Below are 57,671 nucleotides of genomic sequence, written 5' to 3'. Positions count from 1 at the left end.
GCTTTAGTAATAGAACCTGTATTAAGAATATTTTCAAGTAACTTATATTGTTTATGATTTAATAAAAAAGACTCATCCCCAATATTAATCTTATATTCAATACCTGCCTTTACTTCAGTCATTTTTTCACCCATCCATTAAGTAAAAATATATTTTTATCATTTAAATAAATTGTCTTATTCATTTCTAAATTGAATTTTTACAATAATATTCAATATCTTATTTAATATTTTACCTATAGGGCCAAATTTACCAGTGAATCCTCTTAAAGTAGCTATATCCTCTTCCTGGAAGAATTTACATAGAATTAATGCTCCCAAATAGATGAAAGGACAGGAAACAATACCAATAAATAAACCAATAATAGTTTTTGGAATAATAATTGCTATAATTCCCATTATGATTGAAGCTAAAAATATCTTAGCAACAGGCATTATTGGAGGTTTTGTTTTGGTAAGTTTGAATACGAAGTACAAAACCGGAATCATCATAGCGAAACAGGCAATGGTGGTTGCAAGAGCCCCACCTGCAATTCCGATTGCTGGAACCATATACCAATTAAGAATAGCAGTCAATATTGCCCCAAATACTAGAATATACATCGGAATTCTCGGATTTCCAATACCCTGAACAATACTGGTTGAAATTGAAAATATTGAATAAAATGTCATACCAATAGCTAAAATTGCCAATGCAGATGCACCAGTAACATAGGCAGGATTTGTAAAGTAGAACAGTCTTAATGTTGGAGCTGCAAATAAAGCAATTCCGATACACATTGGAACTACAAATAGTAAAGAATACTTATAAGACTCTGAAACGTACCTATTCAACTCTTTTTTATTTCCAGAACTGAAAGCCTCTGAAGAAGCCGGCAAGATGGTTGTTGCTACTGAAATGGAAATCATCAAAGGCAATCTTGAAATAGGATCCGCAGCTGCAAAAAACCCGATTGAATCTGCAGTTAAAAAACGGCCCATTACCAAGGTACAAATATTATAAATTCCCATTTCCGCAATACCAGTGACAATAACCGGAATAGCAAACTTAACTAACATAACAGCCAATTTCAATTCATCCTTACGTGAAAATACAAAATCAGGACTGGCAGGGGGAATATATTGACCCATTTGATATTTGAATAAATAAACTGCAATAACACATGAAACAGCGAAACCTAAAACAGTACCCCAAAGAGCCCCAACAGTTGAAAGACCTATTAAAACAAAGGCTGTAGCAAAAAGAATCATACCCAACTGTTCGGTTGCACGAGTATAAAGGATATACTCCATCTTATAAACCCCTTGGAATGCACCTCTAAATGCTCCAACAATTACACTAAATGGAGTTATAAGCCCAACAATCTGCAGAGGAACAAGTGCAATAGGTTTTTGAAGATAGACATAGGCAAGCCATGGAGCAGCAATAAAAATCATTATAAAACCAAAAAACACACCTAAAAAAATCATTATTTTTAAAGAGGTATAAATTGTCTGACGAGCTAAATCTTTTTGATCTGTGGCCTCATATTCGGCAACATACTTAGCAATAGCTGGAGGAAGTCCTCCTGCAGACAAGGTTTGAAAAATACCCTGAAAAGGAAGTGTAAGACCTAAAATACCATACATGGTGGGGCCTAAGAGAGTTGCCATTAAAAAACGATAAATGTATCCTCCTAAACGGAAAATAATATTTCCAAGAAATATAATGAAACTTCCACGAATCAATTTATTCGCCATAAATTAGTGCTCCATAAGTTTAGATTATAATAAATTAACTTAATTTTAATATATAAATATTATCAAATTCTGTCCAAAAAGGTGGAAAAAAGCTAATTAAAAAAAAAAGAAAAAAATAGAATTAGAAATTAGGCCTAATCTTATTTAGAAAATCTTTAAATTCCTTAACGGTCCTCTCAAGAGATTCAAAACCGTATTTATCATCTTTTACTTTATCCAAAGAATCCTGAGACCAGAAGGAGGCACCCAAATTAGCACCGTAACCACCACCACTGACTGGAATTATCCCATGAATCATATAATAAGTGATTATCTGCAGATGAGCTGAACTTTGGCCACCGTCACGGTCACCGCCAACAGCTATGCTCATACCTATTTTTCCACGAAGCAAATTGATGTCCACAGCTTCCAAAGCTCGAGTTCTCTCAAAAATTGATAAAGTTTCAGCACTAATTCCTCCTGAATGAAGAGGAGTTGCAAAAATAAGACCGTCAGCTTCCTTGAGACCTTCATAAACTTCAGTCATATCATCCTTGTTAACACATTCCTTATGAGTCATGCAATAATCGCAATGCATACAAGGAGCTATTGATTTTCCGGCGCAACTAAACAATTTGGTTTCAAAACCGTCATTTTTCAAATTTTCCAAAGCTTTTTCAAGAACATATTGTGTTGTATCATTTCTTGGACTTCCGCATATACCATAAATTTTCATAATCACACATCCTTTTTAAGAAGTTTAATATAACTATTGAAAAAGTACTATAAAAATATTATATAATATAACTGCCAAAAATTAAACATAGTATATTTAATTACATGGTGGTTATTAGATGAGAATTTTACTTATCCATTCCGATTATTTAAATTATAATGTGAAAAACAAGACCCCAGTAGCTGAGGAAATTGAAGAAGCTAAAAAATCTGGTGCTTTTGATGAATCCTTAGTTGTTTTTACTGCGGTTGAAAAAGAAGACGAGAAAAATCCAGAAGCAATTGTTAGAAACTTAGTTAAAGAAGTTAAAAAGGCTAATGAACAAGTTAAAGCTGAAAACATTGTTTTATATCCATACGCTCATTTATCTTCTTCTTTAAGTTCTCCAAAAGTGGCTGTTAAAATCTTAAAAGATGCTGAAGAAGCGCTTTTAGATGAAGACTTGGAAGTTAAAAGAGTACCATTTGGATGGTATAAAGCATTTGAAATATCCTGTAAGGGACACCCATTAAGTGAACTTTCAAGAACAATCACTGCAGAAGAAGATGTGGAAGGAGAAAAAGAAGAGAAAAAACCTTCCACCTGGTCTATTCTTGATGGAGACAAAGTATTGGATATTGAAGGCTTTGAATTTGACAATGATCAATTTGAAAAGCTTGTTCAATATGAGCTTGGTGAAGGTTCATCAGATGAAGGAGAACCACCACACGTTAAGTTAATGAGAGAAAAAGAGCTTTGTGACTATGAAATTGCATCTGATGTAGGTAACCTCAAATGGTTCCCTAAAGGTCGTCTTGTAAGAGATTTGCTTTCTGATTATGTTTACAATTTAGTAGTGGACCAAGGAGCTATGCCAATCGAAACTCCTATCTTCTATGATTTGGAAAATGAAGCGATTAACGTTCATGCTGCTAAATTTGGTGAAAGACAGTATAAAACCGATACCAAAAAGAACCTAATGCTTAGATTCGCATGTTGTTTCGGTGCATTTAGAGTGATGGCTGACTCTTTCCTGACCTGGAGAAACTTACCTGCAAAATTATATGAACTTTCAACCTACAGTTTCCGTTTTGAGAAAAAAGGAGAAGTTGTTGGACTTAAAAGATTAAGAGCATTTACCATGCCTGATTTCCATAGTTTCTGTGCAGATGTCCCTGCTTCCTTAGAAGAATTCTCAAAACAAACTGACATGTGTATCCAGACTGGAATTGACCTTGGAGTAAACTATGAAGTAATTTTCAGAGCTACCCAAGACTTCTTTGACGAAAATAAAGACTGGATGTACAGCATAGGTAAAAAAATTGGAAAACCAGTTTTGCTTGAAATCCTACCTGAAAGAAAACATTACTGGGTTTGTAAAGTAGACTTTGCAGCTATTGATTTCCTTGGAAGGCCAATTGAAAATCCTACTGTTCAGATTGATGTTGAAAGTGGTAAAAGATTTGATATCACATACCTTGGAGAAGATGGTAAGGAACACAACCCAACCATTCTTCACTGTTCCCCAACAGGAAGTATTGAAAGAGTTATCTGCAGCTTACTTGAAAAAACTGCTATTGAAATTGATGAAAAAGCACCAATGTTACCAACCTGGCTAAGTCCAATCCAAGTTAGAGTAATAACTGTCGGAGAGGCACATAAAGAGTTTGCAAACAAATTAGCTGATGAGATTTTTGCTGCAAATATTCGTGTGGATGTAGATGACAGAGACGAAAGCGTAGGTAAGAAAATAAGAAATGCCGCTACAGAATGGATTCCTTACACCTTTGTAGTAGGTGACAACGAAATGGAATCTGGAAATCTCACAGTTACCGTGCGTGAAACTGGAGAAAAAGTAGATATGACAGTAGACGAATTAATAGATGCAGTTAAGGAAGCAACTAAAGGAATGCCTTACAGAGGACTACCATTGCCTAAAGACATTTCCAAAAGAATTAACTTCCAATAATTTTTATATATCACGAAAAATAAAATAAAAAATGTATAATAAATGGAGGAAACTAAATGTACAATATAGGAGAAGCTCTCATCGGAGACGGTGACGAATTAGCTCACATCGATTTAATCATTGGTGACAAGGAAGGTCCAGCAGGACAAGCATTTGCTAATGGATTATCCAATTTATCTGTAGGACATACTCCTTTGACCACTGTAATTAGACCAAACTTAATGACAAAACCAGCTACTTTAATTATTCCTAAAGTAACTGTAGAAGATTTAGATGGTGCAAGTAAAGTATTTGGGCCAGCACAAACTGCTGTAGGTAGAGCAGTTGCAGACGCTGTTGAAGAAGGATATATTCCAAAAGAAATTGTAGAAGACATTGTAATTAACGTAAGTGTATTCATACACCCAGCAGCAAAAGATTACAGAAAAATATACCAATACAACTATGGAGCAACCAAATTAGCTATCAAAAGAGCTATGGAAGGTTACCCATCAATTGAAAAAGTACTTGAAGAAAAAGATCGTGGAACTCATCCAATTATGGGCTTCAAAGTACAAAAACTTTGGTCTCCACCATACTTACAAGTTGCTCTTGACTTAGACAACTTAGATGTAATGGAAAGAATCATTAATGATCTTCCAGACAAAGAAAGAGTTCTTCTTGAAGCAGGAACACCACTCGTTAAAAAATTCGGTGTTGGAGTTGTTTCAAAAATCAGAGAATTACGTCCAGACGCTTTCATCATTGCTGATTTGAAAACCTTAGACGTTGGACGTGTAGAAGTAAAAATGGCTGCTGACGAAACTGCAGATGCTGTAGCTATTTCTGGTCTTGGAACCACTGAATCAATCGCTAAAGCTATTCAAGAAACTCAAAAACAAGGTATTTACTCCATCTTAGATATGATGAATGTAGATAACTTTGAAGACAAATTAATCGCTCTTCCAGATGATTTAAAACCAGATATTGTATTATTACACAGAAATGTAGATTTAGAAACATACCTTGCTGAAAAAGGTGAAGACACTAGTGACTTATCTGCATGGGGTAATATTCCAGCAATCAAAGAAATTATTGACGGCGGATTAGTCGCTGTAGCTGGAGGAATCACTCCTGACAATGTTGAAGAAGCTCTCGATAAAGGTGCTGACATTATTATTGCAGGAAGATACATTATCGGTTCTAGAGATGTAAGAAGATCTGCACAAGACTTCCTTGCTCACTTCCCACCTGATCCTGATAATATGAGACTCGCATTAGATGAAGACGAGCAAGTGGAAATTGAAGAAGACAAAGATTAATTATAGGGTTTAAACCCCTACTATTTTTTATTTTTTATATAAGGTGTAATTATGGGATTTTGTAATTCTTGTGGTAAACCTATGGGAAAAAAAGATTATGGGACCAATGAGGATGGTAGCCCAAATATGGATTATTGTAATGATTGTTTTCAAAATGGAGAATTTACAGAACCGGACATCACTCTTAATGAAATGATTGTAAGAAAATCAAAAGAAATGATGGCAAAAAATCCTAATTTAAGAGAAACAGAAGCTACTGGAATCACTACAGGATTTTTACCAGGATTAAAACGTTGGTATCAAGAACCTGATTATGATGAACTTTAATCTGCTTTCTTCAATATAAATTTTTTATATTTATTAGCTAAGTAGACATCCCTTTTTTTATTTGATTTGTATTCTTCCAATTGGTTGTTTAAATCATCATATTCAAGTAAAAGATCATCATACTTTTCTTCTACTTTTTTAAGGTTATTGTACTTGTCGGATAACTTTTCATAATTTTCAAAAATATTGCTGATTCTTTTTTTATACTCATCATTCTCTTCGCTGAGTTTTTTATTTGCCGCATTTAAGTCTTCTATTTCTGAAACTGACTTATTATATAATTCACTATATTTGGAATTATCATCATTTAGCTTATCTAAATCTTTATTTTTCTCTGAAAGTACAAAATTTTGATTTTCAAGATATCTTATCTTATCAATAGCTTCCCTATATTTATCGTTTATGTTATCAAGTTCTTTGGAAAATTCTTCACTGCCCTTGTTCAATCTATTCTCAAAATCCATTAGCTTATTACGAAGAACATTATTCTCATTTTCTATAACTCTCAAATTATCAGTTAAACGTTGATTTTCTTCTTTGATAGCCCTATATTTTTTATTGGCTTTCTTTTTACTCTTTTTAATAGATTTTAAATCTCTACGAAGAGCTTCTGCTTCGTTTTCTTTAGATTGATTAATTAATTTGAACTCATTAAATTTCTCTAAAAGGGACTCGTGCTCCTTTAGAAGCTTGCCGTATTCCTCTTCCTGAGTGAGGTCATGCTGTATTGTGCTTGTCTTTAGGTTATTCAAACTAGCTACAAGTTGTTCATTTTTCTCAAGGAGCCTGTTGTAATCTTCTTTTAAAGCATTGTATTCTGATTTAGAAACTTCATAGTTTTGGGAAAGAGCATCATATTCCCCTTGAATATTATCGTTGCCGGATTTTAACTCTTCAATTTTCTGTTTAAGTGTTTCTAATTCTTCAACTATTCCATCATATTTCTCTTTTAAGATAATGTATTCTGTCACTAGCTTTTCATGTTCACTTGAAATATCGTCGTTGAATGATTTGAGCTCTGATATTTCCGCATTGCAAGACTCTAATTTTTTGCTAACTTCATCATATTTTCCAATAAGTTCTGTGTTTTCATAAATCACATCACCGTATTTCTTAGAAATATCATCATATTCTTCCTGAATGTCAGCATTGAATTTTTTTAATTTGTCTATCAATACATTAGAGGATTCAATTTCATTAACAAACCTTTCGTTTTCTTCTTTTAGGTTGTTGTTTTCGGCCAAAATAGATTTTTGTTGCTGATCAAGAGCCTGGTTTGAAGATTTGAGTTGGGTAATGATGTCGTCTGAGGATTTGTAATCTTCTTGAAGTTTCAATAGCATGTCGTTTAAATCTTCTTTAGAATTAAGTAGAATATCATATTCTGCTTTTAAATCCTGATATTGGATATTTAAGTCTACATATTCAGGATTAGATGAAATATCCTTTAACTGATTAATTTTCTGATCCTTTTGTTCCAATTCTTCCAATAAAGATCTAATCTCAACATTGTGAATATAGTCGGCAATTTCCAAGGCAGCCAATTGATCTTCATTATCCTGAATTAATTCCTGATCGTCTTCAGAAATTATCAATACATTTTCGCCGTTTTCAAAAATGTTTTCTTGTTTTGGAATATTTGCCTGAATTTGTTCTGTCTTGTATTTTTTCTTTTCACCGTTTTTCAATGTTCTACTATATTCCCTTGAATATTTCTTAATAGTACCCTTTGCAACACGCATATTAAATCCTCAATTATACTTTTATAGTTTATTTAATATTATTGTTTCTAAAATTTTAAAAAATGTGTAACTTATAATTGATGATGTAGATTTAATGGAAAGTTTTTATGGGAAAATAAGAATTATTAAATTTCATTAAAGAAATGATTAATTAAAATAATACTTTATTAAAATATACCAATAATAATGAAGTGAATAATTAAAATTATCGACTAAAAATTAAAAAAGATATGAGGATAATGAATTCCCCATTTAAGAAACCACTTTTACAACAGCAGTTGAACTTGCCCCATTCTCAGCAGTTACAGTGATTTTGTAATTGCCAGGAATCAAGTTAATAGGCAGACTTGCAATACCTTCACCATTAGTAACCATAGTATAGGAAATGGTATTGGATGGGAATTTAATGGAGAAAGTGAGTTTCTCGCCAGGAAGCGGCATGCCCTGACCATCAACAATACTAGCTGTGAAACTTGCAGGTTTGCCATATGCTTTAACTAAATTGTTAGCTACCAAAACAGGCAAAACAGTAATGCCGGTTGTAATAGAAGCTGAACCATACTTGGCACTAATGGTATACTCTCCAGCCAACAGATTAATTGTTAAGCTTGCAACACCATTTTCATCGGTTAACACATTGTAATTAACGTTTTTAAAGTTTTGACCATTGAGAGTTAATGTGATAACCTGATTTGCTAAAGGATTTCCATTTCCATCCAATAGCTTTACAGTATATTGAGTGCCATTCCTATAGTATTTTACAATATTGTCAGCCATCAAACTGTCCTTACGTTCCAATACTGTTACTGTGCTTGTGGACTGAACAGAACCGTAGACAGCAGTTATTTCATAGTTTCCAGGAGCCAAATTAATAGGTAAGCTAGCAACACCATCAGCATTAGTTATCCTGCTGTACTTAAGATTGTGGAAATATTGACCATTGAGAATCACAGATACTGCGGCATTGGCAACAGGGTTTCCATATGCGTCAACAAGAGTTACCATATATTGAGTGCCGTTTTTATAATACATTACAATGTCACTATTGTTTACTAAATCATAGCTCATAGGATTTACAGTTATGTTTGTTGTAATTGAATTATTATCATATACTGCAGTTATCTCATAGTTTCCAGGAGCCAGATTAATAGGCAAGCTAGCAACACCATTTTCATTTGCATTAATGGAATATGTAAGATTTTTGAAGTACTGGCCATTGAGAATTACGGTTACGGTTTCGCCAGCAATAACATTTCCCTGTTCATCTAAGACTGTGACATTATATCTTGTACCATCTTTATACATCATGTTAATGTCATTTGCAATGATTCTAGACAATATTTCAATATTTACAGTAATGTTTGCAGGTTCATAAATTCCACTGCCATAATAAGAGATTTCGCCTGTGTAATTTCCAGGACCCATATTAAGATCGAATTTTGCAGTACCATTGGAATTTGTAATATTTGAATAATCCATACCGTCAACAGTCAATACAATTGTTTGATTAGCTATTGGAACACCATTTTCATTAGTCAAATTAACGGCCAATTGAGTTCCGTTGTTATAATATTTGACAACATCTGATGATTCTAATTCCACAGGAACACCAGTTATTGTAAAACTGCTTTTTGCTTGAGAAGAGGTATAATTCCTATTCTCATCAAATTTAACAACAATACTATAGTTTCCAGCAGTGATTTGGCCTAAATTAACTGTAAATTGCCCATTATCAACAGTACCAACATCATTTATAATTTCACCTGTCTCCATGTTAGTAAGTTCAATAGTTAAATTACCAGTTGCAGTAGGACTTACAGTACCATTAACAATTATTTCATTGGCAGAATTTTCAGAAATGCCGTCAATAGCTGTCTTTGTTATAAAAGTCACGTTTTCTGTTACATTATTATAATTGTTGACTATGTTTTTAGCGTCTGCAGTTACATTATGCAAATTTAACTCAGAATTGGAGCCGTAGGAGAATATGCTTCCTTCAACACCAGCATTATTTCTTATGAATGTGGAATTGATAAGGGTTAGATTTCCTTCATTGAAAATAGCTCCTCCATAAGCTCCAGCGTTATTGAATCTAAATGTAGAATCGGCAACTGTCACATTATTATCTTCACCTAAACAGATCGCACCACCCAATAAAGAATCCCCTCCATTGTTAGCGGAATTGCTTAAGAATGAATTTTTAGAAATGTTGACATTATTATTGCTGCCTGCAAATATGGCCCCACCATTGTTAGCGGAATTTACAAGGAAAGAACAATCATTTATATTGGCCACAACATTAGAATCCAAACATATTGCACCACCAAATGCCTCATTAACATTTTCATTTCCAGAATTGCTATCAAATCCAGTTGCGGAAATATTAATGTTTCCATTTGTTGCATATATAGCACCTCCTTTTACAGCCTCATTGCCCATAAAAAGAGAGTTATCAATGTCCACTGATCCTTCACTACAAATTGCCCCTCCTTTATTAATATCTGAATTTATAGCGCTATTGTCTTGAAAATGAGTATCGTTTACAGTTAAAACTGAATTTGGAGCAACGTAAATTGCACCACCATCAACTGCAACATTCCCATTGAAATTTGAATTCTTTAGAGATAATTTTGCTCCATCATACAACATAATAGCTCCACCTTTTGAGTTATTGTTGTTTGCATATGCAAAATTATCATTGAAATTGGAATTATCTATATCTAAAATGGAATTTGAGCCTTTAGCAAAAATTGCACCACCAAAACCAAAACCTGAATTATAATCCGGATTGGTTCCATTGTAGTTTACAACGTTGTTGGTGAATTGTGAATTGGAAATTGTAACTTTGGCATTAGTAATACTGATGGCACCACCCATTGCATTAGTAGCTACCCTACCATTGTTGGTAAAAATACAATTATTGATTTCCAAAGTACTTCCAGCATAACAGTTAACGGCACCATTATTGTCATTGAAAGTACAATCATTCAATATAACGGTTCCTGCATTGTCAATAGGCCTTAAGCTGTTAATAAATTTAATGTTATTAAAAATTACAACTGTATTCTTTGGAATGTCAAATACATAATACCCATTTCCATCAATTGTATGGTCATTACCATTGATTGTAATGTTCTTATTGATGGTAACCCATTTTTCACCTTCAGCCCTTGTGTAATCTGATGTTAAATCTATAGAATCACCAGATTGATCAATTGAGGATTGAAGGTCTGAATAATTCAAATCATTATTATCTTCTGCTGAAATAGCAGAGACAGAAAATACAAAAATTAAGATAGTTAATAAAACCATTACCTTTTTTATCATCATTCTCCTCCATGTAAAATATCTTTTTTTATATTATGCATTAAGATATATAAATATTTGATACGAAAATGAGGAAATTGATAATTTATTTTAAAAAAAGAAAAAAGAAGATAAGAGAATAGAATTCTCAAATCTCAACTAAATTTATTGTTTAATTACTTTTACAGTACCAGTAGCTTTTGCACCATTTTCAAGACTTACGTTAACAGTGTAAGTACCTTTAGCTAAATTAATAGGTAATTTAGCTACACCATTTTCATCAGTGACTTTATAATAAGTAACTGTTTTGGATGGGAATTTAATAGTGAATGCTACTTTTTGATTAGCTGCAGGACTACCTTGTTCGTCTACAACGTTTGCAACGAAATCAGCAGGTTCACCTACTAATATTATAATACTTTCAGTAGATAATACAGGTAAAACAGTAACTGTGTTAGTAGTACTTACAGCACCATATTTAGCAGTTATACTATATTGACCTGGTGCTAAATTAATAGTTAAAGTTGCAACACCATTTTCATCAGTAACTACATTATAAGTAACTGTTTTAAAGTTTTTACCGGTGATAGTAAGAGCTACAGTTTCACCAGCTGCAGGATTACCTTGTTCATCTAAAAGTTTTACAGTGTATTGAGTACCGTTTTTGAAGTATTTTACAAGATCGTTTCCAATTAAATTGTATTGTTTTGCTAAAACAGTAATGGAGTTAGTTACAGCTTCTGAACCATATTTAGCAGTGATGGTGTATTGACCAACAGCTAAATTGATTGGTAAGTAAACCATACCTTCTTCATCAGTTATCCTATCATATTTAAGGTCTTTGAAGTATTTACCATTAAGGATTAAAGATACTGTTTCGCCAGCAACAGGAGTTCCTTTAGCATTTACAAGAGCTACACTGTATTTAGTACCGTTTTTGTAGTACATTACAATATCGCTGTTGTTTACTAAACTATTTGTTGCAGGAAGTACATTGATACTGGTTGTAACTGATTCATTACCACGAGTAGCAGTGATGTTGTATTCACCAGCTATTAAGTTAATAGGTAAGTATGCTACACCGTTTTCATCAGTTGTAATGGTGTATGTAAGGTTTTTGAAGTATTTACCATCAAGACTTACAGTTACGTTTTCACCAGCAGCAGGATTACCATCCTTATCTAAAACGGTTACATTATATTTAGTACCGTCTTTGTAAATCATTTCAATATCGCTAGCAATCATACTTGGTAAAACTTCAATATCTGCAGAAGCTTCAGAAGCAAGATATTCATCATTTTCCTTGAATTCTGCTTTTACTGTGTAATTTCCTGGTTTAATTGAACCGAAGTCTACAGAGTATTCTCCATCAGTTACAGTACCGTCTTGGGTTGCAACAACAGTACCATCTTCATCAATAATGGTTACAGTAATATCACCGTTTGCAGTAGGACTTACAGTACCGGAAATAACTACATTGTTAGCAATGATAGCTGAATCGTTGTCAATGGTAGTTTCAGTAATGTAAGTAACGTTTTCTACATTGTAAGTACCATTGTCATAAATTCCTTTATCATCAGCAACAACATTATCCAATACTAATACTGCAGGATCAGGATAACTGTAAATTACACTACCATTATCTGCTTGATTTCCTATAAATTCAGAATTGGAAACTTTAGTGTATTTACCTGTGTAGATTGCACCACCATAATTAGTAGCAGAGTTGTCTTTAAATGTAGAGTCATCGACATTTAAAGTTTCATTATTGTAAATAGCACCACCACTTACACCTGCAGCGTTATTTTCAAATGCAGTACCATCAACAGCTAAATTAGTAGCCTGATTGTTAATGGCTCCACCATAATATTTTGCTGTGTTGTCTTCAAAGGTACATCCGGATACGGAAGCGTCAATTGAACCTATTAATAAGATAGCTCCACCTTCTCCACCTTTTGCATCGTCAGTATGAGTTGCGGTGTTTTTACTAAATTCAGAATCTTTGACAGTTACAGTTTTATTTGAAGTAGCAGCTGCATAAATAGCTCCACCGTTAGTTGCGTTATTACCTACAAAAGTAGAATTATCAACATTAAGATTGCCTTCAGAGAATATTGCTCCACCGGAACCTACAACGGTATCATCAATAGCAGAGTTACCAGTAAAGTTTGAACCTTTTACAGTAAGCTCAGTATTATTGTCGGTGTAGATAGCTCCACCGTTTACAGCAGAGTTACCGGTGAATGTACAATTTTCAACAGAAACAGATTCAACATTGTTCCATGCGAAAATAGCTCCACCTTGAGCATTATTGTTTTTACTGTTTGCTTTGTTAGTAGTGAATTCAGTATTAACAACAGTTAAATTTCCTCCACCTTGAACAAATACAGCACCACCAAATGCAAATCCATTGTCATCTGCACTGTTTACAGCAGAGTTGTTAATAAATTTAGAACCATTAACTTTAACTGCTGCATTGGTAGCATATATTGCACCACCCATTGCATAGCTTGAAGCTCTAGTGTTATTAATGAAGTTACAGTCATTTACTTCTAAGGTACTTCCAGATAAACTAGAAATAGCTCCTTTATTATTGGTAAAAGTACTGTTATTTAAAGTTGCAGTTCCCATGTTGTAGACAGGTCTTGCACTATTGGTAAAAGTAGAATTATCAACAATCACAGTAGTATTAGTGAAAATAGCTCCACCTTTACTAGCAACACCATTAGCAAATGAAGAATCAGTAACAGCTAAATTAGTAGCTTGATTGTTAATATCTGCACCATTAAACTTAGCCTTATTGTCTTCAAAGGTACAACCGGATACAGAAGCGTCAATAGAACCAATTAATAAAATAGCTCCACCTTCTCCACCTTTTGCATCGTCAGTATGAGTTGCGGTGTTTTTACTAAATTCAGAATCTTTGACAGTTACAGTTTTATTTGAAGTAGCAGCTGCATAAATAGCTCCACCGTTAGTTGCGTTATTACCTACAAAAGTAGAATTATCAACATTAAGATTGCCTTCAGAGAATATTGCTCCACCGGAACCTACAACGGTATCATCAATAGCAGAGTTACCAGTAAAGTTTGAACCTTTTACAGTAAGCTCAGTATTATTGTCGGTGTAGATAGCTCCACCGTTTACAGCAGAGTTACCGGTGAATGTACAATTTTCAACAGAAACAGATTCAACATTGTTCCATGCGAAAATAGCTCCACCTTGAGCATTATTGTTTTTACTGTTTGCTTTGTTAGTAGTGAATTCAGTATTAACAACAGTTAAATTTCCTCCACCTTGAACAAATACAGCACCACCAAATGCAAATCCATTGTCATCTGCACTGTTTACAGCAGAGTTGTTAATAAATTTAGAACCATTAACTTTAACTGCTGCATTGGTAGCATATATTGCACCACCCATTGCATAGCTTGAAGCTCTAGTGTTATTAATGAAGTTACAGTCATTTACTTCTAAGGTACTTCCAGATAAACTAGAAATAGCTCCTTTATTATTGGTAAAAGTACTGTTATTTAAAGTTGCAGTTCCCATGTTGTAGACAGGTCTTGCACTATTGGTAAAAGTAGAATTATCAACAATCACAGTAGTATTAGTGAAAATAGCTCCACCTTTACTAGCAACACCATTAGCAAATGAAGAATCAGTAACAGCTAAATTAGTAGCTTGATTGTTAATATCTGCACCATTAAACTTAGCCTTATTGTCTTCAAAGGTACAACCGGATACAGAAGCGTCAATAGAACCAATTAATAAAATAGCTCCACCTTCTCCACCTTTTGCATCGTCAGTATGAGTTGCGGTGTTTTTACTAAATTCAGAATCTTTGACAGTTACAGTTTTATTTGAAGTAGCAGCTGCATAAATAGCTCCACCGTTAGTTGCGTTATTACCTACAAAAGTAGAATTATCAACATTAAGATTGCCTTCAGAGAATATTGCTCCACCGGAACCTACAACGGTATCATCAATAGCAGAGTTACCAGTAAAGTTTGAACCTTTTACAGTAAGCTCAGTATTATTGTCGGTGTAGATAGCTCCACCGTTTACAGCAGAGTTACCGGTGAATGTACAATTTTCAACAGAAACAGATTCAACATTGTTCCATGCGAAAATAGCTCCACCTTGAGCATTATTGTTTTTACTGTTTGCTTTGTTAGTAGTGAATTCAGTATTAACAACAGTTAAATTTCCTCCACCTTGAACAAATACAGCACCACCAAATGCAAATCCATTGTCATCTGCACTGTTTACAGCAGAGTTGTTAATAAATTTAGAACCATTAATTTTGACTACTGCATTGGTAGCGGATATTGCTCCACCCATTGCAGTTTTTGAAGTTCTTGTATTATTAATAAAGTTACAGTCATTTACTTCCAAAGTACTTCCAGCATAACAGTTGACAGCACCATTATTCTTAATGAAAGTACAATTGTTTAAAATAACGTTACCTGAGTTATCAATAGGCCTTATACTATTAATAAAAGTAACATTATTAATAGTTACTACTACATTTTTTGAAATATCAAATACATAACCCTCTTTTCCATCAATTACATGATTGTTACCATTAATAGTTATATTTTTAGTAATGTTAACCCATGTATCTTTTAATGTGACGTTTCTATTATAATCTGATGATAGATCAATAGAACCACCAGTAGAAGCATCATCGATTGTGGTTTGAAGGTCTGTATAATTAGCTACAGTAGTAGCAGCTCCGTCGTCTGCAGAAACAGCGGAGATAGATAAAGCGCATTTAATATCATTAATAATACAATTATCTTTTTGTTCATTATTTTCCTCCATGAATGAAATAAACCAAGATATAGAAAAACTATACCTCAAGAAATAGATATGTTAACTCACCAATATAAACATTTCTAAAACTACTAAAACATAAGTTATACACAAGAACAATTATTGAAATTCAATGCAATATACTACTGAAACTACAATGAAAAATCCTAATAAAAATAGCTGTTTTTTAAAAAATGAATAAGATTAGGGAATTGAATCCCAATCTTGAAAAAATTTTATTGCTTGATTACGCTTACTATACCTGTAGCTTTTGCACCGTTGTCAAGGCTTAAGTTAACAGTGTAGGTTCCTTGAGCTAACTTGATAGGCAATTTGGCTACCCCGTTTGAATCGGTGATTTTATAGTAAGTAACTGATTTTGATGGGAACTTGATGGTGAATGCTACTTTTACACCTGATACAGGATTACCTTGCTCATCTACAACCTTAGCGATGAAATCAGCAGATTGACCTACAGAAACAACAAGATTTTCAGTAGTCAATACCGGCAAAACAGTGATTTTATTTGTAACACTTACAGACTCATATTTTGCAGTGATGGTGTATTGACCGGCAACTAAATTGATAGGTAAGGTAGCAATACCGTTTGAATCAGTACGGATATTATAAGTAACTGATTTCATGTTTTGACCCACAAGAGTAACAGATACTGTTTTACCAACTGCAGGATTGCCATCTTCATCTAAAAGTTTTACGGTGTATTGAGTGCCATTCTTGAAGTACTTAACCAGATCATTTCCAACCAAGTTGCATTGTTTTTGTAAAACATTTACAGTGGTTGTAACTTCTTCTGAACCGTATTTTGCAGTAATGGTGTATTGACCAATAGCCAAGTTAATAGGCAAGCTAGCTACACCATTGGAATCGGTCACCCTATCATACTTAAGGTTTTTAAAAGATTTACCATTGAGAATTAATGATACGGTTTCACCAGCTGCAGGATTTCCTTTAGCATCCACAAGAGTCACTTCATACTTGGTACCATCCTTATAGAACATGTCAATGTCATTGGATGACAGTTTATAAGTCATAGGATCAATTTTAACAGTACTTTCTACGGAATCATCACCATACTTCGCAGTGATGGTATATTCACCTGGACTTAAATTAATAGGCAAGCTAGCTACACCATTGGAATCAGTAGTTCTGTCATATGACACAGGATTTTTGAATCTCGGACTGTTGATAGTCACAGTAACGATTTTATTTGCAATAGGATTACCCTGTTCATCTAAAAGAGTAACTTCATACTTAGTGCCATCCTTATAGAACATGTCAATGTCCGGTGCAACGATAGTAGGTAAAATTTGAACATTGACAGAAGTTTCAGCTGCATTGTAAGCTTCCTTACCGGCATAAGCTATTTCTGCAACGTAATCTCCAGGAACCATATCAAGATCAATAGTAGCGATACCATTGGAATCAGTAGAAACAGTGAATTCCTGACCGTCAATAGTGACAGTGATTTCCTGATTAGCTAAAACATTTCCTTCATCATCTGTTAAACTGACTGATAATTGAGTGCCATTCTTATAGTATTTCACTACATCATCAGCTTTTAAGTTAACAGGTATTTTGTTAATTGTAATATTGGTTGAATCTTTAGAATTGAAATATCTTTCATTTTGTTCAAATTCTGCTTTAACTTCATAATCTCCTTCAGCGATTTCACCAACATCAACAGAGAATTTACCGTCTTCAACTTTTCCTTTTTTATTAATTACGGAAGAATCAGCCTTATTAGTAAGAATTATAGTAACATTACCATTTGCTGTAGGGCTAACAGTACCTGTGATGAATATTTTACCGTCAACAATGCTTACTTCATCATTGACCTTAGTTTCAGTAATGTAGGTAACATTATCCATTTCAGCACCGTCAACTTCAATACCTTTATCATTTGCTAAATTATTTTTTAAAATTAATTTTTCTCCACCTTCAACTGCAATGTCTGAGAATTTTGGAGCTTCATTATCAATAAATGTACATCCATCGAAAGTTACATTAGAGTTAGGTCCATTTGGAAGAGGTTTCAATAAGGCAGCTCCCCCCCCTTGAACGTCAGCAGTATTGTTAACAAATACACAGTTTGAAACTATTTTATCTCCAGCCTGAAGTATAAGAGCCCCTCCACTTCCTTTAGCAACATTGTTGTAGAAAAGATCTCCCATGAGTCTAGCTGTAGTATTTTTATAGTGTGCTGCAATTGCACCACCACCGCTATTGATCGAAGTATCCCCAACACCAGTAGCGACATTGTCAACAAAGTAACAGCCCATAACATTTAAATTGGTAATCATTGCATCGATTGCTCCACCATTATAAGCTGTATTGTTTAAAAATACTGTACCAGTAATAGTTACGTCAATCGGCTTGGTTGTATCGTAGTTAGGTGCAAATGAAGTGATTGCTCCACCATAACAACCTTTGTTATTTTCAAACCTGGAATTTTCGATGATAGTGGTACCTGTGGTAAGAACAGCACCAACTATTAAATCTCCTTTGTAAGCAGCAGTACTATCACGTTCAACATAATCTCCAATATGATTGAGAACTTTGGTGTTTTTCATTGTTAATACTCCTCCCATATTGGCAATAGCTGCTCCACCATAATCATTGTTAACATTACGTGTTGTAATATTGTTGTTATCAAAAATTGAATCACTTACGATTAAAACGCCTTCACTGTAAACTGCTCCACCCCTATAAGTTGCAGTATTATTCTCAAATTTACAATTGTTTAATATTAAAGTCCCATAATTTGAAATTGCACCACCATAATCACCATTACCGTTAATGAAAGTAAGATCATTGATAGTTACAGTTACGCCAGTGCCGACTTTAAATATAGGTCCCTTATTATTACCATCAATTGTTTTTCCATTACCATTAATTACAATATTTTTTGTAATATCAATTGCAGAGTTTAAATCAGTGCTTTCCCTAACATAATCCACATCCAAATCTACAGTATTTTCAGCTTCTGAAATAGTAGAATTAAGATTAGTGAATGAGCCACCATCTTCTGCTGAAACGGCAGATATGGAAAAAGCACAAACTAAGACAATAAATAATGCCAATAACTTTTTATTCATTATTATCCTCCAATAAGATAAAAGATAAAGTAAAAACAAACACTTCATCTTAAAAATATTTTGTCGTGAAAAGTATATAAAAATATCCATTATTTAAAAAAATATTATATAAATCAACAAATGTTTAAAAAAAAATTTAAAATATTCTAAATTGTCAAAAAATTTTATTTAAAATCAAGTAAATGGATAACAAAACATTCATAAAATAAAAAACATTGAGGAGAAACGGATTTTGAAATAAATATTGGCTTTATAAAATAATATATATTATTATTGAAATATGAAATAATATGCGAGTTATATTAGCAGGAACCGGAAGTGCTGTTGGAAAAACTACAATTTCAACAGGAATTATGAAAGCACTTAGCGAAAAATACAACGTTCAACCTTTTAAAGTAGGTCCAGACTACATTGATCCATCCTATCATACATTAGCTACTGGAAATACTTCCAGAAATCTTGATTCTTTTTTTATGAGCCCTTCACAAATTAGAGATTCCTATAATAAAGCTATGGAAGATAAGGATTTGGCAGTTATTGAAGGAGTTCGCGGACTTTACGAAGGAATTGATTCTATTAATGATATTGGAAGTACAGCATCTGTTGCAAAAGCACTCAATGCTCCAGTAATTCTAATCATAAACAGCAGAAGTCTTGTTAAAAGTGCCGCCGCGCTTGTAATCGGATTTAGAGAATTGGATAAAGAAGTTAACATTGCAGGAGTTATTTTAAACAAGGTGAAAAATAAGAATCATTATCTCAAAACCAAGCGTTCCATTGAGGAAATAACTGGAGTCGAGGTAATTGGTGGAATAAAACGTGACGAGAAAATAACTATTGATCAGCGCCATTTAGGTCTTGTTCCTGCAGTTGAGAGGAAAAACTCCCTCAACCATATTGACAACTGGTCTGAAATGATAAAACAGTATATCGATTTAGACAGGCTTGTTGAAATTATGAAAAGCGCTCCAAAAATCAATTCCAATCTAGAACCGATTTGGAACAAGCTTAACAAACAGCCGGTTAAAATTGGAGTTGCATTTGATGAGGTTTTTAATTTTTATTACAAGGAAAATATAGAAGCCATAGAGGCAAATAATGCAAAAATCGAATATTTCTCACCACTAAAAGATGAGCATCTTCCAGATGTCGATGGAATATATATTGGTGGGGGATATCCAGAATTATTCTCAAAAGAATTATCTGCCAATAAAACTATGCTTAAAGACATTAAACAATTCCATTTAGATGACCGGCCAATATTTGCAGAATGTGGTGGCTTGATGTATCTTATGAAATCAATCCATGGTGATGATATGGTTGGAGTATATCCCTACAAATCAATTTTAACTGACCGCGTTCAAGCTTTAAAATATACAATTACAGAAGTTCAGCAAGACAATATCATCTCTAAAAAAGGAGAAGTTATAAATGGTCATGAATTCCATTATTCAAAAGTTCTAGTTGATAAAAACAATCTTCAAAATCGGCTAGCTTTTAAAATTCTTCGTGGAAAAGGCTCTTACAACAACCAAGATGGTTTTATGGAAAGAAATACACTTGCAAGCTATGTCCATACCCATGTCGCTGCAATGCCCAATTTTGGAGGAAATTTAACAATTTCTGCTAAAGAATTATAGATGTGATATGATGGAATTAAAAAGAGTAGATTTTTTCTCCCCTTGGATTGTAGCACTAGTAATAATTTTATTCCTGATAATGGGATATATAGGGTCATTCAATTATCGTTTTGAAGATCCTTTGAACTCCTCTGTTATCGCGATTGTATTATATTCCGTTGCAATATTTTTAATAGCTTCGTTGATTGTAAAATATAAGATTAAAGTTGAAGAAATCCCAATGAAACAAGTATTGACTGAAAAAATAATATTGACAGTGGTAATAGTTGCAATATTGCTTCAATGCTTAAATTTGGTTTTGCTTGGAGGAATTCCATTATTCAATAGTGTACTAAAGAGCAATGCAACCACCATGCTTTGGAGAGTTTCTTATTTGCTATTTTTACCCTTTATGAACTTATTGCTTGCTCGCAACTATAAAAAAAGATACTTGATTCTTGTTTTAATAGGGGCTTTAATTTACGGCCTTAACGGGTATAGAACCTCAGTATTGGGAGTTCTTGGAAGTTCTTTCATTACCCTTTACTATATTAAAAAAATAAACAGGAAAATTGGAATCATATTCTTAGCTTTGATATTTATTGGAGCAATAGCAATTGGCTATATTGCATCACAATCCATTGCAAATCAACATTGGATGCTTAATCCGTTAGAATTGGTATTTTACAGATTTGGATTCACGTTAGAAGTGTTTGAAAAAATAATTCCTCTTGCAGGCACAACACATGGCCACATTCTATCAATGATTTTCTCATCAGGAAGTCCCAGAACATTTATCGGCAATTATGTGCTTCACTATAATGTGTGTTTAACATCAACATTATTTGGTCCTGTAATGCTTGATTTCGGCCTTATTGGATTAACCATTCAAATGCTGTTCTTAGGAGCATTTTTAAAAATAATGAACAAGTTAGCAAAATCATTGAAAGGAATCGGCATTGCACTATATTCCATAATTCTAGTGCATACACTAATCTGGATTGAAACAGGCCCTACAGACATAATGATTTGGATTTTCTTCCTATTGGGAATATTGTTAACAATAGTGGCTATTAAAGATAAGGCATTATCGTTCAAATAGCCAAATTACTTTTTTTAGATTAAAATCAATATTATTAAGATAATCAAAGAAATGAAGAACACCAAACTTCCTCTGATTATGAAGTTTCTAGACCTTTCTGAAAATAGGAATGTGAATCCATAAGCTAAGACCAATGCTAAAAAGATTTGCAAAGAGCTAATGAGTATATGATCTATTTTTAGAATTGCGCCTCCAATAAATGATATCAGATAAGTGATAATAACCACCAATGCCACTAATATAATTGGATTTCCTAAAACTGGCCTAATATTGTCAAAGGAGCTTTGAGGAGTCTGGTTATAATATCTTCCTAGGGAATTTGAAGAAGTGTTTTGATTTCTTCTTGCTAGAATATTTTCTAAGAATTGAGATATCCTATATCCAAAGCCATTGGTATCTTCGTAATCGTCATAATTATACCTATACAAAGAAGGCTGATAAACAACAGGGTTATTTTGCCTTTGAGTGTTTATATAATCGTCATAATCATATTCATACTCATCATAGCCATATCCTTCATCGTAATTGTATTCCTCATACTCATAATCATCATAGTAAGGCTCATAATAAGGATCATTGTAATTGTCATGATAGGAATCATCATAGTAATATCCATCATCCTCATCCTCTTCCTGATTTTCTATTTGCTTATCCTGATGTCTTTTAGCCAAGCTAAGCAAATCATTCCTATCTACTAACTTAATGTTCTTTTTAAGTGCATAATTTGTAGCCTGTTCTGTAAAAAATGAAGAAGAAACAATGACAATTTTAGATGCTTTTATTCTTTCAGCAACAGTTTCCATATGCTTAAGTGTCTCAATACTGACTGGAAAATCCTTATCAAAATTATTGCATTCCACAACTACACCAAAATCCCCAAAGTTAGTTGGAAGGACTGCATATATATCAATAACATATTGAGAGGTTTTAAAATTTTTATAGACTTTAAAACCAGATTCCTCCATTACCTTAGCTATAAAATTAATAAGTTGTGGCTTTTCCAATCTTCCACCTTTAAAAATAAATTTTCTTTCATTTAAATATTTAAAAATTGTAACTATTAAAGTTTTTTATTAGATACACTTATACAAAAATACTTTATTAATAATTGGCTAATTTAATAACATGAAAGCATTAATAAGTAACGATGATGGAGTCCATGCAACAGGAATATTTGCTGCAAAACAAGCAATAGAGGACTTAGGAGACATTACTGTTGTAGCGCCAGAAATACAGCAAAGTGGAATTGGACATGCACTTACATTATTTGAACCTTTAAGAATCAATAAAACCAAATTAAGAGATGGAAGTCCTGGATATGCGGTTACAGGAACACCAACCGATGCTGTAACAATGGGGCTTTTTGAAATTATGGACGAAAAACCTGACATAATGATTTCAGGAATAAATACAGGATTCAACATTGGAAAATCTGAACTTACAACCTCAGGAACAATTGGGGCTGCCATAGAAGCGGCAAGCTTTGGAATTCCAACAATAGCCATTTCACAAGCAGTAACACGTGATGACGTCAAATTTGAAAATGGTGAAGTGGACATAGACTTTACATTTGCCAAAAAAATGTTAAGAAAACTTGTAGAACACGTATTAGAAAAAGGAATGCCTGAAGGCTGTGACTTATTAAACCTAAATATTCCATCCAATCCTGTTGATGAAGAATTTGAAGTTGTTGGACTTGGAAATAGAATGTACATGCCATCAGTTCAAACACGTCTTGATCCTCGTGGAAAACCTTACTACTGGATACTTGGAGATTTATGTGAGTTTTCAGAAAAAGGAACAGATGGAAATAGCTTGGTTCATGAGCATAAAACAACATTGACTCCTATAAAAATAGATCAAACAGGAGATAAAGAAATATTAAAAAAATGGTTAGAAGATTAGAGTATTTTTAAATCATTTAAAATTCTATCTCTTTCTTCTCTTAATTCATTTAATTTTTTTTCATCGTTACAACCTGCTTGTTTCAAGTGTGCAATAGTTCTTGTAATTGCTTCTAAATTACTTTCTAATTGATTAATCGCCATGATAAAACCTCTTTTTAATATGTTTGTATAAACTAGTAAAAAAAACTAATGAATTTTTTTGAAACATCCGTATTTTAATTAAATATTGAAATATATGCCAAATAATAAGCAAACATGTTGGATTATCCTTAAAAATTACTAAGTTAAGTTATATAAATAATAAAAATCAAATTATAAAATTAGACAAAAATATTATTAGGATTGAATAATAATGGAAAACAATGAATTTAATGTAAACGAACAATTTTTAGCGTTTAAAGGAAAAAATGTCATAGTAGGACTCAGGAATAACATGGAATGTGAAGGAACTCTCATTGCAATTGATAATTACTTAAATTCTGTTATTGAAACTGAAAATGGAGGCATACAAACCTTAAAAGGTGGAGAAGTGAATTTTATTGTCTTAAATGAATAAGACTAAAATTCAACTGGTATTCCCAAAATACTTTTTTTACCGTTATAGACATCTAAAGCAATCTGTGCAGCACCAATAGCTCCTGATTCTTTAGAAATTATTTCAATCGGATATTTATTCTTTAGATATCTGTTAATCTCTTTTTCAAAATTGAAAGGCTCTGTAGTTGATCCCAATGAGCCTGTAAGTACTATGCCCTCTATTTCTTCATTAGCTACTGCAATTAGGCCTGCAATTTCCATAGCTATAGTCATGATTGCTGTATCGATAGCCAATATTGCATTCTTATCGCCGCCAGCATATTTCTTATATAGTTCTTCACGCATGTTGGCAACCTTCCCTCCGATTCCAGCTATCTTAACTGCTCCAGCATGAGAGAAACATTCGTTTGCAGTTCTTCTGCCTTCATCAACGTCACGAATCATTTCCAAATCCAATGGCCCATGAACAATACCCATAGCACCTACACAGGCATCCATAGCTCCCCTAATCTTACCATCCTCAATTAAAATGTCAACACTATTAGAACTAAGGTCAGCCACAATCATGTTATTCCATCCGGTTTCCATAAAGGCATTGTAACATATGCTCACCTTTTCAGGACTTGCCTGATGAGAATAGGCTGCCCTAAACATTTCATCAAGAGAATCGGAATTCTTATGAAGGCCCGGAATCATAATAGCTGGAATTCCAGTAGCTTCCAATTCACTAAAAACAGATGTTCCACCACCGGTAACCTTGCCGGCACCATTGATTGAAAGGATTCCCCTATCTTCAACTTTATCAATCGGAAGAATTTTATTAATTCCATCACCCATTGCATAGGTAATAGCCATTAAATCTACCGCATCCAAATCTATTCTTTTCTTCAACTCTTCAACAGCAGAAACTTTTCCCTGTTTGCTTTCTTCCCTGCCAATTTTAAAAACATCCAAAACTTCGCCATCATTAGACATTATACAAAAGGATATGCCTGTTGTTCCATGATCCATTCCTATAAACATGAAAATATATATTTAAATTATAGTTTTTATAAGTAGCTATTAAAATGAGTTAAAAATAATAAAATAAAAAAAGAGTTAAAATGATTAAAAAATTATTTAATCATCTTTTTGTAATCCACAAGCTTTTCTGAGTCTGGTTCCAACGATTTCGATGGTTTCTTGACCTTCAGCTTCTCTCATTTCTTTTAGGTTTGCACCATCGGTTGCGTTTTCATCAGCCCATTGTTTTTTGAATGTACCATCTTGGATGTCTTGTAATACTTTTTTCATACCGTCTTTAGCTTCTTGGGTAATTACAGTTTCTCTTCTGGTTAATCCACCATATTCAGCAGTATTACTTACATCTTTCCACATTCCTTCAAATCCTTTTTCGTAGATTAAGTCTACAATAAGTTTTACTTCGTGACAGGTTTCGAAGTATGCGATTTCAGGTTGGTATCCAGCTTCAACTAAAGTTTGGAAACCGGAGTTGATTAATTCAGTGATTCCACCACAAAGAACAGCTTGTTCACCGAAAAGGTCAGTTTCTGTTTCTTCTTTGAAAGTGGTTTCTAATACACCAGCTTTGGTAAGACCAGTGTCTTTTGCCATACCTAATGCAATTTGTAAAGCGTCGCCAGTAGCATCTTGTTCTACTGCTACTAAACCAGGAATACCGAATCCTTCTTCGTAGGTTCTTCTTACCATAGAACCTGGTCCTTTTGGAGCAAACATTACTATGTTTACATCTTCACCTGGTTTGATTAAGTCAAAGTGAATATTGTAACCATGGGAGAATGAAATTGTATTTCCACTTTCAACATATGGTGCAATTTGTTCATTGTAAACTTTTTCTTGGATTTCATCAGGGAGTAAAATGTGAATGATATCTGCTTTTTTAGCTGCATCTTCAATGGACATTACAGTCATGCCATCTTCTTTAGCTAAATCCCAAGATTTTCCACCTTCTCTTACACCAATAATAACGTCAGCTCCACTGTCGGCCATGTTTCTGGATTGTGCCCTACCTTGACTACCATATCCAATAACAGCTATAGTTTTACCTTCAAGAGCATCAGTTTCTACATCTGCATCGTAATACATTTTCATATTAAAATCTCCTTTTTGATAATTTAATAAAAATAATGATATTAATATATCAAGTTTTATATTTAAATTTCTAACTTTATAAAACTAATGGAAATAAAAAACTCATATAATTAAATAAAAAATTTAAAAAAAAAGAATGTAGAATAATTATCTATCATCTACAACAACTTCAAGTTCACCAGATACGATATCTAACAATACTCCATGAATAGGAACATCTGGAATAAGTGGGTGGTTTCTGATTGTTTCAACTGTTTCGATAACATTTTCTTTTTCATCATCGAAAACTCCGCTCCAAGCTTTTAAATCAACTTTTTCGATTTCAGCTTCGTCGATTCCACCATCAATCATTTTTTGTCTTAATGCTTCTGGGTCACTTCCAGCCATACCACATTCGGTGTGGCCTACTACAAGCACTTCTTCTGCTCCAAGAGAGAAAATAGCTGCTGCGATGGATCTGATAGCGTCTTCACCTACAATGGTGTTTCCAGCATTTCTGATTATTTTTGCATCTCCTCTTTCAAGTCCGAGAGCTGGTTCTAAAAATCCAGATAATCTACAATCCATACATGCTAAGACCGCTAATTTTTTTTGTGGGTGGTGAGAAAGTTCTTCACCTTCAAAGTCTTTTACAAATTCCACATTTTTTGCTAAAATTTCATCTAACATCATTTTATCAACCATTTATTTTATTTATTGTGTACCACGAGAGATAGCTGTCAAACCAGTACGTGATATTCTTTTAATACCATAACCTTTTAAGAGTTTTATAAACGCATCTAATTTTTCCCTATCTCCTGTAATCTCAATTATTAATGTTTCCTCACAGACGTCCACAATCTTTGCCCTGAATATATTGACATATTGCATGATTTCTGCTCTTGCCTTTTCATTAGGAACATTAACTTTTATAAGACATAATTCTCTTTTAACAGCTGTAGATGAGATATCTTTTATTTTTATTACATCTACAAGCTTGTTTAATTGTTTAGTTACTTGCTCCAAGGTTTTTTTATCTCCTTTTACAACAATGATCATACGAGCAAGTCCAGGAACTTCTGAAATTCCTACAGTAATACTGTCAATGTTGAAGCCTCTTCTTGTAAATAGGCCAGCTACTTTTAGCAATACACCAGGTTTATCTTCTACAAGTGTACTTATAACATGTTCATTTGTCATTTAACTCACCTATACATCTTTTTCAAGTTTGTACTCACCAAGCATTTCATTAATTCCTGCACCTGGTGGAACCATTGGTAAACATTCATCTTTATTAATTACAATATCCAATAAAATTGGCTCATTATCTTTAATAGCTTTCTTAACTGCTACTTCTGTTTCTCCAGGTTTTGTAATTCTTTCGGCGTTAATTCCAAAACTTTCTGCTAGTTTTACGAAATCCGGAGATTTGTTTAAGGTAGTCTGACAGTATCTTTCGTTGTAAAGCAAGTTTTGCCATTGATAAACCATTCCAAGAGTTTGGTTTTCTAGAAGAGTGACGATGACCGGAGTATCATATTCCCTAATGGTTGCTAGTTCTTGGCAAACCATTAAAAATCCGCCATCTCCTGTAATGGCCATTACTGGATCTTCAGGACAGGCCACTTTAGCTCCAATTGCTGATGGTAAACCGAATCCCATGGTTCCAAGACCACCTGAAGAAATGAATTTGCGAGGTTTGTGAATATCTAAAAAGTGGGCCGCCCACATCTGATTTTGTCCTACATCAGTAGTGATGATAGTATCTTCATTAATAGCTGCACCAATTTCCTTCATGACAGTTTGTGGTTTTAATGGAACATCATCATAAGTAATTCTAGGATATTTTTCAGCTTTATGAATTTTTAAAGTATTTGCCCAATTTTTTGAGGCATCTGATGCAGAATAATCTTTTAAAAGACTTAAAAGTGATGACAAGATGTTTTTAGCATCCCCAACAATTGGGAGGTCCACTTCAACATTCTTACCAATCTCTGCAGGATCAATATCAATATGAATAACTTTTGTATTAGGGGCGAAATCTGATAGTTTTCCAGTAGTTCTGTCTGAGAATCTTGTTCCTACTGCTATTAACAAGTCACTTTCATTTATAGAATCATTTGCTACCTTACGACCATGCATTCCAAGCATTCCTAATGCAAAATCATCAGTTTCATCAATAACACCTTTTCCAAGTAAAGAAGTCATAACAGGTGCTTTTATTAATTTTGAAAGTTCCACCAATTCCTTACTTGCACCAGAAATTAAAACACCGCTACCTGCTAAAATGAGTGGTTTGTCAGATTCCCTAATCAAATCACGTGCCTTTCTAATTTGCTTGATGTTTCCCTTGATTGTAGGATTATAACCAGGAGTGTTTATTAATGAATCTTCAAATTTGGATAACTCCCCTTCCTGAACTTCTTTTGGAACATCTATTAAAACAGGACCTGGCCTTCCACTTCTAGCTATCTCAAAGCTTGTCTTTATTGTGGATGGGATTAAATCAGGATCTTTTACTTGATAACTGTGTTTTGTAATTGGCATTGTAATACCAACAATATCTGCTTCCTGAAATGCATCATTTCCTATTAGACTTGAAGGTACCTGACCAGTAATTGCTAAAATAGGAGAAGAATCCATATAAGCAGTGGCAATTCCAGTTACAAGATTAGTTGCACCGGGACCTGAAGTTGCCAAACACACACCAACTTTACCTGATGCTCTTGCATATCCATCGGCTGCATGAGCTGCACATTGTTCATGTCTAACTAGCATATGGTGCATATCCGCATCATATAACATATCATAAAATGGTATGAGTTGACCTCCAGGATAACCAAAGATAACTTCAACCCCCATTTTCTTAAGGGACTCAATAATTGCTTCTCCGCCTCTCATTATAATAACCTTAAAATTCGTTTATATGATTTAACTATTTGATTAAAGTAGTATATATTATTAGTTAAAATACTCAAAATCATTATCAACAATATAAATATAAATAATAAACTATGGAAGACAAATCTTTTGAAAGTTTAATAAAAGGTAGAATGAGCAATGGAACAAACCCTTGTCAATTAAATACATTTGAAACTTCAAAGTCATCGCTTAAAACTGTAATTTGTAAAAGATGTGGAAAGCGTTTTAAAACAAATGAAGATACAGAATACTGTTTTGAATGTGGGAAAAAATAATAAACCACAAAAGCCAAATTTATAATCATATATAAAAATGGAGAACTTAATATGAAAGTCTTAGTTGTTGGAACTGGTGCTCGTGAACATGCAATAGCTAGCAGATTAGCTGACGATGTTGAGTTATACGCTTATATGAGTAAGGTAAACCCTGGAATATCAAAAATAGCCACTTATAAAATAGGAGACGAAGGAGAAGTTGATAAAGTTGCCGAATATGCAAAAGAAAATGAAATTGACATTGCATTTATCGGACCTGAAGCTCCTCTTGGAAAGGGAATTGTAGATGCTCTTGAAAAAGAAGGAATAAAATGTGTCGGCCCTACTCAAAGTGCTGCTAGAATAGAAACCGACAAGTCATTTATGAGAAATCTATTTGAAGACAAGGAAATCGAAGGATCACTTGTATACAAGGTATTTGACAATACTGAAGATGTAAATAACTTTTTAGATGAATTCGACAAAGATGTTGTTGTAAAACCTGTAGGATTGACTGGAGGTAAAGGTGTAAAGATTGTTGGAGACCACCTTAAGGACAACGAAGAAGCTAAAGAATATTCAAAAGAGGTCATTGATAATACTATGGGTGGTTTTGCTCAAGTAATTATTGAAGAAAGACTTTTAGGTGAAGAATTTACAGTTCAAGCGTTTTGTGATGGTGAAAATTTAGTAGCTATGCCGGCAGCTCAAGACCATCCTCATGCATTTGAAGGGGATAAGGGTGCTATCACTGGTGGAATGGGCTCATATTCTGATAAAGGTGGCCTTTTACCATTTTTAACTCAAGAAGATTATGATAAAGCTGTGGAAATCATGAAAGCTACTTTAAAAGCAATAGCGGAAGAAGCAGAACCATACAAAGGAATCTTATATGGTCAATTTATGCTTACAGCAGACGGGCCTCGTTTAATTGAATACAATGCCAGATTTGGGGATCCTGAAGCTATGAACGTATTAACTCTTATCAAAACTCCATTAGCAAAAGTATGTGAAGACATAGTAAACGGAGAGTTAACTGAAGTAGAATTTGAAGACAAAGCTTCTGTTTGCAAATATATTGTGCCTGATGGATATCCAGAAACCGAATATGCTGGAGAAATCATAGAAGTGGATGAAGAAGCCATTGAAGAATTAGGTGCAAAAGTATTCTATGCAGCGGTGAGCGAAGAAGAGGATGGAATACACCTATCAGGTTCAAGAGCTCTTGGAATAGTGGCTACTGGAGAAACTATTGAAGAAGCTGAAAAAATAGCTGAAGAAGCTGTAAAATATGTAAAAGGACCAGTATATCACAGAAGTGATGTGGGAACTCCAGAACTTGTCCAAAAACGTGTAGATCACATGAATGAAATTTTAAATGAATAGTATCCTAAATGGATACTTTTACTACTTTTTTTAATTAAAACTGTCCTATTTCAGAATGCCACTTATTTTAACCTATCTTATATAAGAAAATTTTTAGAACCAACTAATTTTACATCTTCAAAAAACAGAATTTGTAGGAAATTTAATTTGAATAGCTATAAATTAATTAGAAACCTTTAATAATAAATAAGAAGAAATATTTTATTTTATTAGGAGTTATAAAAATGAAAGATTTATTATCTGTTTGTGATATTCAAGGAGAGGTAAAACACATTCTTGAATTGGCTGAGAAACTTAAACATGGGGAAATTGAGGGAAAACCTTTAGAAGGCAAAACATTAGCCATGATATTTCAGAAATCATCTACAAGAACCAGAGTGTCCTTTGATGTTGGAATGTATCAGTTAGGTGGACGTGGAATATTTTTATCCTCACAAGACCTTCAAATGGGCAGAGGAGAACCAATATCAGACACTGCAAAAGTTTTAAGCAGGTTTGTAGATGGAATAATGATAAGAGCTATTGAACATAAGGATGTTGAAGAACTTTCAAAATACTCAGAAGTTCCTGTTATTAGCGGACTTACAAATGTAGAGCATCCTTGTCAGGCATTAGCTGATATGCTTACTGTAAAGGAACATCTCGGAGGATGGGAAGGTAAGAAATTAACCTTCGTTGGAGATGGAAACAATGTCTGCAACTCTCTTCTTTTAATTACAGCAATGCTTGGAATGGATATGGCAGTAGCTTGTCCGGACAAATACTCCCCAGATGAAAAAATCCTCAATAAAGCTAAAAAAATCGCTTCAGAAAATAATTGTGAAATAATTGTCACTGATGATTTAGAAAAAGCAGTGAAAGATTCCGATGTCATTTATACTGATGTTTGGGTTAGTATGGGTGATGAAAAGGAACAAGCTCAAAGAGAGGAAGATTTCTTACCTTATCAAGTTAATGAAAAATTAATGAGCATGGCAAAACCAACAGCAATATTCATGCATTGCCTTCCGGCCATTAGAGGCCAGGAAGTAACAGCTGAAGTCATTGACGGACCACAGTCTGTCGTATTTGATGAAGCGGAAAACAGGTTGCATGCGCAAAAGGCTGTTTTATATTATTATTTAAAATAGGCCATCCGAAATCTTTCATTTTATTTTTCAAAAACTCCACCAATTTACTATTTTTTATTGATTTTAAACAACCTATTTAAAATGTTTTATTTTATAATCATCAAACTGTTAGTACTTGTTTTAACCATTGCTTAATTTAAATACCTTGTAGGACAAAAATACAATAGCTCCACCATAAAATATGTTTTATAAACATCGAAATATAGGGATAAATGCTAAGGTTTATAAATGAAAAGGGTCTATTAATAAGTGGTAATAGGTGATTTATATGTTATTAGCTAATTCAAAACTTTATAAAAACAATAGAACAACAGTTCCATTAGAAGTAAGAAAAAAACATGAAATTGAAAATGATGATGAAGTTACAATCCTTTGGGGGACCAATGAACAAGGGGAAACCATTGTTCAATTTAGAAAGAGACAAAAATAAATAATAGTAAAAAGAATTTAATCTTTTTACATTTTTTCAGGTGCTGAGACACCTAATATATCTAAAGCGTTTCTTAAAGTAATACTAGCTTTATCTACAAGAATAAGTCTAATATCTTCATTTTCAGATCCTATAACTTGTTCAGCTTTATAGAATTTGTTGAAGCTATTAGCCAAATCTTGACAATATTGAGTTATATTGTGGATTCTTTGTTTGTTTGCTGATTCTTCAACTACCTGTGGGAATTTGGCTAGTGTACGTACCAAGTCCTTTTCGTTTTCATTTGGAATCCAGTCTTGAGGAATAGCTAAGCTAGATATATCCTTATCTGATTTTTTGAGAAGTTTGCAGGCTCTTGCATGAGCGTACTGTATTGATGCACATCCTCTTTCGAAACTTAACGCCTCATCCCATTTGAATGTGATGTGTTTTTCTGGTGAAAGTTTAGCTATGAAGAACCTAATTGCACCAATTCCGATTTGTTCAGCGATTGGAAGAACCTCTTCTGGAGATAAATCCGGATTTCTCTTTTCGATTTCAACAGCTGCTCTTTTTACTGCTTCATCAACAAGCTCATCTACAGATATGAATACTCCTCTTCTTGTGGACATTGAACCTTCAGGCAATGTTATGAATTCATAGAATATTACTTCAGGAGCATTTTCGCGAAGAATCTCTTCAAAAATAACTTTGATTTGCTTAGCTGCAAGCTTGTGGTCGGAACCCAATACATCCAATACAACATCACCAAGACTGTTCTTAAATCTATGATATGCCAAATCTCTTGTGGAATATAATGATGAACCGTCGGATCTTCTAAGAACAAACTCTTTTTCAATTTGCCAAAATGTTAAATCAATGAAGTCAACTTCTCCTTTTGACACGAATCCTTCATCTTCAATGTAGTCCAATAATTCGCCCACTTCACCATTACGGATAAACTGGCCTTCCCACTCAAAGCTATCATGATTTATATTGATTCTTTGAAGTGTTTCCTTGATTCCAGATAAACATTTTTCAACTACATCTTCGAATATTTTATTTAATTCAGGGTCATCCCCACTTTCATATTTTTTAATTAATGCATCTACATGTGAGTTTAAACTTTCATCCTCTTTGAGTTTTTCATTGGCTTTAAAGTATAACCTTCCGATTTTGTGGTCGATTTTATCTCCCTCTTGATCTTCAATTTTAAGACCTAACTCGGTTATACCTAAAACTATAATAGCGATTTGCCTACCCATATCATTAACATAATATTGAGTTACAACATCACGCCCTGATAATTTTAAAAGTCTTGAAAGAGAATCTCCAAAAATAGAATTACGTACATGTCCTATGTGCAATGGTCCATTAGGATTTGCAGAAGTATGTTCCAATATGATTTTTTCATCGACTTTTGGAAGATGGCCATACATTTCATCTATTCTTTCAAGAAGAACTTTTGAAAATTCATTATAGTTAATGAAGAAGTTCACATAAGGGCCAACAGCTTCAACCTTTTCAAAAATTTCTGGAACTTCTATTTTAGAAGCTAACTCCTCAGATATTAAATGTGGAGATTTTCTAAGTTTTTTAGCTAAAGTAAATGCAATAGTACTAGCTAAATCACCTAATTTTGGGTTAGGTGGGAAATCTAAACGAAAATCCTCATCAATTTCACAGTCCATATCCTGAACTGCTTCTTTAATAGAATCAATAGCTTGTTTTTCTATTTCAAAATACATTTGTTCACCATTTTTAATAATTTATAATCCTTTTAGCCAAAGGTTAATATTTCCTATATACGGGATTGAAAGTGGATTATCACCAATAGTTATTACTCTGTCAGTGATTTGACTAGCTTTTACATAATATGGATCCGGGGCATTATTATGATCACCTTTTATCACATAATACGTACTTCCATTAATTTCAGTGATATTTATAACCCTATGAATAACAGATTCATTAACCCATTTTGCATCATAAACTACGATGTCTCCAACCTTTACATCCTCCGGATTAAACTCATGGATGCCCAATCCTAGTAAATTAGATTTTTCAACTGCCACTATATCTCCCCTATAAAATACAGGTTCCATACTTCCTGAAACAACAACATTCAAGTGCTGTGCTATTAGAAGAGCTATTGCAATTATCACAATATAAGTAACAATCTCCTTTATTTCGACCATAAGAACACCTTTATTATACAATAAATTTTATTTGAAATAATATATAAAATTATTTTTCAAAAGCTATTTTTAATGCTTTTTCAATTGCAGAGGCTGTAAAATCCAAATCTTCGATTGTATGAGTTGTAGATAAGAAATTACACTCAAATTGACTTGGAGGTATGAAAACTCCTTCTTTTAACATTTCTTTAAAGTAAACTAAAAAGCGTTCAGCATCTGAAGCCTTTGCATCAGCTGAATTTAAAATTTCGTTGGGATTGAAATACATTTGATACATGGAACCAGCACCAACAGGATTGATATCCAAATCCAAATCCTCAACTATATCAGCCATAGCCCCTCTCAAATAACTTCCCTTTTCTTCCAGGTTAGCATAAGCCTGACTATCCAATTGATCCAACATGCTAATTCCAGCAACTACAGACATTGGATTTCCACTGAATGTTCCTGCCTGATAAACAGGACCTACAGGAGCCACTACATCCATTATCTCTTCCTTACCACAGAAAGCACCCATTGGCATTCCACCACCGACAATTTTACCCAATGTAGTCATGTCTGGAGTAATGCCATAATATTCTTGAGCTCCTCCCCTAGATAATCTGAAACCAGTAATTACTTCATCAAAAATTAAAACGATTCCATTTTCCTCAGTTATTTTACGTAAGAATTCAAGATAACCCGGTTTAGGAGGAATGAAACCAATGTTTCCCATGATTACTTCAAGAATGATACATGCAATATTCTCTCCTTCAGCATCAATCAAAGCTGCAAGAGCCTCCTCATCATTATAAGGAATAACCAAAGTATTTTTGGTAGTGTCTAAAGGAATGCCTGCACAATCAGGAATGGATTGGAAACCTTCACCCTGCTTTACAAGACAGTAGTCATGAGCACCATGATAAGCCCCTTCAAATTTTACAATCTTGTCACGACCAGTGAAACCTCTAGCTGCCCTGATTGCACTCATAGTAGCTTCACTACCACTATTTACAAAACGAACCTTATCGGCACATGGAATTCTGTCAACCACTTCTTTTGCAAGTGTAATTTCCCCTTCAGTAGGTGCACCATATGATGTTCCCAAAATAGCTTGACTGTCTAAAGCTTCTACAATTTTTGGATTGGCATGCCCTAAAATTAAAGGACCATAGGCAAGACAGTAGTCAACATATTTGTTTCCATCCGTATCAAACAAATAAGGACCTTCTCCACGCTCTACAAAAAATGGGTGAGGTTTGAATGCTCTTAAAGGTGAGTTAACACCGCCAGGAATATATTTTTTAGCTTCTTCAAATAATTTTTCTGAATTCATTTTATACCTCTTTTAAAGTTTGAATTAGTGAATTAACACAGGCTACGGCAATAGGAGTTCCTCCTTTAGGGCCTTCAGTAATAATATTAGGAATATTTGAGTTTTTTAAAGCTTCCTTACTATCTGCAGCTCCTACAAAACCCACAGGAACACCTACAATAGCTTTGAGATTAATTTTATCCTTTTCATATAAATCCATAGCTTCCCAAACTGCTGTTGGAGCATTGCCAGATACAACAATGCCTTCAAAACCATTTTCAGCTGCATACCTAATAGCAGCGGCCGCTCTTGTGATCTGATTTTGCTTAGCTATTCTTTTAACTTCTTCATTTTTAATATAACACTCAACATCACCATCATAACGTGTTATACCAGATTTTACCATATTAATATCAGTCAAAATAGTTTCATTGTTCTTCATTGATTTAATAGCTGCTTCAACAAAATCAGGACTCATATAAACAAGTTTTGCATATTCCGGATCAGCAGTTGAATGAACTATTCTTTCCACTATATCCTTTTCTGCTGGTTTTAAATCTTTAATCTCATCGCCAATAAGATTACGAATAATTTCACGACTTTTAGTAGCTATGTCAAGACCCTGCTTGGTTGATGCACCCATAAACATATCATGGTTATCATCTTTCATAGTTATAATTCTGTTTAATATAAGTTAAATATTTTATAAAAAAGGCCTTTTGTAAACTAAAAAAGATTGTGAAATATAAAAAAAGAGAAGGGTAGATTAAGTTTAAAAATTAAATTTCATATGTTTTTGGAGGATTTCCTGAGAAATCAGCAATGGTTGCATCTCCAGAAACTGTAAACAGGACAAAGGTAGGATTGTCTGCAGTCTGATACAAGGTTTTAACCAGTTCATTAATGTCTAGGACCTTTTGTTTCAATTCCAAATCATCGACTTCTTCCACTTCTCCTGAAATCCTTAGCCATTCAAAGGTAGGAGTTGCAACACATATTTCACAGTTCGGGTTTTCCTGAATTTCCTTGTACATCGGTTTTGTATTAGCTGTACAGAAGTAAGGTTTTCCGTTTTCTTCGAAATAGTACAATATTGGCCTAACTTTTGCATTACCATCAAGTCCAACAGTCGCCAAATACACCAATGAGTTTTCTTCTAAAAATTTAATTGCTTCATTCATATTATTAGCTAGTTTAAAGCTTTATAAAGCTTTTTTGTAACTTTTTGGATACTAGTAACCATTTAGAAACCAAAATATTTAAATAAAGATAATTGTCAATATTTCAATATGGCCGATAAAATAGAATGCCCTGTTGACAAAAGCCTAAGCTTGTTTAGTAAAAAATGGAGCATACAAATAATCAGAGATTTGTTCTTTGGAAAAAAACATTTTAAAGAATTCAAAGAGGACAAGAACATAACAAACAAGGTACTTTCAAATTGTCTTAAAGAACTTGAAAGTAACAATCTTATCTCCAAAAAGGTAATATCAACCACTCCAAACATTACAGAATATAGTCTTACAGAAAGAGGAAAGGCTTTGAATAAAGTAATATATGAATTGGCCATGTTTACATTAGAAGACCAAAATAACAACTATAATAACGAAACAAACGATTATCTGATAGAAACATTTAAAGAAAAATTAGAAATAAAGGATTAAAGAGCTTTAGAAGCTGATAATCCTGCTAAATATCCAGTTGAGAAAGCTATTTTTAAATTATAACCACCGGATATTCCAACTGGCTCTAAAATTTCGCCAGCATAATATAAACCTTCACATTCAATAGATTCCATGGATTTGGAATCAATAGCTGAAGTTTTAATACCTCCAACAGTAATTTTACTTAAAGCAGAGTTAAAACCAATAATTTCCAATTCCAAGCCTTTAAGAGCATTTACAAGTTTTTGTTTATCTTCTTTTAAAACATTTCCAAGTTTAACTTCACCGTCAACACCTGCTTGATCCATGAAGAATGGAATGAAACTATTTGTCAAATGATATTTTAAGTAGTTTTTAAGAAGTGATTTTCCTTTAGCTTGGAAATCTTTAGTTATTTTAGACAATAACTCCTCTTTATTTACATTAGGCATTAGGTCAATAGCTATTTTTACATCATCCAGTTTTACATTGAAATTCTCAAGCAAATCATAGTCCAAATCCTTGGATATTTCATTACTTATGTTTAAAATAGCAGGACCTGTAAGACCCTTATGAGTAATTAAAACATCACCCAAGTAACTTTTATCCTTATAACTTACGGAAACACCATAAAGATTGATTCCTGCAAATTCCTCAAAATTATAATTGGCTATTAACGGTACGAGACCATACTTTAAATTGGTTCTTTCTGTATCAAGGATTTTAAACCCTGCTCCGCTGGAACCTGTTTCCTGATAGGTTATACCGCCAGTAGCTACAATTACTTTTGATGCTTTAATATAGTCATTGATAACAAAATAATCCCCTTCCTTTGAAATGTCGTAGACATCAAAATCATAAATAATATCAACATCTTCCAAATATTCCTTTAAGATTTTTAAGACATCTCTTGCCTTTTCACTTTCAGGAAATACCCTGTTATCATCCTCTTCAACGAAGTCCAGTCCTTTTTTTCTAAACAGATCCAATAATTTTTCATTGGTCAATGTGTAAAATGAATGTTTTAGAAAGTTTTTATCATCGAAAGAATCCAATAGCTTTTTTATTGGCTTGTTATTTGTAATATTGCATCTTCCCCCACCAGTTAAAAGGAGTTTGCGACCTAATTCCTGATTTTTTTCTAAAATCACAACATCTTTACCTTCAGCTGCAATTGCAGCCATCATTCCTGCTGGGCCTCCACCAACAATAGCTATTTCATATTCTTTCATTTTAATCACTTAAGGAGTTAATCTGTGTCTGTCTCTTGGGAAGAGAACTGTTTCACGAATATTGTTAGAACCTGTAAGTACCATAGTTAATCTATCTGCACCTACTCCCCAACCAGCATGAGGTGGCATTCCATATTCAAATGCTTTTAGATAGCTTCCAAATGCATCTGGGTTTAAGTCACGTTCTTCTATTTGTTTTACAAGTAAATCGTATTGGTGTACACGGGTTGCACCTGAAGACAATTCTAAATTGTTGTACATCAAGTCGAATGCATGTGATTTAGTAGGGTCTGATTCTAATGGCATTACATAAAATGGTTTAATAGCGCTTGGCCATTCGGTTAAGAAGTAGAATCCTCCCATTACGTCACCTAAAACTTTTTCTGATTCACGGGACAAGTCTTCTCCCCATTCCATATCTACACCTTTTGAGTTAATGATGTCAACTGCTTCATCATAGGTTACTCTTGGGAATGGTCCGTCAGGAATTGGAAGTTCATGGCCAAGAACATCTAATTCATCAGAACATTTCTCATTAATGTCAATGATTACTTGCTCAATCATATTATTTAAAATTTTCATCATGTCAACATCGTCCATGAATGAAGCTTCTGCATCGATTGAAACAGCTTCGTTCAAATGTCTTAAGGTATCATGCTCTTCTGCTCTGAAGATTTGACCTATTTCAAATACCCTATCCATTCCACTGGACATCATCATCTGTTTGTATAATTGCGGTGATTGGCCTAGGAATGCTTCTTTTTCAAAGTAAGTGATTGGGAATAATTCTGTTCCACCTTCAGTAGCTGATGCTACGAGTTTTGGAGTGTTAATCTCAACAAAACCGTTGTCATAGAAAAAGTCCCTTACGGTATGGAACATTTGACTTTTGATTTTAAATATTGCGCTGACATTAGCTTTTCTTAAATCTAAGAATCTTGAGTTAAGCCTTGTGTCGATTTCAGCTTTTACTTTTTCTGTAGGGTCCATTGGTAAAGGCTGATTAGCTAAATTAAGAATTTCAATGTTTCTTGGGATAATTTCAACACCGTTTGGTGCTTTATCAGATTCTTGAACTGTACCTTCAATAGCTACTACAGATTCTTTTCTGAATTTGCGGATTTCTTCCAATATTTCAGGCTCTACTTTTTTACTAGGTGCTGTTACTTGTATTAATCCGTCCTTATCTCTTACAAGTACAAAGATAATTCCACCTAAATCACGAATTTCATGTACCCAGCCCATTATAATTACATCTTGGCCGGTTAATTCAGGAGTGACATTTTTAGTATAGTTTGTTCTTCTCCAGTCATTTAATAAACCTTGCAAATTAATTCACCTCTTATTTATAATAATATAATATTAAGTTTTAATGTTTTTAAAAGTTGTGCAAATCTAATTTAAAACATTATAACAATGAAAATCAACTGCTAAAAAAAGAAAATATGTTGAAATACCAAAGGTATATTTCAACTGTAAAATTTTATTTGTTTAATCTTGTTTTGATTGAATCGGCATGAGCAAAGAATCCTTCATACTCAGCGATTGGAACACATGTGGAATATAAATTCTCAAGGCCTTCACGAGTGATAGTTTGAACTGTAGGTTTTTTAATGAAAGATTCTGTAGAAAGGCCAGAATACATTTTAGCTCCTCCGCCTGTAGGAAGAACATGGTTGGTTCCAGATCCGTAGTCACCACAGGCCACTGGTGAATATTTTCCCAAGAAGATAGAGCCTGCATTTTTGATTTTGGATAATGTTTCCTCATCGTCTTCAGTCATTATAACTAAGTGTTCAGGAGCATACTTGTTAGTGATGCCAATAGCTTCTTCAAAATTGTCTGTGAGAATTATGACACCGCTTTTCTCAAGGGATTCCTCAATGATTTCACGGCGAACCGCTTCAGGAGCCTTTTTATTGACCTCTTCAAGAGTATTGAAAGCTATTTCCTTACTGTCTGTTACAACAAAACAGGATGCATTAGGGTCGTGCTCTGCCTGTGCTAAAACGTCACATGCAATGAATTCTGGTTCTGCAGTGCTGTCAGCCAAAATCAGAACTTCAGAAGGTCCAGCAGGGAATTCAATATCTACATCGCCGAATACCAATTTTTTGGCAGCAGTTACAAATATATTACCTGGCCCAACAATTTTTTCAACCTTAGGGACAGATTCTGTTCCATATGCCATTGCAGCGATAGCCTGAGCTCCGCCAACCTTATATATTTCGTCCGCACCTGCCAAATCAGCAGCTACAAGAATAGCGTCGCCTATTTTGCCATCTTTCTGTGGAGGTGAACAGCATACAATCTTTTCCACACCTGCAATTTTTGCAGGAACTACTGTCATTAGAATTGTTGAAGGATAGGCTGCCCTTCCTCCTGGGATGTAGCATCCGACACTGTTGATAGGCCTTACGATTTGTCCTGCCTTAACTCCATCAATAACTTCCATTTCCCATTCTTCAGGAATTTCCTTCTTATGGAAGTCTTCAATATTTTTTAAAGCCAATTTGAGTGATTTCAATAAATCATCGTCAATTTTTTCATAAGCTTCTTTGATTTCGGCTTCAGATACTTTCAAATCATCTAATTTAACACCATCGAATTTTTCAGTGTATTCCTTTAAAGCTTCATCCTTGTTTGAACGAACATTGCTTATTATATCAGCTACAATGTCTAGAACTTCGTTTACATTCTGTTCTGATCTTTTAATAACTTCATCAACATCAATGTCATTAAATCTTAAAAGTTTCATAGCAAACACTTACCTTAAGATAGCTCCTTTATCTGCTGAGGAAACAAGTTTTTGATAAATGGAAAGCCAACCATCAACATCTTTTTCAGGATATTCCATTTCAGCCAATCTGGATGCGATTTCCTCATCAGTCAAGTCAACGTTGATTGAACGGTTATTGATATCAATTTCAATTATGTCTCCATCCCTAATTGCTCCAATAGGGCCGCCAGCCATAGCTTCTGGAGAAATATGACCTATACAAGGACCTCTAGTTCCACCTGAGAATCTACCGTCAGTAATAAGACCCACATTTTTAATATTCATTCCTGCAATAGCAGATGTTGGGTTGAGCATCTCCCTCATACCTGGGCCTCCTTTAGGGCCTTCGTAGATAATTACAATAATGTCCCCTTCATCAATTTCATGGTTGAATATTGCTGCTGTAACATCCTCTTCACTTGTATATACTTTTGCAGGTCCTTTAAGATGCATCAAATCATCGGCAACTGCACCTTTTTTAACAACTGAACCATTAGGAGCAATGTTTCCTTTCAAAATAGCGATTCCACCATCTTCATGAACAGGATTGTCTAGCGGATGGATTACATTTTCGTTTTTAACTTCAACATCTTCAATATTCTCAGCTATGGTCTTTCCGGTTACGGTTATTTGATCTGTGTCAATTTTATCCCCTAATGTTTTTAGAACTGCAGGAATACCTCCAGCCTCATGTAAATCCATCATTGTGTCTTGACCAGCAGGTGAAATTAATGCAATATGTGGCACTTCACGGCTTATTTTATCAAATAAGTCCAAATCCACTTCCAATCCACCAACTTCACTTGCTAAAGCTGGAATGTGAAGTGCAGTGTTACTTGAACCACCTAATGCCATGTCGACAGCAATAGCGTTGTTGAAGGCTTCCTGGGTTAAAATATCAGATGGCTTGATGTCCTCTTTTACCAATTCCACTATGCGCTTACCTGATTCATAAGCCACTTCCTGGTTTGCCTTGTCCTCTGCATGAGTAGTTGCACACATCGGCAATGACAAACCTAAAGTTTCTGTAACGCAAGCCATTGTATTAGCTGTAAACAAACCAGAGCAGCTTCCAGCTCCAGGACATGCGCATCTTTCAAGTTCTTCAACCTCTTCAGCTGTCATTTTTCCTGCAGAATGTTCTCCAACAGCTTCATAAACACTAATTAAATCAACGTTTTTGTCATTGTAGCGTCCAGCAATCATTGGTCCTCCAGTAACAACGATTGTAGGAACATTTACCCTGGTAGCTCCCATAATCATTCCTGGAACTACCTTATCACAACTTGGAATCAGTACCAAACCGTCAAAACTATGTCCTTTTGCCATACTTTCAACAGTTGCTGCAATAATTTCTCTTGAAGGAAGGGAATACTTCATTCCTTCATGATTCATGGCAATACCATCACAAACTGCCATTGTATCAAATTCAAAAGGAATACCTCCAGCAGCTATTATTCCTTCCTTTACAAATTCTACCAATTCTCTAAGGTGAATGTGTCCTGGAACAATATCTGTAAAACTGTTAGCAATTCCAATAAAAGGTTTTTCAAAATCTTTATCTTTAAGACCACAAGCCCTTAACAAAGACCTGTGTGGTGCTCTTTGAATTCCTTTTTTAATATTATCACTTTTCATTAAATCACCTATACTATTATTAATTTATCTATTGCATAGTGTATAAATTTTATTAATAATGGCATTGGATGAAAATGGGTTTTTATGAAATATCCTATTTGTTTTGATTGCTCCATCTATACTCAGCAGAGAACATATTGAAGTTTAAGAATAAACCCCTAGATAATGAAAAGAAGCATTGATTAAATTAATAGAAGTTAAGTAAAATAAGTTAAAATTTATTTCTTTATTAAAAATAAAAAAAGAAGAAAAGAAATATTATTCTTTTCTGCGAATGTATCCCACTAATGGCAACATTAACAATACTAATAATGCCATGATAGGATTTCCAGTGTTTAACATTGCTGGTTTTACGATCTCGTTTTCGATTACGTGGGTTTCATTGTTTGTTTCGTTTTCAGGTGCAGGAACCAGTTCCTCTTCAACAGATATTGTGAAGGTTGCATAGTTGTTTTCATAATCTGTTTCAGGTGTATCGGTTGTAACGTTTACAGAGTTGGTTAAATTACCTGCAGAGACAACTTTGGTGTAGATGTCAATAATCACATAGTTACCTGCAGCCAAGGTTCCAACATTCCAAACACCAGTTTCAAGATCGTAGATACCTTGAGTTGCACTAGAGCTTAAATAAAGAACGCCTTCAGGCAAGAGGTCATTTGCTTTTACATTTAATGCATCCACATCGCCAGTATTATGAATGACAATAGTCCATTTTGCAGTATCTCCAATAGCGTATTTGTCCTTGTTAGCTATTTTGAATACGATCAAATCAGTAGAATTACCGATTACCTTGGTAGTATCCTTATCATAATCGTTGTTTGGGTTAGTGTCAACTGAAGAGGTACCAACAGTAGCTTCCACTGTTAAGTCACCAGTTGCATTTTCCTTGACCTTAGTTACAATGACTAATGTCAATTCTTCTCCAACAGGCAAGTCACCGATGGTCCAGACGTTAGTGTCAGGATTATAGCTGGTTCCATCAGGAACAATTACATCGACAAACTCTAAGCCTTCAGGTAAAAGGTCAGTTACGTTTACATCCTTAGCCAATGAAGGTCCGTTGTTTGTAGCTGTAACATTCCATGAAATGACATCTTCAGGATGAACAACAGTCTGGTTGACTTTAACAGTAACTCCTACATCGGTAACCGGAACAACTTCGATTGTTTCATTGTCCTTGTCGTTGTCAGGATTTGTATCCTTGGTAGTAGTGTTTCCTTGAGCCACGTTAGTTATATTCATATGAGTATCTGCAGTAGAAGTGACTTTGGTTACGATAGTTAATGTTGCAGTTTGGCCAGCTTCCAAATCACCAACAGTCCAAACACCGCCAGCATAAGCACCAACATCAGCATTAGCTGAAATGGATTCTAAGCCAGAAGGCAATACGTCAGTCACTTTCACATTTTCAGCGGTAGAAGGACCGTTATTGGTAACGGTTACAGTCCATGTTACGGACTCGCCAGCATTTACAACAGTCTGATTAGCCACTTTTACAACTTCAACGTCACAGACAGGAACAACTTCAACAGTATCGTTGTCCTCATCATTGTCCGGCTTGTTATCCTCAGTAGTGGTGTTTACCTTAGCGACATTTGTAATGTTAACCGCTGCAGTTTCAGTGACCTTGGTTATGATGGTCAAGGTTACAGTATGGTCAGCTTCCAAATCGCCTATGATCCAAACATTGTTCTCGAAGTTGCCAACAGAAGCGGCAGCATCAACAAATTCAAGACCAGCAGGCAATACGTCAGTCACACATACATCTTCAGCAGCAGAAGGACCGTTGTTAGTAACTGTTAAAGTCCATTCAATTGTATCGCCAGGGTTAACGGTAGTTTGGTTGACTTCTTTTACAACTTCCAAATCACAAACTGGAACTTCACGGATAACTTCGGTTGTGTCATTATCATAATTGTTGTTTGGATTGGTGTCAACGGTAGATGTTTCGATTGTTCCTTCTACAGTCAAATTACCGGTTGCATCTTCCTTGACCTTAGTTACAATTACCAATTTCAATTCTTCTCCAACAGACAAGTCACCAATGGTCCAAACATTAGTGTCGCGGTCATAGCTAGTTCCATCAGGAACAATTACATCAACAACTTCCAAGCCTTCAGGTAAAAGATCAGTCACGTTTACATTCTCAGCTAATGAAGGTCCGTTGTTTGTAGCGGTAACATTCCATGAAATGACATCTTCAGGATGAACAACAGTCTGATTGACAGTGACAGTGACAGCCACATCAGTAACCGGAACCACATCGATTGTTTCATTGTCCTCATCATTGTCCGGATTGTTATCCTCAGTGGTGGTGTTTACCTTAGCGACATTTGTAATGTTACCAGTAGTTGCAGTGACCTTGGTTACAAGAGTTAAGCTTACGGATTTACCAGCTTCCAAATCACCAATTGTCCAAACACCGTCAGCATAAGCTCCGACTCCAGCATTAGCTGAAACGAATTCCACACCTTCAGGTAAGAGATCAGTTACGTTTACATTCTCAGCAGCAGAAGGACCGTGGTTGGTAACTGTTATGGTCCATTCAACATTTGAATCAGGACCTACCTTGGTTTCGTTAGCAACTTTAACAACAGCCACATCACATACAGGAATGACTTCAACTGTGTCATTGTCCTTGTTGTTGTCAGGATTGGTATCCTCGGTAGTTGTGGTAGCTTCTGCAACATTTGTCAAGTTAGCAGCTTTAGTTTCGGTAACTTTGGTTACGAGAGTCAAGGTTACAGTTCCATCGACATCCACATCACCGATTGTCCAAATGCCGTTTGCATAAGTTCCTGTAGCAGTATTAGCTGAAACGAATTCCAATCCAGCAGGCAAGAGATCGTCTACAACAACATCTTTAGCTGTTTGAGGTCCGTTGTTTTTAACTGTAATTGTCCAGGTTACAGATTCGCCCGGTTTTACAATGGTCTGGTTAACGACCTTTACGACTTCAACATCACAAAGCGGAATGACTTCAACTGTATCGTTGTCCTTATCGTTTTCAGGATTGGTATCCTTGGTAGTGGTGTTTACCTTAGCGACATTTGTAATGTTTACATTGTTAAGAGCGGTTACTTTGTTTACAATAGTTAAGGTAACACTTTGACCAGGATTTAAATCTCCAATAGTCCAGATGCCGTCAGCATAATTGCCTACGGTAGTGGTAGATAAAGTGTATTCTAAACCTTCAGGTAAAGCATCTTCAACTTTTACATCTTTAGCAACAGAAGGACCATTGTTAGTAACTGTGATAGTCCATGTTACAGTATCTTCCGGATTGGCAACAGTCTTATCAGCTGTTTTTTCAACACCTACATCACAGACAGTATCCACTTCTACTGTATCGTTGTCCTTGTTGTTTGTAGTGTTTGAATCTTCAGTTGTTGTGGTAGCTTCTGCAACGTTTGTAATGTTTACACCGGTAAGTGCAGTGACTTTGCTTACAATAGTTAAAGTTACGGTAGCATCAACATCTAAATCTCCGATGTTCCAGACACCGGTATCTGCAGCATAACCTGTTTGATCTGCTGAAACGAATTCCAAGCCAGAAGGCAAGACATCCTTAAGAACAACGTCTTTTGCTATGGATGGACCTTTGTTTGTGACAGTAATAGTCCAGGTAACTTCTTGGTTAGTGCCTGCAACAGTCTGGTTAACTTCTTTTACAACAACAACATCACAGACAGGAATAACTTCGACATCGTCATCATCATTGTTGTTGTCAGGATTGGTATCATCTGAAGAGGTAGTGACCTCAGCCTCATTTACAATGGTCTGTGCAGTATTAACGTTAACAATAGTATTAATAGTCAAGGTTACAGTTGCACCATTAGCCAAATCACCAATAGTCCAAATACCAGTATCTTTATTATAAGTACCTTTGGTAGCAGTAGCGTCAACATATCCTAAGCCAGCAGGCAAGACATCCTTAACAACAACATCAGTCGCATCCTCAGGACCGTTGTTAGTAACTGTAATGGTCCATGAGACAGGAGCATTAGGACCAACACTAGTCTCATTAGCCTCTTTTGTTAAAACCAAATCAACTTCAGGTTTTGGAACTAATGTAACTTTAACTGTGTCATTGTCCTCATCATTGTCAGGATTTGAATCCTTGGTAGTTGTGTTCGCTTTAGCAACATTGGTAATATCCATAGCCTCAGTTGCAGTAATTTTGGTTACAATAGTTAAGGTAACCTTTTCATTTACAGCCAAATCGCCGATTGTCCAAAGATTTTTCAAGGAATCGTAAGTACCTTTGCTTGCCACAATGGAATTAGCATCCAAGTTAGCAGGTATTTCATCTTTAACCAATACGTTTTCAGCGGCAGATGGTCCGTTGTTTGTAACTGTGATTGTCCATGTTACAGTATCGTCAGGATTAGCTATAGTTTGGCTAACAACCTTTTCAACAGCTACATCACAGACAGGAACAACTTCAACATCCTCATCATCCTTGTTGTTAGTAGGATCAGTATCGTTTGAGGAAGTATTGACTTCAGCTTCATTTTTAATAGTCTGTGCAGTATTAACGTTAACAATAGTGTCAATAGTCAAGGTTACAGTTGCACCATTAGCCAAACTACCAATAGTCCATACACCAGTAGCTGCATCATAAGTACCTTGGCTAGCAGTAGCACTGACATATCCTAAGCCAGCAGGCAAGACATCCTTAACAACAACATCGGCCGCATCCTCAGGACCATCGTTTTTAACTATAATAGTCCAGGTTACAGGAGCATTAGGACCAACACTAGTCTCATTAGCCTCTTTTGTTAAAACCAAATCAACCTTAGGTAAAGGAATTTCAGTTACATCCACATCATCGCTATCCTCATCATTGTCAGGATTGCTGTCTTTGGTGGTTGTAGTTACCTTCGCGGTATTTACAATATTTACATTAGCGTCAACAGTGATTTTTGTTACGATAGTTAAGGTAACTTCTTCATTTACATTCAAATCGCCAATTGTCCAGATACCAGTATCTGCATTATAAGTTCCTCTGCTTGGAACAATTGAAGTTGCATCCAAATTAGCTGGCAATACATCAGTTACTTTTACGTTTTTAGCAACGGAAGGACCGTTGTTTTTAACAGTAAGAGTCCATGTTACTGAATCTTCAAATACAGCGGTTTTTGGATCAGCTACCTTTTCGATAGACACATCACAGACAGGCTCAACTTCAACATCGTCGCTATCCTCATCGTTGTTAGGATCAGTATCAGGAGATGAAGTAGTAACCTTTGCAATGTTGGTTATTGTAGCTTCCTCGGTTTCGGTAACTCTTGAAACAATGGTTAAAGTTACGGTTTGGCCAGCAGTCAAGTCACCGATTGTCCAAACACCTTTTAAAGAATCATAAGTACCTTCGCTAGCTGTAGCACTTACATATGCTAAACCAGCAGGTAATGTATCAGTCACATTTACGTCTTTAGCAAGTCCATCACCATTGTTAGTAACTGTAACAGTCCATGTTACAGTGTCTCCAGGATTAGCAACTTCAACATCAGCTTCCTTTGTCACCCCAACGTCAACAGAAACCACTTCTACAGTATCATCATCTTCATCGTTGTCTGGATTAACATCAACGGAATCTGTAGTTACAGTAGCTGTGTTTTTAATTGAACCTTTTGCAGTGGTTCTTGATACAATTGTTAGAGTTTTACTTTCGCCAGCATCTAAATTACCTATTGTCCAAACACCGTTTGCAGAATCATATCCTTCTTGATCTGCAGAAACAAATTCCAATCCTGCAGGCAAGACATCATTAAGTACAACATTTTCAGCAGTTATTGTACCATGATTTTTTACTGTAATTGTCCAAGTCACTTCTTGGCCTAAGTATACACTATCTGCGTTTGCTTCTTTAGTTACTCCAACATCAACTTCCTCTTCCCTTTCGTCAATGACTGCAAAGTTGGTTTCGTTATCAATGTCAGTGTAATAGTAATCCCTGTTTGGATGGTACGGAATTCCGTTTTTGTGGACTGCCTCTATTGTATACTCTCCTACCGGCAATTCCGGTGTTTCAAAGTATACGTTACCTGCAATGTCGGTACGGCCTGATGTCTGATATACAACTTGATTATCCTCTTTGTTTTTAATGGTAATGTTTATAATCTGATTGTTTTCACGGTCGTCTTGGTATACTACTGATCCACCCTCACTATTTTCATATCCGTCAACTGGAGTAGCCAATACTTTTGTAGTTCTGTTTACGACTTTATCTCCATCATAGTATTCATAGGTAACATTACGCAATTGGAATGCACTTGGAGAATTTGCATTGTATATTGCATTGATTAAGTTATCTCCACCAATAAGTGTAACGTTTCCTTTAAGCTTTTCTCCAACGTTGATTGTTGCACTGTCGAAGTTTATTGGTAAAGCGTAAGACCATGCGGAATTGGAATAGAAGTATGTGTTATTTACCAACATGCTATAAGGAACCGCATATATAGCAGAACCGTTACGAGCAGTATTGTGGTAGAATAGACAATCATCGATAATACTTTGACCGGAGATACTACCTAAGGTATATAGTCCTCCACCTAAACCAACATCATAATCTATGACTCCCCTTCCTTGACTACCATCATAGGTAAGATTCAAGTCAAATCCATCTTGAACAAACTTAAAGTTATATTGTACGAAAATTGGCAATGCAAGTAAATCTGTGATGTTTGATGAAACATCCAACAAAGCAGTGTTATGGTGAACAGTTACATTGGTCATGTTTAAAGTGTTACCGAACTTGTAGATTGCTCCACCCATAAGTGCCTCATTCCATTCTATTAGGGAATCCTTAATAAGTGTTCCGTTTCCTGAAATCCATAAACCTCCTCCTGAGTTTGCAATATTGTTTGTGATATTACAGTCATAAATTTCAGAGTTGTTACCAATAATCTGAGCACCAGCACCTCTGACAGCTAAATTGTCTTTAATTTCATTGTCATGAAGAATTGCGTTGTCTCCTACAAGAGCGATACCTCCACCGATAATAGCAGAGTTGTTGTAGAATACGTTGTTGTTAATGTAGGACTCGTTTACAAGGTATAAATCAAGTCCTCCACCTCTTGCAGCGGTGTTATTCATGAAAGTACAGTTTTCAATTATAATACCTGAAAGCCAGTATGTATGCAATCCACCACCTTGGGATCTATCATCCTTGTGATACCCTCCCCAAGCGGTATTGTTATAAAATAGTGTATCTCTCACTGACACTAACGGAGGATTGGTTTGAACGTCATAAATGGTCATGTCAATTCCACCACCATTACCGTCAGTAGCATTATTTCCAATAAATTTGGAATCAGTTATGTTTGCAGCGCCTCTTAAAGCTCCACCATAAGGAGCGCTGTTATTAATGAATGTAGAATTTTTAATTACAATCAAATTTTTAGCAGCCCAAATAGCTCCCCCACCATAAGGAACATCGTTACCTCCAGTTTCCACATAATTTCCAAGGAAAGTACAGTTTTCAATAGTTGAATCTGAACCAGCCAATCTTATAGCACCACCAGAGTTGTATCCAATATTGTCCTTAAAGTAGGAGTTTGCAACTGTTAAATTTCTATAATTCTCATTGAAGTAAATAGCTCCTCCACCATCTTGCTGTTCGCTGATGATTGCTTTGGTTGCTACATTACCTTCAAAGTAGGAATTGTTAATAATGTTATTGTTACCTTGAACATCTATTGCACCTCCACTACCGGTAGTAGTACTGTTAATGAAAGTACAATTATTGATTACATTATATTCTCCGCCTTTGACAACTAAAGATCCACCATTAATATTGGATGTACAGTTGATGAAAGTACAGTTTTCAATCAAGTTGTGTGAACTTTTAATGATTAAACCACTACCGTCAGTTGATGAATAGAATCCGATGAACTCTATATCAGATACAATAGTGTTATCACCATTGACTTCGATTGCTTCACCATTTCCACATTTGGTAAAAGTAACATTGGTAATATTGGAGTTTTGTCCATTTGTTTTGATAACTACAAATTGATCGTGAAGATCAATATCTGAAAAACTACAGTTATGAATGTTTGTGTTTTTTGAATTTGTAGTAATCAAATTAGAATCCAAATTAACCTTATCGATATTAATATTACTTATTTCACATTTTTCTCCATCACCAAAATTAACAATACCTGCATTAAAGAATTTGAAGTTACATCCTTTAAGAACATAAGTATTAGCAGTACCGTCAAGAACAACATTGGTACTTGTCATGTTTGAGAATGTATTGTTAACACATACAAAGTCACCAGTTATGTCAAAATGAACAATAGGATCGTTGAATAAAATTTGTGAAAATGTGCTGTTTATAATTTTCAAGTTAGAACCAGAATCAAATTTGAATACAGAACCATCAATTTTTTGGAAGCTTGAATTGTCAATGACAATATCATTTGCAGTTCCGGTAATGATGTTGTTGTATTCATTGCTCAAATGAGTTTTGATTTCTGTGAAATTATTGTTTTTAGATAAGAACTCCCCATTTACAGTTCCGATGTTGATGAAATCATTATAAGGAGTATAAATGTTTGTAAAATTATTGTTGGACAATATGAATTTATCACTTGTACTACCACTGAAATCAATATATCCGGATATGTTTGTAAAGCTATTGTCGGATATATTGTATGAAGTAGCAGAACCAGTAATCAATGCGTTCGGATTGTTATTATTTATACTAGATACATTTTCAAGACTATTGCCTGTAAATACAAACTCACCTGTAACAGTACCGAAGTTGATGAATTGGTTATTGTTAACTTTGGTGAAATTGTTTCCAGACATTATGAAATTTTCACTGCCAGTACCTGCACTGAAATCTATTGATCCGTTTACATTATTGAAAACGTTATCAGATATATTGTAGGATTTAGCAGAACCTGTTATGATATCAGTTGGATTCATACCATATTTAACAGAGACATTTTCAAGGTTATTTCCAGTGAATAAGAAGTCACCAGTAACAGTGCCAAAGTTAATTATAGGCAACTTTGTATTTCCACTACTGTCAATGTTAGTAAAATTGTTTCCAGAGATTACAAAGCTGTCGGTTGTACCATCAGCAAAGTTTAATGGACCTTTAGTATTATTGAATACATTATCTGATATATTGTATGAACTTGCAGTACCTTTGAGAATATCGGATATTGTGCTATATTGTTCAGATTGTACATCATCCAAATAATTGTTTGTAAATACAAACTCTCCAGATACAGTACCAAAATCAATAACTGGTTTTCCTTTAGCATTTATCTTAGTGAAATTATTTCCAGAGATAATGAAATTATCACTTGTACCTTTACTGAAATCTAATGGACCATTAGTATTATTGAATATATTATTTGAAATATTGTATGAACTTGCAGTACCATTGATAATACTATAAATTGTACTCCATAGTTCAGATTGTACATCATCCAAATAATTGTTTGTAAATACAAACTCTCCAGATACAGTACCAAAATCAATTACAGTTTTTCCTTTACCATTTACCTTAGTAAAATTATTATTAGAAATATTATAAGAATTTGCAGAACCACTTACAATAGAAGACTGGACATTATCCAAATAATTATTTATAAAAATAAATTCTTCAGCATTAGAGCTCATATCAATAAAAGATTTTCCATTAGCACCATTTACCTTAGTGAAATTATTTCCAGAAAATATTACTCTTGAAGTAGTTCCTGTAAATGCTTTTGCTCCAAAGATATCTTTAAAATTAGAATTAGAAATGTTTACAGATTGTACATTACCATTGATAATATTTTTCGGACCATACTCAAGACCTGCCTTGATGTTGGTAAAATTAGTGCCTGAGATTAACAAATCCTTAGCTGTTAATTCCAATACATTATTGGATGTATCACTTTGAATATCATCAAATGTACAGTTTATAAATTTAATATAACCATCCTCAGAATTTAGAGTCATGTAAGGATTATTCTCCGTTTGACCTGCCATTCCCTTAAAATGAATGTTTAAGAAGGTTATATTCGCCCCATTTGTAAAAGTTAGTAGATTCCCATTGTTTACTGTAAAAGTTGAATAAGAATCGGGGTCACTAATCGTTCCTCCATTTATTACTATATTATTCAGGTTTTCAATAGCGATGGTAGTTCCATCGTTAGAGTAGGACTTGTTACCTAAATATACAGTATCACTACTTGAAATTGAACCATTGTTAAAATATCCATTAATATCACTAATTGTATCGGCCTCTATTTCTACCGAATTTCCTTCCACACCAGGATCATCAGCAAAAACCGGGACAATTGTTAGCAATATAATCAATATTGTTAAAAATAGCCAAGATTTTTTTAACAAAATTTATCACCACGAAATCATATGAATTAATTAAAACAATTTTAATAATAATTCTATAATATATATGGCATGTTGGGATTAATAAATATATCTAATTAATTTTAAACAATATTCAAAAATTTACTTTAAAATATGAAAATTATTAGAAAAAAATTAACAAATAATGGATAAAATTATACAATATATATACAAAAATGAATAACAATCTACAAAAATATAATGTAAAAAAAGAAAATTGTCAAAAGAGAAAAAATATCAGCATTTGGAAAAATAAAAAAAATAAATAAAAATTAGTGTTTTGAGATTAATTTTTTAGCACTTCTTAAATCAGTATTGTATATATGACCAGATGATGAATAATAATGAACGCCACCAAAGTTTAGCTTTTCAGAAATTAATTCCTTATTTACTTCATCTTTAAGTTTTATACCAATATAAGCTATAAAAAACATGTTAGAGTAAAATGCGCCATATATGTCATTTGATCTAAAGAAGCAATGAATGGTCAATTCACCATCACGTACAACTGCTTGAAGTATCTGTAGACAAGGAATATCTTCACGATTACAATCAAGTGCAGGGTCATAAGTTACAGCAACTGCACGATTACTTCCGGTAGAATTTAAAATTCTATCTTTCATTACATCAAACTGATTAACATCAAAATGTGCTAAAATTCTGTTAGGATAACTATATACAAATCCTTGATCTGAATCATCATCAAAAGATTTCACATATTCAAAAAGAGCATCACTTTTTATTGGACATCCTTCCATGTCAAACTTTCCAGATTTAATCATGTCAAGCATCATATCAGAAGTCATGTTCTGATACTTGGCTTTAAATTTCAAATTTAAAGGATCTTCAATAAAATAATAGTTACCTAAATTTTCCTTTAAATGATGATCGCTATCCTTATATGTTTCCTTTCCTTCATTAAGGATTTTTTTAACAAAATCTAAATAGCATTGATTAATAGTTAACATTAGTAATATATTAGTTCCTATTATTATATATAAATAACTTAACTTATAAGTTATAAGTTATACTGAAAATCAACTCTTGATCGTCTATAAAATGAGATTATAAGTTATAACTTATACTATTTATAATCAAATGGGGTCCCATTGAAAAGATTATTTAACTAAAATTTATAAAATAAATAATATGTCAGTTTTAGAAAAAATGAAAGTTCTTACAGATTCAGCCCAATATGATTTATGTGATTATGTAAATCATCAAAAAAGCTCACAAAAGAACTTACCTGGAATATATCATGCAACAGGCGCCAATGGATGTGATGTTCCACTTTTTAAAACATTACTTACAAATAAATGTAAGAATGACTGTAAATATTGTATAAATCAATCAAAAAGAAACTTTACAAGACTTGAACTTGAACCTGAATTACTAGCCAAAGTTTTCCTAGATTACTACAATAGAGGACTAGTAAACGGACTATTTCTAAGCTCAGGAATCGATAAAGACGAAGATGTCACAATGGAAAAAACAATAGAGACCGTTAGGATTCTAAGAAAAAAATATGGATATGATGATTATGTCCATCTAAAAATTGTTCCAGGTGCTTCAAAAGATTCAATAAAAAGGGCTATGGGATTAGCTAATAGGGTTAGTATAAATATTGAAGCTGCAACACCAAGCGGTCTTGCAGAATTATCCTCTACAAAAGATTACAATAAGGATATACTAAAACGTCTAGGTTGGATAAATTCTCTTGAAAAACATAAAGGAACCTATCCTCGTTCTACACATACTACTCAACTAATAGTGGGGGCAAATAGTGAAACTGACAAGGAAATCCTCACTAGAATGAGTAAAATCTATAAAAAATCAAATTTAAAGGGCACTTATTTCTCACCATTTTCTCCTGTAGAAGAAACTGACTTTAAAGATAAAGACCCATGTGAAGTTGGCAGAACCAATAGACTATACAATGCAGACAGTCTTCTTAAAGATTACAAGTATAATGTTAAAGAACTTATATTCGATGAGGATGATAAATTGAATTTAAAAGAAGATCCAAAAATATTGGCTGCAAAAAACATGGACATATTCCCTGTAGAAATAAACAAGTCACCGTTTAATGAACTAATAAGAGTTCCAGGAATCGGCACTAAATCTGCACGAAAAATAGTTAATATAAGGAAAAAACAACCGTTCACAAGTAAAGAAGATTTAAAAAGACTTGGAGTGGCTGTAAATAGGGCTGAACCTTACATAAAGATTAAAGGAGAATATCAGTCTGGGCTTGACAATTTTTAATCTTCATCAAATAGTTTCCAAATCTCAGGATATTTTTTACTGACAGCCTCCTCTATCAAGATGGAAGCCTCTTTACTAATACTGAATTCAGGTTCTGTTTTACGAAGATATCTAAAAACAGCTGCAGATTGTGAAGACCATAAGGTAATCCTTGGATTTTTCTCCACGATTTCCTTGACTTCCGCAATATTGTTTAATTCCCTTTCTGTTAATTGAATTTCTTCTTCAACTTCTTCAATAGATTCTGATTCCTCTTCAGAAATTTCATCCTCTGCAGGAACATCCTCAGGAGCATCTACAGCAACTACTTCTTCAACATTTTCCTCATCATCAGGAGTATTCTCTATAACATCGTCTTCTTCTACTGTTTCCTCTTCAACTGAAGAATCTTCATCGGAATTTTCAGTTTCTGACAGTGCATCTTCCTCTTCAGCATCATCTTCAGTAGAAATTTCCTCTTCAATATCTGATGTATCCTCTTCTACAATAGAGTCATCTTCATTATCTTGTATTTCATCTTCTTGAATTTCCTCAACTTTTTCAACATCATCTTCAACGACAGATTCATCCTGAGGAGCTTCAAGAACATCCTTTTCAATGGAATTCAATGCATCGTCGTCTTGCTTAAGCATATCCTCTAAAGACAATGAGTTGTTACTGTCAAAATCTTCATTATAAAAATCTGGAATTAATGAATCAAGCCCTTTTCCTAATCCAGATTGCTTCTTTTTAGCCATACTCTCACTCATCCTTTTTTATAATCTCTCTAGCTAAGCTTAAATAAGCTTTAGTACCAGTACTCTCAGGATCATGAATCAAACAAGGTTTTCCATGACTAGGAGCTTCGGCCAACTTAATATTTCTTGGAATTATAGTCTTAAATAACAGATTGTTGTCAGAGAAATAATTTTTAAGTTCCCTATGAACATCCCTACTTAATCTTGTTCTTTTGTCATACAGGGTCAAAAGAATTCCCTTAATAGGTGTAGGGCTTCTGAGTCTGGTTTCTACCAAGTTAATTGTATTGATTAAATCAGCTACCCCTTCAAGAGCATAGTATTCTGCCTGAATAGGAATCAAAACACTGTCAGAGGCAACCAATGCATTGACGGTTAAAACACCTAAAGAAGGAGGCAAGTCAATAAAGATATAATCAAATAAAGGAACGACATCAGCCAAGGTATCTTTTAGTTTAATGTGGTAGTTTTCCTCGTTGCTTAACTCAACGCCAGCTCCACTTAATGAAACGTTACTTGGAATGATAAACAAATTCTTAATAAATGTTGGAATAGTAGCTTTTTTAACGTTTATGTTACCTATAAGAGCATCATAAATCGTATTTTCCAATTCGGTTTTAATTAATCCGAAACTAGTTGTTGCATTAGCCTGAGGATCCATATCAACAATCAATACGGATTTGCCCATTACGGCTAGGGAAGTTGCAGTGTTGACGACAGTAGTTGTCTTTCCACATCCTCCTTTTTGATTCATTACAGCTATTACTTCACCCATTTATTAATCTCCTTTAATTTTAAGTTAAAACTTCTAAGTTAAAAGAAATAAATTATCAATTAAAAGAATTAAGTTAAAATTTCTAACTTTTCAGTTAAAACAAATAACTTTTCACTTAGCACAAATAATTTAAAATTTCTAAATTTTCAGTTAAAACAAATAACTTCTAAACTATAACATCTAAGTTAAATCATATAAGTTAAAATTTCTAACTTTTAATATTTAAGTTTTAACTTAAACTCTATAAGTTAAAATTTCTAACTTTTAATATTTAAGTTTTAAGTTAAATGAGATAAGATTTAATTTTTAAGTTAAAAGTAATAAATAATAAGTTATAAGTTATAATAAATAACTAATAAAT

The 57,671-nt window shown here is 34.1% G+C and carries 40 protein-coding genes (1 of these 40 running past the window's edge); 13 read left to right on the top strand and 27 right to left on the bottom strand.

Annotated features, from left to right (window positions below):
• From Q4P18_RS00200 to Q4P18_RS00190, 3 genes are all read right to left on the bottom strand, one after another.
• Window positions 1-122 carry the 5' portion of a TOBE domain-containing protein gene (locus Q4P18_RS00200; protein ID WP_303334302.1) on the bottom strand. It extends 571 nt beyond the left edge of the window, so the window shows 122 of its 693 coding nt (coding positions 1-122); its start codon is at window positions 120-122; its stop codon lies off the left edge, out of view.
• A gap of 54 nt (window positions 123-176) precedes the next feature.
• Entirely contained in the window at window positions 177-1,739 is a 1,563-nt protein-coding gene (locus Q4P18_RS00195; RefSeq protein WP_303334300.1) for a flippase, read from the bottom strand.
• A gap of 121 nt (window positions 1,740-1,860) precedes the next feature.
• Complete coding sequence (locus tag Q4P18_RS00190; protein ID WP_303334298.1) at window positions 1,861-2,454, bottom strand: flavodoxin family protein; 594 nt, start codon at window positions 2,452-2,454, stop codon at window positions 1,861-1,863.
• Between the two features lie 118 nt (window positions 2,455-2,572).
• On the opposite strand from Q4P18_RS00190, the gene Q4P18_RS00185 reads away from it, so the two are divergent.
• Genes Q4P18_RS00185 through Q4P18_RS00175 form a run of 3 tightly spaced genes read left to right on the top strand, consistent with a single transcriptional unit; the run spans window position 2,573 to window position 6,030 of the window.
• On the top strand, window positions 2,573-4,402 hold the full coding sequence (locus Q4P18_RS00185; protein ID WP_303334296.1) for a threonine--tRNA ligase: 1,830 nt from the start codon (window positions 2,573-2,575) through the stop codon (window positions 4,400-4,402).
• Between the two features lie 56 nt (window positions 4,403-4,458).
• Window positions 4,459-5,703, top strand: coding sequence for a bifunctional 5,6,7,8-tetrahydromethanopterin hydro-lyase/3-hexulose-6-phosphate synthase (locus Q4P18_RS00180; protein ID WP_303334294.1), 1,245 nt, complete (start codon window positions 4,459-4,461; stop codon window positions 5,701-5,703).
• A 51-nt stretch (window positions 5,704-5,754) separates the two neighbouring features.
• Complete coding sequence (locus Q4P18_RS00175; RefSeq protein WP_303334292.1) at window positions 5,755-6,030, top strand: zinc ribbon domain-containing protein; 276 nt, start codon at window positions 5,755-5,757, stop codon at window positions 6,028-6,030.
• Here Q4P18_RS00175 and Q4P18_RS00170 read toward each other — a convergent pair.
• The 4 genes from Q4P18_RS00170 to Q4P18_RS00155 form a co-directional block, all read right to left on the bottom strand.
• Window positions 6,027-7,772 carry a hypothetical protein gene (locus tag Q4P18_RS00170; protein ID WP_303334290.1) on the bottom strand — a complete coding sequence of 582 codons (1,746 nt, stop codon included), beginning with the start codon at window positions 7,770-7,772 and terminating at the stop codon, window positions 6,027-6,029. The genes Q4P18_RS00175 and Q4P18_RS00170 overlap by 4 nt on opposite strands.
• Window positions 7,773-8,024: 252 nt before the next feature.
• The gene (locus Q4P18_RS00165) at window positions 8,025-11,099 is read right to left on the bottom strand and encodes an Ig-like domain-containing protein (protein WP_303334288.1); all 3,075 of its coding nucleotides are present in this window, start codon (window positions 11,097-11,099) and stop codon (window positions 8,025-8,027) included.
• Window positions 11,100-11,243: 144 nt separating this feature from the next.
• Complete coding sequence (locus tag Q4P18_RS00160; RefSeq protein ID WP_303334286.1) at window positions 11,244-15,905, bottom strand: right-handed parallel beta-helix repeat-containing protein; 4,662 nt, start codon at window positions 15,903-15,905, stop codon at window positions 11,244-11,246.
• A gap of 227 nt (window positions 15,906-16,132) precedes the next feature.
• Window positions 16,133-19,012 (bottom strand): hypothetical protein, encoded by a 2,880-nt coding sequence (locus Q4P18_RS00155; protein ID WP_303334284.1) that lies wholly within the window; start codon window positions 19,010-19,012, stop codon window positions 16,133-16,135.
• A 290-nt stretch (window positions 19,013-19,302) separates the two neighbouring features.
• Here Q4P18_RS00155 and cfbB point away from each other — a divergent pair, with 290 nt between their 5' ends.
• Together cfbB and Q4P18_RS00145 are read left to right on the top strand one after the other, a co-directional pair.
• Entirely contained in the window at window positions 19,303-20,652 is a 1,350-nt protein-coding gene (gene cfbB, locus Q4P18_RS00150) for a Ni-sirohydrochlorin a,c-diamide synthase (protein WP_303334282.1), read from the top strand.
• A gap of 10 nt (window positions 20,653-20,662) precedes the next feature.
• A complete protein-coding gene (locus tag Q4P18_RS00145; RefSeq protein WP_303334280.1) occupies window positions 20,663-21,733 on the top strand; it encodes an oligosaccharide repeat unit polymerase family protein in 1,071 nt (356 codons plus the stop codon).
• Window positions 21,734-21,747: 14 nt separating this feature from the next.
• On the opposite strand, the gene Q4P18_RS00140 is transcribed toward Q4P18_RS00145, so the two are convergent.
• Window positions 21,748-22,737, bottom strand: coding sequence for a restriction endonuclease (locus tag Q4P18_RS00140; RefSeq protein WP_303334278.1), 990 nt, complete (start codon window positions 22,735-22,737; stop codon window positions 21,748-21,750).
• 121 nt (window positions 22,738-22,858) lie between these two features.
• Between Q4P18_RS00140 and surE the strand changes: the two genes are divergently transcribed.
• Complete coding sequence (surE, locus tag Q4P18_RS00135; protein WP_303334276.1) at window positions 22,859-23,638, top strand: 5'/3'-nucleotidase SurE; 780 nt, start codon at window positions 22,859-22,861, stop codon at window positions 23,636-23,638.
• Here surE and Q4P18_RS00130 read toward each other — a convergent pair.
• Entirely contained in the window at window positions 23,635-23,781 is a 147-nt protein-coding gene (locus Q4P18_RS00130; RefSeq protein WP_303334274.1) for a hypothetical protein, read from the bottom strand. The two genes, surE and Q4P18_RS00130, sit on opposite strands and share 4 nt — an antisense overlap.
• 211 nt (window positions 23,782-23,992) lie before the next feature.
• Between Q4P18_RS00130 and Q4P18_RS00125 the strand changes: the two genes are divergently transcribed.
• A complete protein-coding gene (locus Q4P18_RS00125; protein WP_303334272.1) occupies window positions 23,993-24,196 on the top strand; it encodes an LSm family protein in 204 nt (67 codons plus the stop codon).
• Between the two features lie 2 nt (window positions 24,197-24,198).
• Here Q4P18_RS00125 and Q4P18_RS00120 read toward each other — a convergent pair whose 3' ends face one another.
• The 5 genes from Q4P18_RS00120 to Q4P18_RS00100 all read right to left on the bottom strand — a co-directional run bounded on the left by Q4P18_RS00120 (window position 24,199) and on the right by Q4P18_RS00100 (window position 29,169).
• Window positions 24,199-25,200 carry a methanogenesis marker 12 protein gene (locus Q4P18_RS00120; RefSeq protein ID WP_303334270.1) on the bottom strand — a complete coding sequence of 334 codons (1,002 nt, stop codon included), beginning with the start codon at window positions 25,198-25,200 and terminating at the stop codon, window positions 24,199-24,201.
• A 96-nt stretch (window positions 25,201-25,296) separates the two neighbouring features.
• Window positions 25,297-26,289: a ketol-acid reductoisomerase gene (gene ilvC, locus Q4P18_RS00115; protein WP_303334268.1), complete on the bottom strand. Its 993-nt coding sequence runs from the start codon at window positions 26,287-26,289 to the stop codon at window positions 25,297-25,299.
• A 147-nt stretch (window positions 26,290-26,436) separates the two neighbouring features.
• Window positions 26,437-26,961, bottom strand: a complete 525-nt coding sequence (locus tag Q4P18_RS00110; protein WP_303334266.1) for a carbonic anhydrase — start codon at window positions 26,959-26,961, stop codon at window positions 26,437-26,439.
• Between the two features lie 21 nt (window positions 26,962-26,982).
• Window positions 26,983-27,468, bottom strand: a complete 486-nt coding sequence (gene ilvN / locus Q4P18_RS00105; protein WP_303334264.1) for an acetolactate synthase small subunit — start codon at window positions 27,466-27,468, stop codon at window positions 26,983-26,985.
• 9 nt (window positions 27,469-27,477) lie between these two features.
• Entirely contained in the window at window positions 27,478-29,169 is a 1,692-nt protein-coding gene (locus tag Q4P18_RS00100; RefSeq protein ID WP_303334262.1) for an acetolactate synthase large subunit, read from the bottom strand.
• A 152-nt stretch (window positions 29,170-29,321) separates the two neighbouring features.
• Here Q4P18_RS00100 and Q4P18_RS00095 point away from each other — a divergent pair, with 152 nt between their 5' ends.
• The 4 genes from Q4P18_RS00095 (at window position 29,322) to Q4P18_RS00080 (ending at window position 32,390) form a co-directional block, all read left to right on the top strand.
• Entirely contained in the window at window positions 29,322-29,465 is a 144-nt protein-coding gene (locus Q4P18_RS00095) for a hypothetical protein (protein WP_303334258.1), read from the top strand.
• A 51-nt stretch (window positions 29,466-29,516) separates the two neighbouring features.
• Window positions 29,517-30,830, top strand: coding sequence for a phosphoribosylamine--glycine ligase (purD, locus tag Q4P18_RS00090; protein ID WP_303334256.1), 1,314 nt, complete (start codon window positions 29,517-29,519; stop codon window positions 30,828-30,830).
• Between the two features lie 224 nt (window positions 30,831-31,054).
• Window positions 31,055-31,960, top strand: coding sequence for an ornithine carbamoyltransferase (argF, locus tag Q4P18_RS00085; RefSeq protein WP_303334254.1), 906 nt, complete (start codon window positions 31,055-31,057; stop codon window positions 31,958-31,960).
• A gap of 268 nt (window positions 31,961-32,228) precedes the next feature.
• Window positions 32,229-32,390, top strand: coding sequence for a hypothetical protein (locus Q4P18_RS00080; RefSeq protein WP_303334250.1), 162 nt, complete (start codon window positions 32,229-32,231; stop codon window positions 32,388-32,390).
• 26 nt (window positions 32,391-32,416) lie between these two features.
• On the opposite strand, the gene argS is transcribed toward Q4P18_RS00080, so the two are convergent.
• The 5 genes from argS to Q4P18_RS00055 all read right to left on the bottom strand — a co-directional run bounded on the left by argS (window position 32,417) and on the right by Q4P18_RS00055 (window position 37,042).
• The gene (gene argS / locus Q4P18_RS00075; RefSeq protein ID WP_303334248.1) at window positions 32,417-34,117 is read right to left on the bottom strand and encodes an arginine--tRNA ligase; all 1,701 of its coding nucleotides are present in this window, start codon (window positions 34,115-34,117) and stop codon (window positions 32,417-32,419) included.
• A 21-nt stretch (window positions 34,118-34,138) separates the two neighbouring features.
• Window positions 34,139-34,567, bottom strand: coding sequence for a signal peptidase I (locus Q4P18_RS00070; RefSeq protein WP_303334246.1), 429 nt, complete (start codon window positions 34,565-34,567; stop codon window positions 34,139-34,141).
• A 49-nt stretch (window positions 34,568-34,616) separates the two neighbouring features.
• Window positions 34,617-35,882, bottom strand: a complete 1,266-nt coding sequence (hemL, locus tag Q4P18_RS00065; protein WP_303334244.1) for a glutamate-1-semialdehyde 2,1-aminomutase — start codon at window positions 35,880-35,882, stop codon at window positions 34,617-34,619.
• A 1-nt stretch (window position 35,883) separates the two neighbouring features.
• Window positions 35,884-36,531: a cobalt-precorrin-8 methylmutase gene (locus tag Q4P18_RS00060; protein WP_303334242.1), complete on the bottom strand. Its 648-nt coding sequence runs from the start codon at window positions 36,529-36,531 to the stop codon at window positions 35,884-35,886.
• A 109-nt stretch (window positions 36,532-36,640) separates the two neighbouring features.
• Complete coding sequence (locus Q4P18_RS00055) at window positions 36,641-37,042, bottom strand: pyridoxamine 5'-phosphate oxidase family protein (protein WP_303334240.1); 402 nt, start codon at window positions 37,040-37,042, stop codon at window positions 36,641-36,643.
• A gap of 108 nt (window positions 37,043-37,150) precedes the next feature.
• On the opposite strand from Q4P18_RS00055, the gene Q4P18_RS00050 reads away from it, so the two are divergent.
• The gene (locus Q4P18_RS00050) at window positions 37,151-37,525 is read left to right on the top strand and encodes a helix-turn-helix domain-containing protein (protein WP_303334238.1); all 375 of its coding nucleotides are present in this window, start codon (window positions 37,151-37,153) and stop codon (window positions 37,523-37,525) included.
• Here the strand turns inward: Q4P18_RS00050 and Q4P18_RS00045 are convergent.
• The 6 genes from Q4P18_RS00045 to Q4P18_RS00020 all read right to left on the bottom strand — a co-directional run bounded on the left by Q4P18_RS00045 (window position 37,522) and on the right by Q4P18_RS00020 (window position 54,501).
• Window positions 37,522-38,736 (bottom strand): aminoacetone oxidase family FAD-binding enzyme, encoded by a 1,215-nt coding sequence (locus Q4P18_RS00045; RefSeq protein ID WP_303334236.1) that lies wholly within the window; start codon window positions 38,734-38,736, stop codon window positions 37,522-37,524. The genes Q4P18_RS00050 and Q4P18_RS00045 overlap by 4 nt on opposite strands.
• A gap of 9 nt (window positions 38,737-38,745) precedes the next feature.
• A complete protein-coding gene (aspS, locus tag Q4P18_RS00040; RefSeq protein ID WP_303334234.1) occupies window positions 38,746-40,065 on the bottom strand; it encodes an aspartate--tRNA(Asn) ligase in 1,320 nt (439 codons plus the stop codon).
• 154 nt (window positions 40,066-40,219) lie between these two features.
• The gene (hisD, locus tag Q4P18_RS00035; protein ID WP_303334232.1) at window positions 40,220-41,494 is read right to left on the bottom strand and encodes a histidinol dehydrogenase; all 1,275 of its coding nucleotides are present in this window, start codon (window positions 41,492-41,494) and stop codon (window positions 40,220-40,222) included.
• A 9-nt stretch (window positions 41,495-41,503) separates the two neighbouring features.
• Complete coding sequence (ilvD, locus tag Q4P18_RS00030) at window positions 41,504-43,153, bottom strand: dihydroxy-acid dehydratase (RefSeq protein WP_303334230.1); 1,650 nt, start codon at window positions 43,151-43,153, stop codon at window positions 41,504-41,506.
• Between the two features lie 258 nt (window positions 43,154-43,411).
• The gene (locus Q4P18_RS00025; RefSeq protein ID WP_303334228.1) at window positions 43,412-53,515 is read right to left on the bottom strand and encodes a right-handed parallel beta-helix repeat-containing protein; all 10,104 of its coding nucleotides are present in this window, start codon (window positions 53,513-53,515) and stop codon (window positions 43,412-43,414) included.
• A gap of 290 nt (window positions 53,516-53,805) precedes the next feature.
• Entirely contained in the window at window positions 53,806-54,501 is a 696-nt protein-coding gene (locus Q4P18_RS00020; RefSeq protein WP_368660176.1) for a thymidylate synthase, read from the bottom strand.
• 181 nt (window positions 54,502-54,682) lie between these two features.
• Here Q4P18_RS00020 and Q4P18_RS00015 point away from each other — a divergent pair, with 181 nt between their 5' ends.
• Window positions 54,683-55,798, top strand: coding sequence for a radical SAM protein (locus Q4P18_RS00015; protein WP_303334224.1), 1,116 nt, complete (start codon window positions 54,683-54,685; stop codon window positions 55,796-55,798).
• Here the strand turns inward: Q4P18_RS00015 and Q4P18_RS00010 are convergent.
• Window positions 55,795-56,535: an AAA family ATPase gene (locus Q4P18_RS00010; protein WP_303334223.1), complete on the bottom strand. Its 741-nt coding sequence runs from the start codon at window positions 56,533-56,535 to the stop codon at window positions 55,795-55,797. The two genes, Q4P18_RS00015 and Q4P18_RS00010, sit on opposite strands and share 4 nt — an antisense overlap.
• A 4-nt stretch (window positions 56,536-56,539) precedes the next feature.
• Window positions 56,540-57,310, bottom strand: coding sequence for a ParA family protein (locus Q4P18_RS00005; RefSeq protein WP_303334220.1), 771 nt, complete (start codon window positions 57,308-57,310; stop codon window positions 56,540-56,542).
• Window positions 57,311-57,671 lie beyond the last annotated feature (361 nt).

Source organism: Methanobrevibacter sp., from assembly GCF_030539665.1.
GTDB lineage: Archaea > Methanobacteriota > Methanobacteria > Methanobacteriales > Methanobacteriaceae > Methanocatella.
Note: the sequence above shows the minus strand (reverse complement) of the source record. Positions and strands in the feature narration are given on the sequence as shown.

Coding starts and splice junctions, on each gene's coding strand:
- Q4P18_RS00180 (WP_303334294.1), top strand. CDS start 4,459: ATGTACAATATAGGAGAAGCTCTCATCGGAGACGGTGACGAATTAGCT.
- Q4P18_RS00050 (WP_303334238.1), top strand. CDS start 37,151: ATGGCCGATAAAATAGAATGCCCTGTTGACAAAAGCCTAAGCTTGTTT.
- Q4P18_RS00070 (WP_303334246.1), bottom strand. CDS start 34,567: ATGGTCGAAATAAAGGAGATTGTTACTTATATTGTGATAATTGCAATA.
- Q4P18_RS00195 (WP_303334300.1), bottom strand. CDS start 1,739: ATGGCGAATAAATTGATTCGTGGAAGTTTCATTATATTTCTTGGAAAT.
- cfbB (WP_303334282.1), top strand. CDS start 19,303: ATGCGAGTTATATTAGCAGGAACCGGAAGTGCTGTTGGAAAAACTACA.
- Q4P18_RS00005 (WP_303334220.1), bottom strand. CDS start 57,310: ATGGGTGAAGTAATAGCTGTAATGAATCAAAAAGGAGGATGTGGAAAG.
- Q4P18_RS00060 (WP_303334242.1), bottom strand. CDS start 36,531: ATGAAAGATGATAACCATGATATGTTTATGGGTGCATCAACCAAGCAG.
- Q4P18_RS00120 (WP_303334270.1), bottom strand. CDS start 25,200: ATGTTTATAGGAATGGATCATGGAACAACAGGCATATCCTTTTGTATA.
- purD (WP_303334256.1), top strand. CDS start 29,517: ATGAAAGTCTTAGTTGTTGGAACTGGTGCTCGTGAACATGCAATAGCT.
- Q4P18_RS00080 (WP_303334250.1), top strand. CDS start 32,229: ATGTTATTAGCTAATTCAAAACTTTATAAAAACAATAGAACAACAGTT.
- Q4P18_RS00155 (WP_303334284.1), bottom strand. CDS start 19,012: ATGAATAAAAAGTTATTGGCATTATTTATTGTCTTAGTTTGTGCTTTT.
- Q4P18_RS00015 (WP_303334224.1), top strand. CDS start 54,683: ATGTCAGTTTTAGAAAAAATGAAAGTTCTTACAGATTCAGCCCAATAT.
- Q4P18_RS00170 (WP_303334290.1), bottom strand. CDS start 7,772: ATGCGTGTTGCAAAGGGTACTATTAAGAAATATTCAAGGGAATATAGT.
- Q4P18_RS00055 (WP_303334240.1), bottom strand. CDS start 37,042: ATGAATGAAGCAATTAAATTTTTAGAAGAAAACTCATTGGTGTATTTG.
- argS (WP_303334248.1), bottom strand. CDS start 34,117: ATGTATTTTGAAATAGAAAAACAAGCTATTGATTCTATTAAAGAAGCA.
- Q4P18_RS00165 (WP_303334288.1), bottom strand. CDS start 11,099: ATGATAAAAAAGGTAATGGTTTTATTAACTATCTTAATTTTTGTATTT.
- Q4P18_RS00145 (WP_303334280.1), top strand. CDS start 20,663: ATGGAATTAAAAAGAGTAGATTTTTTCTCCCCTTGGATTGTAGCACTA.
- Q4P18_RS00110 (WP_303334266.1), bottom strand. CDS start 26,961: ATGATGTTAGATGAAATTTTAGCAAAAAATGTGGAATTTGTAAAAGAC.
- ilvN (WP_303334264.1), bottom strand. CDS start 27,468: ATGACAAATGAACATGTTATAAGTACACTTGTAGAAGATAAACCTGGT.
- Q4P18_RS00100 (WP_303334262.1), bottom strand. CDS start 29,169: ATGAGAGGCGGAGAAGCAATTATTGAGTCCCTTAAGAAAATGGGGGTT.
- ilvD (WP_303334230.1), bottom strand. CDS start 43,153: ATGAAAAGTGATAATATTAAAAAAGGAATTCAAAGAGCACCACACAGG.
- Q4P18_RS00125 (WP_303334272.1), top strand. CDS start 23,993: ATGGAAAACAATGAATTTAATGTAAACGAACAATTTTTAGCGTTTAAA.
- surE (WP_303334276.1), top strand. CDS start 22,859: ATGAAAGCATTAATAAGTAACGATGATGGAGTCCATGCAACAGGAATA.
- Q4P18_RS00185 (WP_303334296.1), top strand. CDS start 2,573: ATGAGAATTTTACTTATCCATTCCGATTATTTAAATTATAATGTGAAA.
- Q4P18_RS00160 (WP_303334286.1), bottom strand. CDS start 15,905: ATGGAGGAAAATAATGAACAAAAAGATAATTGTATTATTAATGATATT.
- Q4P18_RS00020 (WP_368660176.1), bottom strand. CDS start 54,501: ATGTTAACTATTAATCAATGCTATTTAGATTTTGTTAAAAAAATCCTT.
- Q4P18_RS00190 (WP_303334298.1), bottom strand. CDS start 2,454: ATGAAAATTTATGGTATATGCGGAAGTCCAAGAAATGATACAACACAA.
- hemL (WP_303334244.1), bottom strand. CDS start 35,882: ATGAATTCAGAAAAATTATTTGAAGAAGCTAAAAAATATATTCCTGGC.
- Q4P18_RS00045 (WP_303334236.1), bottom strand. CDS start 38,736: ATGAAAGAATATGAAATAGCTATTGTTGGTGGAGGCCCAGCAGGAATG.
- argF (WP_303334254.1), top strand. CDS start 31,055: ATGAAAGATTTATTATCTGTTTGTGATATTCAAGGAGAGGTAAAACAC.
- Q4P18_RS00175 (WP_303334292.1), top strand. CDS start 5,755: ATGGGATTTTGTAATTCTTGTGGTAAACCTATGGGAAAAAAAGATTAT.
- Q4P18_RS00130 (WP_303334274.1), bottom strand. CDS start 23,781: ATGGCGATTAATCAATTAGAAAGTAATTTAGAAGCAATTACAAGAACT.
- hisD (WP_303334232.1), bottom strand. CDS start 41,494: ATGAAACTTTTAAGATTTAATGACATTGATGTTGATGAAGTTATTAAA.
- Q4P18_RS00010 (WP_303334223.1), bottom strand. CDS start 56,535: ATGGCTAAAAAGAAGCAATCTGGATTAGGAAAAGGGCTTGATTCATTA.
- ilvC (WP_303334268.1), bottom strand. CDS start 26,289: ATGAAAATGTATTACGATGCAGATGTAGAAACTGATGCTCTTGAAGGT.
- Q4P18_RS00095 (WP_303334258.1), top strand. CDS start 29,322: ATGAGCAATGGAACAAACCCTTGTCAATTAAATACATTTGAAACTTCA.